Origin of the sequence: Brucella anthropi, from assembly GCF_046630315.1 — a bacterium.
In the GTDB taxonomy this organism is placed as follows: Bacteria; Pseudomonadota; Alphaproteobacteria; order Rhizobiales; family Rhizobiaceae; genus Brucella; species Brucella anthropi_A.
Map to the genome: position 1 here is coordinate 1 of NZ_LQBD01000039.1, position 55,888 is coordinate 55,888.

The following is a 55,888-nucleotide window of genomic DNA, read 5'->3' on the forward strand; positions in this document are numbered from 1 at the left end:
ATGCATGGGCCGACACCAAATATCTCATCTACGGTCAGGGAACCATCAACACATCCCTCAACCAATTCGCAAACAGCTACAGCCTAAAGGCAACCGCCGGCTTCAAGGTCAAGTGGTAATGGCTGCGGATAATCCGGCTGAAAACCGCTGGATTCGCTTTATGGACAAAGAACTCAAGATATAATCTGAAATTATAGCGGACAGATTGCATTGGAGAATTTCCAGTAAAAGTGTGAAACGGTTTTGTGTTGCAAAAATGCGATGAAACAAATAATCATGGCAGCTTCGGCGATTCTGTTAAAACTGGAACCGCTTATCTAAAGAAATACTTATAAGTAAATTATTATATTCAAGAAAGCATTTGCGATGGCGAAAAAGTCAATCACAACGATGCGCAGATTGAAACTTGTTCCTAGCACATCTTTATTGGCGCTTATGGTAAGTTCGGCGGTTGCCCACGCAGCTGTCATAAAAATTGACGACCAGACTCTCGACGTGAGTTCGGCGCCCTACAGCGGCACGGGATCATTTATCGTTGGCGATACAGGACAGGCCACGGTTAATATCACGAATGGGCAAACAGCCACGTTGACCGGGACGGGATTGATTACTCCAGGTCAGGTCATTTTCAACGGCGATTCCGGAGCATGGTTTCGGATGGGAAACCAGTCTGGCTCTGTGGGAACGATCAATATTTCGGGCGCAGGTTCAACCCTTAGTTTAGTCTGTAATTCTAATCAACGATGTTTTGATGCCAATCGTATGGAGGCCAACGCCTATATTGGCGGTTTGGGCGCAGGTTATGTTGACGTATCAAACGGCGGATTGACCCAGACAGCCGGGCCTCTTTATGTAGGCTATAATTCCGGGGCGGTAAATGCGAACCCACAGGATTGGTTTAGTCCGGTTCGCTCATCATTTTCCGTCAGGGGGGCAGGCAGCGCTGCGAATGTGGGACCCCTCTATATCGGTAATGCAAGTTTGTCGATTTCCGCAGGAGCTTCTCTCAGTGCCTCCATTCTTTTGGCCGGACCGCTAAAACACTACGAAATTCCAGATGCCGATCTTTATGACATTCATATCTCTGGAGCTGGCACACAGGTTAATTTGACCAATGCGCTGAACCTTTCGAATGGCGGCACGTTCAAATTGGATAGTGGTGCGACACTGACGTCCAATAGTGCAGCTTTCCATAATGAGAACAGTGAAATTTCGGGAGTAGATACACGGCTTGACGTCAGCGGTCGGATTGATGTCGGCGGGGATATTACCCAGTCAGGACAGGGAAGCCTGCTCCGCATTTCCAACGGGGCGATTGTAACAGGCAGTAACTTACGGTTACAAGGAGGCAGCAAGGCAGATTTACAATATGACAGCTTTCGCGCCGCGCGAACCGAAGTTGATATTGATGGCGCTGACACCAGCCTCATCATCGCACAAAAGCTGAGCCTTGGAGGTACCAATGTTATTGAAAGTTCAGATGCTGATCATCGTGGGTTGAACGTTCTCAATATTTCAGACGGCGCATCCCTCCAGGCATCGAATATATCGTTGAACGGCGCGTCCGATCATTGGACTGATGGAACGGCTGGCGCAATCATGCGGGTTGATGGCCCCTCGTCAGCGTTGAAAATCACCGCTGATGATGGTGATATTGTTCTCGGGCAGTCTCCTATTGATCTCCTGGCCGATAATGGCACCACGGTTCTCGGGACCACGGCTGGCGTGGGACAGCTTACCGTTGCGAACGGAGGGATTGTGAGCGCTCCTCAAGTTACGCTGGGCAGTGTTGCCAATACCAAGGGTATTCTCAATATTGGTGGAGCAGAAGTCGGGCAGGCAGAGGCGGGCGGGACCCTTGACGTTGACCGCATTGTCTTTGGGCAAGGCACAGGTACGCTGAACTTCAACACAACGAATGAAACAACAGTGCGTGCCGTCATAAGCGGCAGTGGGGCTATCAATCAGATAGCCGGTACGACGGTATTGACTGCAAATAGTTCTGCGTTTTCTGGAACAGTCAATATCACCGGTGGCACCTTGCAGGTGGGTAATGGCGGGACGAGTGGTATTCTGTCAGCCAACATCAATACCGGAACGGATTCTTCTCATAAAGGTGCCATTGCTTTCAATCGTTCCAATACGTTGATCATTAATCATACCATCAGCGGTACTGGCACGCTTATTCAGATGGGTGCCGGAACAACTGTGCTGACAAAGAGCAACTCCTATTCTGGCGGCACATTGATATTGGACGGCACCCTCTCTGTATCGTCTGACGCCATGATTGGCGCGCCTTCCGGTGGCCTGACGCTGGATGGGGGTACGTTGCAGGTGACAGGCACGGCTTTTATATCGCAGGCGCGCGCTCTGACGTTGGGTGAGCATGGTGGCGGGTTCGACATTGAGGATGCAGGCAATACATTCACCATAGTGCAAACCTTGTCGGGCCAGGGGCGATTGTGGAAACAGGGCGATGGAACCCTGCTTCTGTCGGGTGACAACAGTTTTGCCGGTGGCCTGACAGTTGAGAAGGGAACCGCTCAGGCGGGGGTGGCCGACCATGCCTTCGGCTCCGGTCTTTTGACGGTCAATGACGGTGCGAAGGCGGATCTGGCCAATTTCAATACGATGACAGGCGGACTGGCCGGTGCGGGCCACGTCGCCATGGGTAGCGGTAATCTCACGCTCGATCAGGATTTCGATACGCTGTTTTCCGGCGTGATCGACGGTTCGGGTGCTTTGACCAAGGCCGGTACCGGCACGCTGACATTTTCCGGGACCAACACCTATACGGGCCGGACGATGGTTTCCGGCGGCATCTTGAAACAGGGTGCACAGGGCGCTTTCAGCACATCGTCTTCCGGCTACGAGGTTGCCGCCGACGGCACGCTGGATCTTGGCGGCTTCGATACGACACTGTCCAATCTCGGCAATACGGGGAACGTCAATTTCGGCGGTAATGCCGGTGCGACACTGACCGTAACCGGCAATTATGTGGGGCAGGGCGGCACAGTTGTCCTCAACACGGTGCTGGGCGATGACAATTCCAAGACTGACAGGCTGCATGTGAATGGCGATACGAGCGGCGCGACCGCGCTCAAAGTGAACAATGTCGGCGGCGCAGGTGCTGAGACCAATAATGGCATCGAGGTGGTGGCGGTCGATGGCGCGTCGAACGGCACCTTCTCATTGACCAACGGCTCTCGTACCAAGGATGGCAAGCTGGCTGTGATCGGCGGTGCCTATGCCTATACGTTGCAGCAGGGCGGAGCCAATACGCCCAATGACGGCAACTGGTATCTCGTCAATCACATAAACCAGCCGAATAATCCCGATACGCCGGTTCCACCAAGGCAGCCGCGCTATAGTTCGAGCATTCCGGTTTATCAGGGCTATGTTGAGAACATGCAGGCCCTGAACAGGCTGCCGACCTTGCAGGAACGTGTCGGCAATCGCTACTGGACCGGGGAGAACGGTGACGGCCAGACCAATGGCGCGGTGATTGATAATCGCGGTGTCTGGGCGCGCATCCAGGGGGGGAACAGCCGTCTGGAACCGCAGAGCGTTACCGGCATGAAGCATGAGGTGAACAGCTTTATCATGCAGGCCGGTGTGGATGGTCAGTTTTATGAAGGCGCCACCGGCAAGCTGGTGGCAGGCATCACCGGACAATATGGCCGCGCCTATGGCAATAGCAGTTCGTTCTTCGGGGATGGTTCGATCAATACCAACGCCTGGAGCCTTGGCGCTACCGCCACCTGGTATGGCAATGGCGGTTTTTATGTCGACGGCCAAAGCCAGGTGACATGGTTCGACAATGACCTCTATTCGAAGGATCTCGGCACGGATCTGAAGGACAATGCAAAGGCGACCGGCTATGCTTTGAGTGTGGAAGCGGGCCAGCGCGTGGCGATCGACGACCATTGGGCGCTCACCCCGCAGGCACAGCTCATGTGGTCATCACTCGATGCCAGGACGTTTCAAGACATCAAGAACAATCCCTTCGATCTGGAGGACGGCAACAGCCTTGTTGGCCGCCTCGGCCTTGCCGCCAATTACCGCAATGACTGGAAGGGTGCTGACGGGCTGATGGTCAACACCTCCGTCTATGGCATTGCCAATCTCTACCAGGAATTCCTCGGCGGCACGCGCATCAACGTGGCGGGGGTTGATTTCGACACCGATAATGACCGCACATGGGCCGGTGTCGGTGCTGGCGGAACCTATGCCTGGGCCGACAACAAATATGCGGTCTATGGCGAAGGCTCCATCAACACCTCCCTCAACCATTTCGCTAACAGCTACAGCCTCAAGGCAACCGCCGGCTTCAAGGTCAAGTGGTAGGGGTGGCGTTCCAGCTCAATGGAAGCGCCCGATCCCCTTCTGCGGGGCTATTGTCGAAGGTGCTTCCCATTCAAAGCAATAAAGGGCATGACATGACTGATATCGAACATCTCCACCAGCTGATCCTCAATCTCGCCGCCCGCTTGCAGGCGACGGAGGCAATCGCCAATGCAGCCATCGCCATGGTCTGTGCGACGGACGGCAAGAAGGGTGAGGCGCGCGAAAAATTCCTGAAGGAGACCTTTCCGCTTCTTCTGGTCAATGCCGCCAATGCACCGGCACAGGCGACCCGACCGGAGCTCGATCAATGGATGCGCCAGCGCGAGCAGGATTTTCTCAAGGCCGATCTCGCCAAGATCACGGCGCAGATCGAACAGTTGCGGGGGCAGAATAAGGCCGCCGTCAATTAAGATCGTTAAAGGCGCCATGCCCATTCAAGAACCAAAAGATAACAGAACAGGATATTTCCATGAATTATCGTCATCTGGTTTCGATGACCGCTTTCCTGGCCGCCTCGACCCTTGGTGCTGCGGCGGCTTCCTTGCCCGGTGGTGCCAGCACGCTGACCGAGACCTATCAGGACTGGACCATTGCCTGCCAGGCGCAGAAGGAAACGACCAATTGCACCATGAGCCAGGCGCAGAATTCGTCCCAGACCGGCCAACGTGTCCTGACGGTGGAATTGCGCAATATGGCCGGCGGCAAGACCGAAGGCGTGCTGTTGATGCCGTTCGGGCTGGATCTGGCCAAGGGAGCCAGCCTCAAGATCGACCAGTCAGAAGCGCCGGCGCTCCGCTATTCGACCTGCCTGCCGCAAGGCTGTCTGGCGCCGCTGTCCTTTGATGCCAAGGAAGTGGCAAAGCTGAAAACAGCAGGCAATCTCAACATCACCGCGACGGCGTTGAGCCCCAGTCAGCCAGTGGCCTTCAAGGTCTCGCTCAAGGGCTTCGGCAGCGCGCTCGATCGCATTGCGGCTCTCACGAAATAAGCAGCCCACGGAATTTTCATTCATCGGCCCAATTCGCCGGGCCGGTGAAGGGTGGGGTGAGGCCCGTACTTCACCCCATCCACCCAATCTGCCGACGCCCTCTCATATGGCTTCTGGTTCATGGGTCTGCGAAACCGATCATGGAAGAGATTTCGGGATCAGCGCGCTCCCTGTGTCGGTAGATCGTATTTGCGGGATGGGAAGCGGTTTTAAGCTTCCAGCAGAGACAATTCGGCGAATCTTCCAGCTGGCCCATTGACCGCTGCTGTTTTTACCTTGCAGACAGCTTTTCCATGGAATTGAAGTTCGGGCAATGGGGCGGCAGCCCCCCAGTCTCGCGCTCACCGTTTCAATTGTCTCACATGTTACCCGCCGTTTGATCTGGAAAGATTGTCGAGGATGCCGATACCCTCTGATTTCAATTCCAGAGCGAGAATTCGATCGACATATATTTCGAACCATTTTCCAACGATCGGTCGTAATATGAATGACGCGGGGTACAACCATCCCTACGTTTCATAATCTGGCAACAACCATCCTTGTCTTGCGACGGCTGTGTGGGATGCTCATTCGATCCCGACGGTAGACGGTTTGAATCAGAAACGAACTGATTTGCAAAACCCCTCCGCTGAATTCCGATGAGAAAAACTATAATAGCATCGACCGATGCTGTCCAAGATGCCGAACACATATTGGGAGAGCGCAGCGGGAAGTGGAATTCTATCCAACCTACTGATTTTGAATGATCATTTCAGGCTAAAAGTAAATGGCGGAGAGAGAGGGATTCGAACCCTCGATACGGTTTCCCGTATACACGCGTTCCAGGCGTGCGCCTTCAACCACTCGGCCACCTCTCCGTCTGCCTTGCTGTCGGGAAACCGCATCGCACGGTAAAAACTGACTGCAAACGTGACACCGCTTTTCGAAAAAGGCGTGGTTAATCGCCAACAAGCGTGTGCGGCGCGAATATAGCCAGAAAATGCATATGTTCAACAGCTATTTGCAAGTTTTTGCGTCTAAATCGTCCAGCCTGTGCAAAGAATGCTTTCTAATGACTAACCAATTGAAATTTATAAGTTTATTTTAATCATGCAAATGTCATCCAGCTGGACTTTGAGCCTGACCGGTTCTGTGTGCTATGCTTTAGTGATATCAAAAACACAAATCTTCGGAAGACCGGCCAGCAGACCGGCGCCAAGATGAGGGTAGGAATCCGGGGCGGAGAATCGTGATCCGATTTGTATTGCGTAGTTTTGCGGTTGTCTTTCTGGCTTTGGCTGTGATCTTCGCGATCCTTGACGGCGCGCGCTCCGTGGGCGCGTCGCAGATCATGGCAAAGCCGCTCTTGTCCATGTGGTCACGCAATGCACCCGAGACATTGGCCGATGCGGAAGCGCTCGTGGCGCACTATATAGGGACAGGAGCCTGGAATGCAGTCTGCATTCCGCTGCTTGAGCAGCCGGGCTGGCTGGTTTTCGGCGTCCTCGCCCTTTTATTCTATGCCATGGGGCATCGTCGGGAGCGGCCTCTGGGGCGCTTTACCGCGCGATGAACAGGAGGTGGAAACCATGAGTTTCTTCGACAGCTATCGCAAGAAGATAGAGATGCCTTCGACGGATGAGGCCTTGCCGGGGCGATCAGCGCCGATCCGCACATCCGCCACTCACTTCGTCAATGGTCGTCCGCTGAAGGGGCCATGGCCGGAAGGTCATAAGCAGGTTTTGTTCGGAATGGGCTGTTTCTGGGGCGCGGAGCGTCTGTTCTGGCAGGTGCCGGGCGTTCATGTGACCGCCGTTGGTTATGCAGGCGGTGTGACGCCCAATCCGACTTATGAGGAAACCTGCACGGGCCTCACCGGCCATGCGGAAGTTGTGCTGGTGGTCTATGATCCCAAGGCGGTGAGCCTGGACGCATTGCTGACCCTGTTCTGGGAAGAGCACGACCCAACCCAGGGCATGCGGCAGGGCAACGATATCGGCACGACCTATCGCTCCGTCATCTATACCTTCGATGCGGCTGATCGTGATGTGGCGGAAAAGAGCCGCGAAGCCTATTCGCAGGCGCTTGCCGCCCGTGGCCTCGGCCCGATCACGACCGAAATCGCGGATGCGCCGGTATTTTATTATGCCGAGGATTATCATCAGCAATATCTGGCCAAGAACCCGGACGGCTATTGCGGCCTGCGCGGCACCGGCGTGAGCTGTCCGATCCCGCTTTCGCAATAGCGGACCGTCAGCAACACATCGCGCGGTTTTTGCCGTGCGATGATCTGCCTTTCAGGATCGGCAAGCCGGACGATCTTGCGGGTCGCCTCACCAGTGCGGCGGCTTGGTGACCGGCACGTCCGGCGCGGCCTGTTCTTCCAGTTCCAGAAAGCGGTCGGTCAATGCGCCGAGCTTCCTGGAAAGCTGGTCTATGGTTTTCCACTGTTCGGCCAGGACGGACGACAATTCATCAATCGTCTTTTCCTGTTCAGCGACGCGGATTTCCAGCTCGGTCAGGCGTTTTTCCGTAGACATGGCCGTCGCTCCCTGTGTGCGGCTACGGGCTATTTCGTGCCGTACATGCGGTCGCCGGCGTCGCCGAGGCCGGGCACGATATAGCCCTTTTCATCGAGGCGCTCATCGATGGAGGCCGTGAACACGTCGACATCCGGATGGGCCTCGGTAAAGCGCTTGATGCCTTCGGGCGCGGCCAGCAGGCACAGGAAGCGGATATTGGTCGCGCCGCGCTCCTTCAGCTTGTCGATGGCCGCGATTGCCGAATGTCCGGTGGCCAGCATCGGGTCGACCACGATGATGAGGCGGTTGACGATGTCTTCCGGCGCCTTGAAGTAATATTCGACCGGCTGCAATGTGTCATGATCGCGGTAGAGGCCGATATGGGCCACGCGCGCGGCGGGCACCAGATCGAGCATGCCTTCCAGAAGGCCATTGCCCGCGCGCAGGATCGAGGCGAAGACGAGCTTCTTGCCTTCCAGAACCGGCGCTTCCATCGGCATCAAGGGCGTTTCGATCGGCATGGTGGTCAGTTCGAGATCGCGCGTCACTTCATAGCAGAGCAGCAGCGAGATTTCCTTCAGCAACCGCCGGAAGCTGGCCGTGGACGTTTCCTTCTTGCGCATAATGGTGAGCTTGTGCTGGACAAGCGGATGGCTGACAACTGTAACGCCCATGATCTTTCCACTTTTCTTGTTTTCTTTATTGAATTTAACGGCAGTTTGCGCCGGAGAAAACGCGTGGCGATCGCGCACGCACAGTTTTATGTCTCTTTGGCCATTTTTCGGCGTCAACGCAAGCCGGTTCGATGGCCATGATCACAAAAGGGCTAGTGACAGGAGGTCTGTGCTTGTATCGTTCGACACAAGCTTTATATGCATAACCGAAATTGTTTTCGTCTTAATATTCAAAAGCAGGATGAGCTATGAGCCAGCAGAACGGCAATGCGGACCGCGTGGGCGCACAAGGTGGCATGGAGCATTCATTCGGCTTCAAGGCGGTGGACGAAAACGAAAAGCAGGGCCTGGTCAACGACGTTTTTCATAAGGTCGCCAGCAAGTACGACGTGATGAACGATCTCATGTCGGCGGGCATGCACCGTGTCTGGAAAGATGCGATGATCGCATGGCTGGCGCCATCGAAGCGCCCCGGCTGGACCTCGCTCGACGTTGCCGGCGGCACCGGCGATATTGCGTTTCGCATTGTCGAGGCCTCCAACCGTCAGGCTCATGTCACCATTCTCGATATCAACGGCTCGATGCTGGGTGTGGGGCGCGATCGCGCCATCAAGAAGGGGCTTATCGACAATCTCGAATTCGTCGAGGCCAATGCCGAGGAACTGCCTTTCGAGGATAACAGCTTCGATGCCTATACGATTGCCTTCGGCATTCGCAATGTGCCGCATATCGACAAGGCGCTGTCGGAAGCCTATCGCGTGCTGAAGCCGGGCGGGCGTTTCCTGTGCCTCGAATTTTCGGAAGTTGAACTGCCGGTTCTCGACAAGGTCTATGACCAGTGGTCGTTCCACGCCATTCCGCGCATCGGCAAGATGATTACCGGCGATGCCGATTCCTACAGCTATCTGGTCGAATCGATCCGCAAATTCCCCAAGCAGCAGGATTTTGCCGCGATGATCGAAAAGGCCGGTTTCGAGCGCGTGAGCTATCGCAATTTTACCGGCGGCATTGCCGCGCTTCATTCCGGCTGGAAGCTTTGATTGTGCCTGTGATGAATTGGGCTCAGAAACGGGACATCGAGGCATGAGCAATCTTTCCGCCGCTCTCCGGCTGATGCGGGCCGGATGGATTTTGACGCGCGAAGGTGTCATCAGCGCGCTTCCCGTGGAGGGGCTTTCCGGCCTTCCGGCGTTCGGGCACAGGATTGCCGGTTTTCTGGCGCGTCCGCGCGCGCGTCAGATGCAGCGTTCCGAGCGCATGTCGCGGGCCATGAACAAGCTTGGCCCGTCCTATGTGAAGCTCGGCCAGTTCCTGGCCACGCGGCCCGATATTGTCGGGCGCGATGTCGCCGCCGATCTCGAACTTTTGCAGGACAGGCTCGATTTCTTCCCGCAGGCCGATGCGGTTGCCGCCATTGAAGCTTCGCTTGGCCGCAAGATCGATGATCTTTACCTGCAATTCGACGCGCCGATTGCCGCCGCTTCGATGGCGCAGGTGCATCCTGCCGAAATCATGAAGGACGGATCGCGCAAGAAGGTCGCGGTCAAGGTCATTCGGCCGGGCGTTCGCCAGCGTTTTGCCCGTGACCTTGAGGGTTTCTACATGGTCGCGCGCATGCAGGAGCGCCATGTGCCCTTCGCGCGCCGTCTGCGCCCGGTTCAGGTTGTCGAGACATTGCAGCAGACGACGCGCATCGAGATGGATCTGCGGCTTGAAGCGGCAGCGCTTTCCGAGATCGCCGAAAACATCAAGGGCGATGCCGGTTTTCGCGTTCCGCAGGTGGACTGGGAGCGCACGGGCCGCGACGTGCTGACGCTTGAATGGATCGACGGCATCAAGATGTCGGATATTTCCGCGCTGGAGGCTGCCGGTTTCGACCTCAAGAAGCTTGCCGAAACGCTGATCCAGTCCTTCCTGCGCCATACGCTGCGCGATGGTTTTTTCCATGCCGACATGCATCCGGGCAATCTGTTCGTGGATCATCAGGGGGTGATCGTTGCGGTCGATTTCGGCATTACCGGGCGGCTCAACAAGCAGCAGCGGCGCTTTCTTGCTGAAATTCTCTATGGCTTCATCACCCGCGATTATATGCGCGTGGCGGAAGTGCATTTCGAGGCGGGCTATGTGCCGCACACGCATGATGTGGCGAGCTTTGCGCAGGCCATCCGCGCCATTGGCGAGCCGATCCATGGCCAGCCGGCGGAAACCATTTCCATGGCGAAGCTTTTGACGCTTCTGTTCGAAGTGACCGAGCTTTTCGATATGGAAACCCGGCCTGAGCTTTTGATGTTGCAGAAGACCATGGTGGTGGTGGAGGGGGTGTCGCGCACGCTCGATCCGCATTTCAACATGTGGAAGGCAGCCGAACCGGTCGTCGGCGACTGGATCGCCAAAAATCTCGGGCCGCAGGGCATGTTGCTTGACGCGAAGGACAGCGCTTACGCGCTGCTGCATTTCACGCGCAAGACGCCGGAACTCGTGGCGCGTGTGGAGCGTGTTTCGGTTGCGCTGGACGATATGGCTGCCAACGGCTTGCGCTTCGACGCGGCGACGGCGGAAGCCATCGGTCAGGCCGAAGCGCGCCATTCACGTTGGGGGCGCATTGCGCAGGGCGTGATTGCGATTGCGCTCGCGGCGATAGCGATCAAGCTCTATATCTGGCTGTGAAACTATTCTCTTTTGAGAGGTCGGCGACACATGGCATTGCTGGACGGTAAGCGCATCCTTCTCATCATCGGCGGCGGCATTGCCGCCTACAAGACACCGGATCTCATTCGCCGTCTGCGTGAGCGCGGCGCGCATGTGCGCCCGCTGATGACGGCTGCGGCGCAGCAATTCGTGACGCCGCTGACCATCGGCGCGGTCTCCGCCGATCATGTCTTTACCGATCTGTTTTCGCGCGAGGATGAGCAGGATGTCGGCCATATCCGGCTTGCCCGCGATGCGGAGCTGATTGTTGTCGCCCCCGCAACGGCCGACCTGATGGCCAAGATGGCGAATGGGCTTGCGGATGATCTTGCAAGCGCTGTGCTATTGGCCCGCAAGGTTCCGCTGCTGATTGCGCCCGCCATGAACCCGGCCATGTGGGACAATCCCGCGACAAAACGCAACCGCCTGACGCTCGAAAAGGATGGCGTTCGCTTCATCGGGCCGGAAAAGGGCGAGATGGCGGAAAGCGGCGAAGCGGGAACAGGCCGCATGAGCGAGCCGCTGGCGATTGTCGCGGCGATCGAAAACCTGCTGGCGCCGCAGGCAAGGCCGCTTGCGGGCAAAACCATCGTCATGACCTCAGGCCCCACGCATGAGCCGATCGATCCGGTGCGCTATATCGCCAACCGTTCGTCGGGCAAGCAGGGCCATGCCATTGCGGCAGCGCTGGCGCGGCTTGGCGCGACGGTGCATCTGGTGTCCGGTCCTGTCACTCTTCCCGATCCTGAAGGCGTCGACGTCATCCATGTCGAGACGGCGCGCGAGATGCAGGCGGCGGTCGAGCGGCATCTGCCCGCCGATGCGGCGGTGATGGTTGCAGCGGTTGCCGACTGGCGCACGGCCAATGAAGCCGGGCAGAAGATCAAGAAAAAGCCCGGCGAAGGCGCGCCGACGCTTGCCATGGTCGAGAACCCCGACATTCTGGCCGGTGTCGGCCATAGCGACAGGCGCCCGGCGCTGGTTGTCGGCTTTGCTGCCGAAACGCAGGACGTGGCCGAAAATGCGAGAGCCAAACTTGAAAAGAAGGGCGCGGACTGGATCGTCGCCAATGATGTTTCGCATGTTCCGGGCGCGGGCAGCGTGATGGGCGGCGACCGCAACCGGGTTCGCATCCTCAGCCATTCCGGCATCGAGGAATGGCCGGAAATGAGCAAGGAAGAGGTGGCTGAAAAGCTGGCGGAGAAGATTGCCGCCAGCCTCTGCGCGCCGGATCAAACCTTGTCGCGGACCTGATAGTCCTTGACGGTGGCGAAGCGGATATCCTTCCAGCGTTCGGCCTCGTAATTGAGCGAGAAGCCGTTCTGGGCAAGAAAGACCGGATCGTGGTCGAGATCATGCGCGATATCGGCACGATGGGCGGCGATGAAGCGGTCCAGTTCGGCCGGATTGTCGGCGGAAATCCACCGGCAGACCGAGAAGCGCGACATTTCAAAGCCGACCGGCAGTGAATATTCGACCTTCAGGCGTTCGGTCAGCACGTCGATCTGAAGTGCGCCGACAACGCCGACAATGGCCGGCGAACCGTCGTCCGGCACGAAAAGCTGCACCACGCCTTCCTCGGCCATCTGCTGCAATGCTTCACGCAGCTTCTTGGCTTTCATCGCGTCGTCGAGGCGCACGCGGCGCAGGATTTCCGGCGCGAAATTCGGCACGCCACGGAACAGGATATCCTCGCCCTCGGTCAGCGTGTCGCCGATGCGCAGCGTGCCATGGTTCGGAATGCCGACCACGTCGCCCGCAAAGGCCTCGTCGGCGATCTGGCGCGAGCGCGCAAAGAAGAATTGCGGCGCCGACAGGCTCATTGGTTTCCCGGTGCGCACCAGCTTTGCCTTCATGCCGCGCGAAAGCTTGCCCGAGCAGACGCGCAGGAATGCGATGCGGTCGCGGTGGTTCGGGTCCATATTGGCCTGAATCTTGAACACGAAGCCGGTCATCTTGTCTTCGGTCGCCGCCACCATGCGGGTATCGGCCTGCTGGTCGCGCGGGCTTGGGCCGAAATCGCAAAAAGCTTCGATCAGGTCGCGCACGCCGTAATTCTTCAGCGCCGAGCCGAAATAAACCGGGGTCATATGGCCTTCGCGGAAGGAGGCGAGATCGAACGGACGACAGACGCCGCGCGCCAGTTCCACCCCTTCCAGCCAGGCTTCGCGTTCGTTTTCCGGCAGGAGCTTCGCGGCTTCTTCCGGGCCGTTTACTTTGGTCGGCTGCTCTTCATTGTCCTGACGGCGCATCGTGTCGCTGTGGAGGTCGAATGTGCCTGCAAAGCTCTTGCCGGAGCCGATGGGCCAGGTGATCGGGGCCGTGTCGAGCGCCAGCTTTTCCTCGATCTCGTCGAGGGTTTCCAGCGGGTCGCGCGCTTCGCGGTCCATCTTGTTGACGAAGGTGACGATGGGAATGTCGCGCATACGGCAGACTTCGAACAGTTTCAGCGTGCGCGGCTCGATGCCCTTGGCGGCGTCGATGACCATGACGGCGCTGTCCACCGCCGTCAGCGTGCGATAGGTGTCGTCGGCAAAATCTTCGTGGCCCGGCGTGTCGAGCAGGTTGAAGATGCAGTCCTTGTATTCGAAGGTCATCACCGAGGTGACGACGGAAATGCCGCGATCGCGCTCGATGTTCATCCAGTCCGAACGGGTCTGGATGCGGTCCTTCTTGGCCTTCACCTCACCGGCGAGCTGGATGGCGCCGCCGAACAGCAGCAGCTTTTCGGTCAGCGTGGTCTTACCGGCGTCCGGATGCGCGATGATCGCGAATGTGCGGCGCTTGGAAACGGGATGGTCAGCGGGCATGAATTAACTCGTGATGGCGAAATGTTGGGCTGCGCGTGAAAGCGCGCCGCGAAGATGCTGGGCAGCATCTAGCAGGACTTGGCCGAAAGGTCGAGTTCAAATGAAAAAGCGGCGCAGTACGCGCCGCCCAGTATGCGCCGCCCAGTACGCGCCGCCTTGTCGGTACAGTGCGATGCTTACCGGCTCTTGATGCCAAGGCCGAAGGCAATGAAGGACCAGCCCTGGAAGATCAGGTCGATCGCCAGGAAAAGGCCGAGAATGAAGAGGCTGTTGACCGGCCATTGCATGGCGATGATGATGCCGAGCAGCAGCGTGATGACACCAGCCGCCACGATCCAGCCCCAGCCCGCGGACGGTTTCGACTTGAAGCCCATCCAGATGCGGAAGGCGCCGGAACCGATCAGCGCCGCCGCCAGAAGGAAGGTCAGCACACCCGCCGCCAGTCCCGGATTGACGAAGGCGACGATGCCGGCTGCGGTATAGAGCAGGCCGCTCAGGAGCCAGAAGAAGAAGCTGCCCCAGCTCTTGACGCCGAAAGCGTGAATGATCTCGATGACGCCGCCGATCAGCATCATCAGACCGACATAGTAGACCGAGACCACGGTGGCCAGGACGAGATTGCCGAAGGCGATGCCTCCGAGGATCAGCAGCGCCACCCCAAGGGCGACGAACCATCCCCATTTGCTGGAAAGTTCCTTTGGAAAGGTCGGCCGGTCGAAATCATTATGAGCAGTTGCCATAGGTCGTTCCTCAAATGTTCATGTCTTGGGAGCTATATAAGGCATGTCCGAAATTTGACTAGTCTATCACAATAGTTGCATTCTTCATAATACTGGTTGCAAATGGCGGTTTATCCCCGTTCAGGTGCCGGATAACCTTGTATTTCACTGCGGTCCGGGGAAATCCGCGCCTGCCGAGTTTGTGCCCACCATGGGCGGGGCGGTGTCGCGGCTACTGTTCGTTCGGTCTCAGGCGCATTATATCTCTTTGCTATTGCAGTCGTTTTCCGCTTAAAGTTCGTGTGATGCTCGATCTCGTTTCCCACTACTGGCCGCATATCCTGTTCGTCCTTTCGGGCGTTCTGGGCGCAATTGCCGCCATTCACGCGACCATGACGAAGGAAGAGGTGCGCACCGCCATCGGCTGGGTCGGCGTGATCGTGCTGTCGCCCATCGTGGGGGCGGTGGTCTATGCCATTGCGGGGGTAAACCGCATCCGGCGCTCGACGCTCACCCAGCAGCGCGCCAGCATGGGCAGGATCGCGCTCTATCACCTGTCGCATTTCGACACGACGAACGATCTGGTGCGCGCCGCCTTCGGGCGCCAGTTCGGCGCGATGAAGATATTGGGCGATGCGGTCAGCCTCTATGATTTCACCAGCAGCAACAGCATCGAGATGCTGGAAACGGGCGACGAGGCCTATGCCGCGATGCTCGACGCCATTGGCCGGGCCGAGCGCAGCATCATGCTGGAAACCTATATTTTCGACCGCGACGGCATCGGCGAAAAATTTGCCGATGCGCTTGGCGATGCGGTCCGGCGCGGCGTGGAAGTGCGCGTGCTGGTCGATGCGGTCGGCGCGCGCTATTCCTTTCCGAGCATCGTCAAGCTTTTGAAGGACAAGGGCGTCGCCGTCGATGTGTTCAACGGCAATATCATCATCGGGCTGCGCCTGCCTTATGCGAATTTGCGCACCCACCGCAAGATTCTCATCGTCGACGGCAGGCTCGCCTTTACCGGCGGCATGAACATTCGCGCCGGGTTCGTGCGCGCGATAGCGGGCGATGCGGTTGCCCTCGATACGCATTTCAGGCTGCAAGGCCCGGCAATTGCCGATCTCTTTCATATCGCCTCCGAGGACTGGCGCTTTGCGACCGGCGAACTTTTGACCGGCGAGGCCTGGAAGATCGCGCCGCCGGAGCACCCGCCGGGAACGGGAACGCTGGTGCGTGTCGTCGGTTCAGGCCCCGACCGGAATGTGGAAACCAACCATCGCATGATGATGGGCGCCTTCTCGATTGCCGAGCAGCATATCCTCATCATGACGCCCTATCTTCTGCCGGACCGCGAGTTGATCAGCGCGCTGGTGACGGCGGCGCGGCGCGGCGTGTCGGTGGATATCGTCGTGCCGGGCGTCAACAATCTGAAGCTGGTGGACCGCGCCATGCGCGCCCAGTTCGACCAACTCCTGAAGGATGGCTGCCGCATCTGGCGGGCGGGCGGCGCTTTCAATCATTCAAAGCTGATGACCATCGACGGCGCATGGTCCTATGTCGGATCGTCCAATATCGATCCGCGCTCGCTGCGGCTCAATTTCGAGGTCGATCTTGAAATCCTCGACCGCGATGTGGCGCGCCGGGTGGAGGAGCGTATCGGCAAGGTGATCGAGGGAAGCCGCGAGGTCAATCTCGCGCGCCTGAACAGCCGGCCATTCCTTGAGCGCCTGCTGGACCGGATTATATGGCTGGGTTCGCCCTATCTCTGATAGGGGCGCTATATTTCAGCGCTTTTCGACGCCATTTCGGGATTGTGGCTTTCCAGAAGCTCCATGGCTGTTCTCAGGTCCAGATGCGCCTTGATGGGCAGGTGATCGGATGCCAGGCGCGCCAGCGGCGTGTTGTGCACCTCAACCGATGTAACCAGATTGTGCGGTGCGCCCAGCACGCGATCCAGCGCAAAAACCGGAAAGCGCGAGGGAAAGCTCGGGACGGCGGTTGCCACATGGTTGAATGTCGGCATGAGGGCTGCCAGTGAGGAGCGCTTGCCGACGCGCCATTCGTTGAGGTCGCCGATCAAGAGCGTCGGCAGCGTATCCGCCTCCTGCAGGGCACCGAGAATGCTCTCGGCCTGCTGCTCGCGGGAGCGCTTCAGAAGACCCAGATGCGCGGCGATGATGCGCAAGGGGCCAGCCGGAAACTGCAAGTCTGCGACCAGCGCGCCGCGCGGCTCCACGCCGGGCAGGGTGAGCTGCTGCACATTGCGCACCACGCCTTCGCGGAACAAAAGCACATTGCCGTGCCAGCCGTGGCCCTTGGGCATCGTGGCGGTGATGGGAACGGGAACAAGCCCATGGCGGCGTTCGAGCAGACCCAGATCGAGCAGGCCGGACCGCTCGCCGAAACGCCTGTCGGCCTCCTGCAAGGCGATCACATCCGCGTCGATCTCGCTGATGACTTCAGCCGTGCGCTGCGGATTGAACTGCTTGTCGATCCCGATGCATTTGTGGACATTGTAGGATGCAATGACGATATCACCGCCGGTAATATTGGCGTTGAGCGGCCTGTAACCCGGCCTGTTGCGGATGGCCGTCAAAATGGATTTCGATATCCGGTTTGGTTCTTTCTTCTTCAGCACCCGTTATTCACCCGTCAAATTAATAGGTCCTGAGCCTGGAATATGGGCCGGTGCGATAAACCGGCAACCGGTCTCTATATAGGCAGATTGTATATCTGTTTGAATAGCAATTCCCTACACAATCCGGCGATCTGTGGTGCTGAACACGATACCTGTTGATGGTTGCCTGGCTTTACCGCGCAATGAAGCGGACCAGCCTGTCCGTGAAACCGGTATAGGGCGGCCTGATGAGATCGCTCGGCGCCGGGGCATATTTGGTCAGGACCGGCATGGCCTTGGAAAAGGTGAGAAAACCGTCATGGCCGTGATACTGGCCCATGCCGCTTGCGCCCACCCCGCCGAAAGGCAGGTCGCCGCAGGCGAAATGATAGAGCGTATCGTTGACGCAGACGCCGCCGGCAACGATGCTGCCGAGCATCATTTCAGTTTCCGCCGTGTTGTCGCTGAAGCAGTATAGCGCCAGCGGACGGTCAAGCAGCAGGACATGGGCGATAGCCTCGTCCAGCAGGCGATAGCTGACGACCGGCAGAAGCGGCCCGAAAATCTCCTCCCGCATGATCGCGCTGTCTTTGGCCGGTTCCAGCACGAGTGCTGGCGCCATTGATCGCGGCTGGGCGGTCCGTGGCAGAAGTTCGATGATGGCCTCGCTCCTCTCTGCCGCATCGGCCAGCAGTTTCGACAGCCGTGCTTCCTGCGCGTCGTTGATGATCGTCGTGCGGTCCTTTTCCGCCGATGCGCCGCCGTAGCGCGCCTCCATCTCGGCACGCAGAAGGCTCACGAATTCGTCGCGCCGGCTGTGATGGATCAGCACATAATCCGGCGCGATGCAGGTCTGTCCGGCATTGAAGAATTTTCCGGTCGCGATTGCGCGGGCGGCGCGCTTGAGGTTGGCGTTCTCGCTGACGATGGCGGGCGATTTGCCGCCGAGTTCAAGCGTCACAGGCGTCAGGTTCTGTGCCGCCGCCGCCATGATCTTGCGCCCGACGGCGGTGGAGCCGGTGAAGAAGAGATGGTCGAAGGGCAGCGCCGAAAATTGCGCGGAAAGCGACGCATCCCCCAGCGCCACGGCAACACGATCCTCCGGGAACACTTCGGCGAGCAGGCCTTGCAGGAATGCGGCGGTGCGCGGCGTGTGTTCGGACGGTTTCAGGAAAACATGGTTTCCGGCTGCGATTGCCGCGACAAGCGGGGCCAGCGCCAGATTGACCGGATAGTTCCACGGCGCGATGACCCCCACCACGCCCAGCGGCACATAGCGGATTTCGGCCTTGGCGGGCCACATTTTCCAGCCGGCCTTGCGGCGTTTCAGTTTCATCCAGCGCTTGAGATTGTGCAGGGCATCGTCGATTTCGGCAAAGACGATACTGGCCTCGGCGAGCAGGGTTTCATGCCGCGACCGGTTGCCGAAATCCGCGCCGATGGCTTTCGCCATTTCATCCAGCCGCGCTTCAAGCCTTTCACGCAGGCGTTTCAGGTCGTCCAGACGCTGTTCATAGGCGGGGCGGTCGGCCAGCCATGCCTGACGCAGGCGCTGGAATGCGGTTTGCAGGGCCTGTTCTTCAGTCGCCATAGGCAAAATTCTCCGTCGACCGGGCAAAAAGGAACTGCGCCGCATAATAGGTTGCAAGCACCCACAGGCCATTGAGGGGAATGTCGAGGCTGAACCGCCCGAAGGCCAGCAGCGTGTCGCTTGCCATGAAAAAGAGGCCGCCTGCCGCGGCAAGCCAGGCGGCATAGCGCTGCGGGGTTTCCGGCGTGGTGCCGAGCGCGCGGCTCATGGCCTGTGCGGCCATGATGCCGAGGGCGGCGGCATAGATGATGACCGGGATTTTCATGGGCGTCGGCAGCGACGGCCAGAGACCGGCTATGATGGCGCAGGCGACGATGGCGAAAAGGACGAAGACGCCCTTATGCGCGGCAAAGCGCGCATGGCGGCAAAGCGCGTAGATATAGGCGCAATGGGTGATGAGAAAGCAGATCAGGCCCGCCAGAAAATAATCGCCGGGCAGCATCAGGAAAAAATCACCGAGGGCGGCAAAGGCCAGGCCGAAGGCGACCGCAAGGCCATAGGATTTCGATTGGGGGCGCGGGGCACAAAGAACGGCTGCCAGCAGCAGCAGCGTCGCAGTCGGCTTGGTCAGATAATGCAGCCAGCGCCAGATGGAATCCTCGCCGCCATAGCGCATGAGACTGCCCGCAATGGCGCAGGCCGCGCAGACCAGAAACAGGCCGTAAAGCGTTCTGTTTCTGCCGAATTCCAGCAAGCCTTTCCGGCGCATGGTCGCTCCCTGTCATGATATTTGCAGGCAATGAAATTAAGTAAAAGGCAGGGGATTGTGCCGTCAATCGCAAGTCTTGCGCAATAGGCACAATGCATAGGGCTGTTGACAAGCATCGCGGGCGCTCAGGCGCGCCGCCAGACCGTCGGCTTGTTTTTCTGCCAGCCATTTTTGTGCAGCAGGGGGGTGTCGTCATCCGCCAGCGGCCAGCCGATGCACAGGTAAAGGCTGAAGCGCCAGCTCGGTTCGACCCGGAAAAGCGTTTCCATCGCGCGTGGGTCGAGAATGGAAACCATGCCGACGCCGAGCCCGAACGAGCGTGCCGCCAGATTGAGATTGTGGATCGCCATCGCCGTGCTGTGCTCCAGGGTGACGGCCATGGATTGCCTGCCGAGACCGTGCCCCTCGACGGGTGCGGTTTCGGTGAAAACGGCAAGCTGGACGGGAGCAATGCGGATGCCCTCCAGCTTCAAATCCCGATAATGCTCCGCACGCGGCCCCTCATAAATCTCGGCGGCTGACCGGTTGGCTTCCAGAAAGATATCGTGGACGGCTGTGCGTGTTGCGGCACTTTCGGCGGAAATGACCCGCCAGGGGCGCGCATTGCCGACGGAAGGGGCGTAATCCATCGCCTCCCGCAGGGCTTCGATGATTTGATGATCCACCGCTTTGTCGCTGAAATGACGGACATCGCGCCGCCATTTCAGCAATTGGAAAAAAGCGTCGCGTTCGGAAGGAGAAAACTGCATCGATTGCTAATATATTGGGTGGGACAGAGGACGTAAAGCGCGAGACGCCAAACAATGATCGGGCAACAAAAAAGCCCGCTTGCGCGGGCTTTTTGGGCTGCTTCTGGACCTTGGTAGTGGTCCGAAGACTTGGAAATGGTGCCCAGAAGAGGACTCGAACCTCCACGCCCTTGCGAGCGCCAGCACCTGAAGCTGGTGCGTCTACCAATTCCGCCATCTGGGCGACGAGGACCCATCTAAGGGGTCGACCTGCCTCTGTCAATCGCGTTTTCGACATTCAGCCAGCTTTTTTTCAGCCGATGCTTTTTTCGCGTTGAAAAGAGGGACGGGCGCGCTGGTGCGCCCGACAAATTCGCTGCCAGACAGCTATCAGGCTTCGAGGATTTCCTTCGAAGCGACGGTCGAATCAGCATTGAGCCGGTAGATGACCGGAACGCCGGTATTGAGCTCCTGCTTGAGAATCTGTTCCGGCGTCAGGCCGTCGAGCGCCATGATGAGCGCGCGCAGTGAATTGCCGTGGGCCGCAACCAGAACCGTCTCGCCGCGCAGCACATGCGGCTGCACCGTATGCAAATAATAGGGCCAGACGCGCGCGCCGGTGTCCTTCAGGCTTTCGCCGCCGGGAGGCGGAACGTCGTAGGAACGGCGCCAGATATGCACCTGTTCCTCACCCCACTTGGCGCGGGCATCGTCCTTGTTGAGGCCGGACAGATCGCCATAGTCGCGTTCGTTGAGGGCCTGATCGCGGATCGTCTTGAGATCGGACTGGCCGAGTTCGTCCAGAATGTGCTGGCAAGTCACCTGCGCGCGCGACAGCGCGGAGGTATAGGCGATGTCGAACTTGAGGCCCGCAGCCTTCAGGCGCTGGCCGGCGGCCTTTGCTTCGGCATGGCCCTGTTCGGTCAGGCCCGGATCGCGCCATCCGGTGAAAAGGTTCTTGAGGTTCCATTCGCTTTGACCGTGACGGACCAGGACGAGAGTACGAGACATATGCAACGCTCCGTTAACAAAGATAATCAGTCATTCAGCCCGAGAACGTCGAGCATGGAATAGAGGCCGGGCTTCCTGCCATGGGCCCAAAGCGCGGCCTTGATCGCGCCGCGCGCGAAGATCGAACGGTCTTCGGCATGATGCGAGAGAACGACGCGTTCGCCGGAACCGGCGAGAATCACCGAATGGTCGCCGATGACCGAGCCGCCGCGCAGCGTGGCAAAGCCGATCGTCCCGGTTTCGCGCGGGCCGGTATAGCCGTCACGCACACGCACGCTGTTTTCCGTCAAGGCAATGTCGCGTCCCTTGGCTGCCGCTTCGCCGAGAAGCAGCGCGGTGCCGGATGGCGCGTCGACCTTGTGCTTGTGATGCATTTCGAGAATTTCAATGTCGAAATCCTGCGGGTCGAGCGCTTGCGCGGCCTTCTGCACCAGAACGGACAGAAGATTGACGCCGAGGCTCATATTGCCGGACTTGACGATGGTTGCGTGGCGGGCGGCGGCGCGGATTTTCTCCTCGTCTTCCGCCGAGCAGCCCGTGGTCCCGATGACGTGGACGATGCGTGCCTGCGCGGCAAGGCCTGCAAATTCCACGCTTGCCGCGGGGCTTGTGAAATCGAGAACGCCCTGCGCCCTGGCGAAAACCGGCAGCGGATCGTCGGTGATGGTCACGCCGAGCGGGCCTATGCCGGTGACTTCACCTGCATCGCGGCCCAGAAGGGGAGAGCTGGACCGTTCGATGGCGCCAACCAGTTTCGCGCCTTCGATGGTCTGGATGGTGCGAATCAGGGTCTGGCCCATGCGTCCGCCAGCCCCGACCACGACGAGGCCCATTTCGCTGTTCCCGGTTTCTTCGCTCATCGGGGTTCTCCTGTCCGCAATTCTTCCGCCGTCCTTTCGGTGATGATATCGCCGCTGCCGCTCTGCAATTGATAGAAGCGGGCATAGACGCCGTTCTGGATGGCGATCAGATCGTCGTGACGACCTTCCTCCACCACGCGACCGGCTTCCATCACCACGATGCGATCCGCATTGACCACCGTGGAAAGGCGGTGCGCAATCACGATTGTGGTGCGGTTTTGCATGATGCCTTCCAGCGCCTGCTGGACCCGCTTTTCCGATTCATTGTCGAGGGCGGATGTCGCCTCGTCGAGCAGGAGAACCGGCGCATTGCGCACGATGGCGCGGGCAATCGAAACGCGCTGGCGCTGGCCGCCGGAAAGCGTCACGCCGTTTTCGCCGACCGGAGTGTCATAGCCCTGCGGCTGTTGCAGGATGAACTCATGCGCATGGGCAAGCTTCGACGCCTCGATGATTTCCTCATCCGTCGCGTCCGGGCGGCCATAGCGGATATTGTCGGCAATGGTGCCTTCAAACAGATAGGGCTGCTGCGAGACATAGGCGATGGCATGGCGCAAGGACTGTTTCTTGACCTGCGCAATATTCTGCCCGTCGAACAGGATCCTGCCGCTATCAAGATCGTAGAAGCGCTGGACCAGATTGATGAGCGTCGACTTGCCCGCGCCCGAAGCGCCGACCACGGCAGTGGTTTCGCCCGCCTTGGCGACGAAGCTCACGCCATGCAGCACCGGGGCGGTCTCGTTATAGGAGAAATGGATATCCTCGAAGCGGATTTCGCCGGGACCGGCTTTCAGTTCCACGGCGTTTGCAAGATCGCGCTGGCGCGGCTCGATATCGAGCACTTCATAGATCATGCGCGCATTGACGAGCGCCTTTTCCAGCCCGACCTGAAGGCGGGCGAGGCGGCGCGCCGGATCATAGGCAAGCAGCATTGCGGTGATGAAGGCAAAGGTGGCGCCGGGCGGCTGCTGTTCGAGAATGGCGCGATAGCCGCTATAGGCCAGCACACCGGCGACGGCAAAACCGGCCAGCATTTCGGAAATGGGCGTCGTGCGCTCGGAAACCTTGGCGATCTTGTTGCTGCGGCCTTCGGACTGGTCGATGAGGCTGCCGATCTTGGCGCGCAGCTGATCCTCCATCGTGAAAGCCTTGACGATGGCGATGCCCTGGATCGATTCCTGCATCGCACCCAGCAGGTGGGAGTTGAGATGCACGAGATCGCGGGTGACGGAGCGGATGCGGCGCGAAATATAGGCAACGGCCAGGATGAGCGGCGGTCCGATCAGGAAGATCGCGACGGACAGGACCGGGTCCATGTAGAACATCGTGCCGACGAGGCCGACAAGCGAGATGAGATCGCGCGCGATCGACGAGATCGTCATGTTGAGAAGATCGCGAATGCCGGAAACATTCTGGTTGATCTGCGCCGCCAGATGGCCGGAACGGGTGTCGTTGTAGAAATCGAGACCGAGCTTCATCAGATGGTCGAAAATGCGCTTTTGATAGCGCGCGACCAGATTGTTGCCGATCTTGGCGAGTTCCACGGCCTGTATGTAGCCGGAAAAGCCGCGCAGGATGAAGATGACCAGCAATGTACCGCAAATGACCCAGACGAGGCCGAGATTCTGCTCGTAGAAGATCTTGTCGATCATCGGCTTCATCAGATAGGCCAGCGCGCCATTCGATGCGCCGACGATGAGCGATGCGAGGATGGCGATAATGTAGTTCTTTTTATATTCGCGGATGTTTTCCGACATCATGCGCCGGATTACGCGGGTGGCTTCGCCCGTATCGATCTTCTTGTTTTTCTTCTTGAATAGACTCACGTGCCAAAGCGCTTTTTGTCTCTTAGCCCCCGCAGACCGGCGGCTAGCGTTGAAAAATACAATGTCCCATATGGAAACGCTGCACTGAAAAAGCCAGCGGCAATTCCAGTGCAGCGTTTCTATAACGTTATCCGTGCGGCTTGACCATCCTCAAGCTTTACTGCTCACGCGATGCGCCAGCGGCGTCCTTCGGTCGCGACTTCGAAACGGGCAGGGGCCTGCGCAAAGGCGGAAAGCCCGGCAAGGGCTGCAAGCTGATGCGTGATCACGCGGACAGGAATATCGCGCATTATGGCCTTGTGCGGGGCCTTGTCCTCGAATGCTTCGCGGAAGGCACCAGCCTTCAGCGCGGAAAGAATGCGCTGCGGAATGCCGCCGGAAAGATAGACGCCGCCATGCGCCATGAAGACCAGCGCCAGATCGCCCGCAATGCGCCCGAGATAGGTGACGAACAGATGCAGGGTTTCCTCGGCTTGCGCATTGCTGCCGTCAAGCCCGGCCGAGGTGATGTCGGCGGGTGTTTCCAGTGTTGGCGTCACCCTGTCGGCGGCGCAGATGGCAAGATAGAGATTGCGCAGGCCGCGCCCGCACAGGATCTGCTCGCCCGCGACACGGCCCTCGATGCGCTCGATATGCGGGAAGATTTGATAGTCGCGTTCCGTGCGCGGGCCGATATCGATATGCCCGCCTTCGCCCGGCACCGGCACCCATGCATGGCGCGTGCGCACAAGACCGGCAACGCCAAGCCCCGTGCCCGGCCCAAGCACGACGCGGGTAGCGATCACCTCGTCCGGCCTGCCGCCGATCTGTTCCAGATGATCGCTGCCGAGCGATACGACGGCGAGCGCCTGCGCCTCGAAATCGTTCACCACGGTCACATCCTCGAAGCCGAGATCGGCGATCATCTTCTTCGGGCGCACAACCCAGTCGCAATTGGTGAGGTCGATCTCGTCGCCGTCGACGGGACCGGCCACGGCGAGAATGGCGGAACGCGGCCGGATCGAGCTGTGATCGAGAATGGCGCTCTGTATCGCCTCATCAATGGTGGCGTAATTCGCCGTCTGGAGAACCGGAAATTCCTTCGGCGCGGCATTGGAATCCACCAGAATGGCGAAGCGGGCATTGGTGCCGCCGATATCGCCGACGAGTACCGGAAACGGGAAACCCTGTTCGGCGTGGCTAGTCACTTGCATGTCCTCTCCCTGGTCATGTCTTCGCCTATTGGCTGGTCGTGCCGGATCAATCAAGCGCCTTGATGAGCTTTTCGGCGGTCGCGCGGTTGAGCGCCATCGGAATGTCATAGACGCTGCCGAGGCGCGTCAGCGCCTTCACATCGACATCGTGCGGAAGCGGCGACAGCGGGTCGATGAAGAAGATGAGCACTTCCACCGTGCCTTCCGCGATCATCGCGCCGATCTGCTGGTCGCCGCCGAGCGGCCCGCTTTTCACGCGCCGAATGCTGAGCGATGGGCAGGCATCCAGAATGAGGCCGCCGGTCGTGCCCGTCGCCACGATGTCATAGCGGGCCAGAGCCTTTTCATGCGCTTTTGCGAAGGCGACCATGTCGTCCTTCTTCTGGTCATGGGCGATCAATGCAATGCGCAGGCGTTCCGTCATGAATGAGCAACCTTATGAGCTGATAACCTTGTCATTAGAGCATTTCCAGCAAAAGTGTGAAACGGTTTTGCGTGGGAAAATGCGATGGAATAAAGAGCCGGAGCGGTTCCGACGGCTCTGTCCGAACGGAACCGCTCCGGTATTCTAAATCGTTTTAAATCTATAGCGAAGCGCCAAGGGCGTGAAAAGCGGAAAAGCTTTTTACTGCACGCCGTAGGTGACATCGGCGACCGAGTTCGGCGCAGGGCCGTTGAGGACGGCGGCGCAGGCCTTGGGCAGATCGGAAACCATCACCGGACGCGGCTTTTTGGGCGGTTCCTTCGATGGCTTTGCAGGCTTCCACGGCTCGTCGGTAAACCACCAGGCAAGCGACTTGTCGCAGCCGTCGCCGGCTGCCACTTTCGGCTGCGGCTTGCATTGGGGCGAACCGGGCTGGCAGGTCAGGCGCACATGGAAATGGTAGAAATGCCCCCAATAGGGGCGCACCTTGCCGAGCCAGCTTCTGTCGCCGGTCACGGTGTCGCAAAGCTGCTTCTTGATGCCGGGATGCACGAAGATGCGCTCGACTTCCGGATAGCTGGCGGCATGTCTGATGAGGGCCGTGCGGGCGGGCGTCCACTTTTTCGGGTCGACATAGAGCGAATCCGGTTTCAGCATCGAGACGGCGGAAACGCTCTCGCGTTCGGCATCGGTAAACCGCTTCTTCGGCATGGGCGTCAGCCAGATGTCGGCATCGAGGCCGACCTGATGCGAGGCATGGCCGGTCAGCATCGGCCCGCCGCGCGGCTGCGAAATGTCGCCGACGAGCAGGCCGGGCCAGCCGTCTTTTGCCGCATCGCGGGACAGTTTTTCCAGAAGGCCGATCATGCGCGGGTGCCCCCAGCGGCGGTTGCGCGAAAGGCGCATCACCTGCCAGTTGGGCCCGTCCGTCGGCAGCGCCACGGCGCCGGCGAGGCATCCCTTGGCATAAAAGCCGATGGATTGCGGCTGCTCGGCCAGAACAGGAAGCACTTCGCCGCCGAAGGCCTGTTTGGCCGGCATGTCTTCCGCCATGGCCATGGGCACGACGTCGGGCGCCATCATTGCGGCAAGCGAGGCTGCGAGAACGATCGACTTCAATCTGTTTGCAATCATGGGGCAATTCCAGTTTTGCCGGGGACGGCTGCGAATCACGACAACCGAATTGCGGGCATTATGCTGTGTGACTGGCAGGCCATCAAGACGCGGGGCAATCAGCGCCAGCTGTCGTCGCGCCACATGGCCGAAAAGGCCGTCCTGTAGTCGGGCCAGGCAAATTCGTAGCCGAGATCCCTGATGCGCTGGTTGGCGACGCGCTTGTTCTCGCCATAGAAGGAGCGCGCCATCGGCGTCATATCGGCTTGTGCAAACGGGATTTCCGGCGGCGGTGTCACGCCCATCAGTTCGGCTGCATAGGTGACGACATCCTGCGGCGGGCTCGGTTCATTGTCGGTGATATTGAAAATGCCGCCCGTGTTCGTTCCGGCCAGAAAGCGCAAGGCGCCGGCAATGTCATCGACATGGATGCGGTTGAAGACCTGATTGTCCTTGACGATGCGCCGTGCCGTGCCGCGTTGCAGATTGACGAAGGCATTGCGGCCCGGCCCGTAAATGCCGGAAAGGCGCAAGATCGCGAGCGGCGTTCCGTGCCGTTCGCTCAATCTTCCCCATGCCTCTTCGGCCTCGACGCGCTCCAGGCTGCGGCGGGAGGCAGGCTTGCAGGGGGCAGTCTCGTCCACCCACGCGCCCTGATGGTCGCCATAGACGCCGACCGTCGACAGATAGCCGATCCAGCGAATGGTGTTGTCGGGACGGCGAAGCGCTTCTTCAACGACGGCGACCGCCGGATCGCCGCTCTCGCCGGGCGAAATCGAAACCACCACATGGGTCGATTGGGCAAGCCGGTCCAGAAGGTCGGGCGAGGGCGTCTCGCCGTCAAACAGCATCGGCTTGATGCCTGCCTGTTCAAGGTGCGGGAATTTCTGCTCGTGCCGGGTGGTTCCATCGATGCGCTCCGCCTCGCCGGCCATCCTTTGTGCAAGGGCTTTGGCTGAATAACCGGCTCCGAACAGAAAAATGCGCATCAAACTTCCTCCATCATCCACTCTGCCCGTACCGTAGCATCCTCTTCCGAGGAGGCCAGACGTTTCTGCATTTCGGCCACACGGTCGGGATCGGCCAATTGCTTCAACGCCCATATGGCCGCGCCGCGCACGACCGGCGCCTGGTCTTCCAGCAGGTGTTCGACATCGGGCAGAAGAGCCGCGTCGCCGGAATTACCAGTAGCGATCAGCACATTGCGGATGAAACGGTCGCGCCCGATGCGCTTTACCGGAGAGCCGGAAAAGAGCGTGCGGAAAGTCGGATCGTCCAGCGCCAGCAGATCGGCCAGACGCGGCGCTTTCAGGTCGTCGCGGGCTTTCAGCTTCATTTCGCTGGTGGCCTGCGCAAATTTGTTCCACGGGCAGACGGAAAGGCAGTCGTCGCAGCCATAGATGCGGTTGCCCATGACTTTACGGAATTCGTGCGGGATCGGCCCCTTGTTCTCGATAGTGAGATAGGAAATGCAGCGCCGCGCATCGATGCGATAGGGCGAGGGGAAAGCCTTGGTCGGGCAGGCATCGAGACAGGCGCGGCAGGAGCCGCAATGGTCGCGTTCCGGCTCGTCGGGCGGGATTTCCGCCGTGGTGAAGATCGAGCCGAGGAACAGCCACGAGCCAAGCTCGCGGCTTACCAGATTGGTGTGCTTGCCCTGCCAGCCAAGACCCGCGGCCGCAGCCAGAGGCTTTTCCATGACGGGCGCCGTATCGACGAACACCTTGACATCCTGTCCGGCGCGGGCGGCAAAGCGGCTTGCCACATGCTTGAGCTTGCCCTTGATGATGTCGTGATAGTCGCGGTTCTGCGCATAGACCGATATGGCCGCGCGGTCCTTCTCGTCCAGAATGGCGAGCGGATTGACGTCCGGCCCGTAATTCATGGCCAGCATCATGATGGAACGGACTTCCGGCCACAGCACGCTCGGATCGCTACGGCGCGCCTCGGTTTCCTCCATCCATTCCATGTCGGCATGGTGGCCATCGGCAATATATTGCCGCAACCGTTCGGGCGCTTGCGGGATGGCATCCGGCGTGGTGAAGGCGACGGCATCGAAGCCGACCGCCTTCGCCTCTTCGATCAGGAAGCGCTTCAGCCTGTCTGTCTTCGAACTAGAAGTCGAGATCGCCATAATGGGCCACCGGGGCAAGCCCGCGCACACGGTCGGAGAGCAATGGGCGGAAGGCCGGGCGCGATTTCATGCGGGCATACCAGTCACGCGCCGCTTTGGTTTCACCCCACTCGATTTCGCCCAGATAATCGAGCACGGAAATGGAGGCCGCCGCCGCCATGTCGGCATAGCTTGGATGCGCGCCGCCAAGCCAGTCGCGGGTCGCGGCCAGCCAGTCGATATATTTCATGTGCTGGCGGATATTGGTGCGGGCGGCGCGGATGGCGGTCGAATCCGGCGCGCTGCCGCCCATTTCCGCCGCCATCTGGAGCTTGAACACACGTTCGCGGGCGATATGGCGCGTCACTTCGTTTTCGAATTTCAGCAGGAACCAGTCGACAAGGCGGCGCACTTCGGCGCGCTCCATCGGGCTTTCCGGCAGAAGGCGGCGGCTGCGTTTCAAGGCGCCGCGCGTTTCATCCAGATATTCGGCAATCACCGTCGCGCCGACGACCGGCAGGTCGTTTTCCGCCAGAAGGACCGGCAGGGTCGCAGCCGGGTTCAGCGCCAGGAACTCCTTGCGGCGCGACCATGGCCGTTCCTCGATCAGCTCCGCTTCAACGCCATATTCGCCGAGGATGAGCCGCACATAGCGCGAACCCGAAGACATGGGATGATGAAAAAGCGTAAGCATGATCGACGCGAGACTCTCGATTGAAGCTTGAATTGAACATCCGGAGACAGCACGGCGGCTGGCGTTTGCGCATGCAGCAGGCTATTCCTGCTTCCAAGCGATTCGACGCCGCCTCAACGGAATATAAAGTCTATAAGGGCTATGTCTGCGTGAGACAAGCAATCGCAGGGCGTGTTCGTTGTCGCCTCAACAATTGCAATCGCGGTCCGGTCCTGCCGCCATCATCGTGCCCACTATTCTAAGGTGCTGACTTCATGGATGTTTTTAATCTGCTGGAAGCCGCGTTTCTCGGTCTTGTTGAAGGTTTGACCGAATTTATCCCGGTTTCCTCCACCGGGCATTTGTTGCTGATCGGCCATTTTCTGGGTTTTGAATCCACAGGAAAGACCTTCGAGGTGCTGATCCAGCTTGGCGCCATTCTGGCCATCCTGACCGTCTATTCGGCAAAGCTCATGAAAATCCTGACCGATTTTCCCCGCGATGCCCGCACGCGGCGCTTTGTCCTTGGCATTCTGGTTGCCTTTCTGCCCGCTGCCGTCATCGGCGCGCTGGCGCATGGTTTCATCAAGAGCGTGCTGTTCGAAACGCCGATGCTGGTCTGCATCATGCTCATCATCGGCGGTTTCATCCTGCTCTGGGTGGACCAGCTCGATCTTCGCCCGCGCTATCACGATGTCATGGATTATCCGCTGCCGATCTGCCTTGCCATCGGCTTCATCCAGTGTCTGGCCATGATCCCCGGCGTGTCGCGCTCCGGTTCCACCATCGTCGGCTCGCTGCTGCTGGGGGCGGACAAGCGTTCGGCGGCGGAGTTTTCGTTCTTCCTCGCCATGCCGACCATGGCGGGCGCCTTTGCCTATGACCTCTACAAGAGCCGCAATATCCTGTCGTTCAACGACGGCGCGCTGATCGTGGTGGGCTTTGTCATGGCGTTCATTTCCGGTGTCTTCGTCGTGCGTCACCTGCTCGACTATGTGTCCCGCCACGGTTTCAAGCTGTTCGGCTGGTGGCGGCTGATCGTCGGCTCCGCGGGTCTTGCCGCCTTGCTGATCTGGAACTGACCAAGAAGAAAGGGGCCTTTCGGCCCCTTGATCATTTCCGCTTCCGGCTGCCGTTCACGCAAAGCCGGTCTTGGTGTACTGGCCAGCCACGCGATAGCGCCACAGATAGGATGGCAGCACGGCGTCAACACCTTCCGGCTTAATACCCATGCCTTGCAGCGTGCGGCCTTCCTTGATGGCCTTTTCGGAAACCACATTGTCGAATTTCAAGAGCGTCACCTGATCGTTGGTGAGCATCGGGTTCGGCAGCAGGCTGAGAACCGATGCCTGCAAACGGGCAACCCACCACGGCATGGAAACGATCATGCGCTTGCGGGCGATGACGCCGAGCATGTCCTTCATCCAGTTCCTGAACGGCTGCACATCGGGACCGCCAAGCTCGTAGACACCGCCCGGCATCAGCTTGCCGTCAACGGCACGGGCCACGGCTTCCGCCACATCGCCGACATAGACCGGCTGGAGTTTTGTCTCGCCGCCGCCGATGACCGGCAGGAACGGCGAAAAGCGCGCCATGTTGGCGAAGCGGTTGAAGAAGCGGTCTTCGGGGCCGAAAATGATCGACGGGCGCAGGATGACGCTATCCGGCAGAACGGAAAGGACGGCATTTTCGCCTTCCGCCTTGGTGCGCGCATAAGCCGATGGCGAGTTGACGTCGGCTGCAAGCGAGGACACATGCGTCATGCGGATGCCTGCGGCCTTGGCGGCTTCGGCAATGTTCTTGGCACCCAGCACCTGAACGGTGTTGAAACGCTGGCGGCCGCTTTCGGCCAGAATGCCGACGAGGTTCACGACATGGTCGCAGCCCTTGACGACATGATCGACCGAAGCGCGGTTGCGGACATTGGCCTGCACCATCTGGATCTGGCCGACATTGCCGAGCGGGGCCATGTAATAGGCAACTTCCGGCTTGCGCACGGCAACGCGCACACGGTAGCCGCGCTTGGTGAGAGCCGCCACGACCGCGCGCCCGACAAAGCCGGAGCCGCCGAAAACGGTGACGAGTTTCGGCCTGTTGTGGACTTCGTTCGGTTCGGTCTTCATCCTAAACTCCTGCATGAAAGCACGCTATTCGAGCGGTGATTTATCGCCTTTTTGCCACAAGGCAAAGGGGACTTGTTGTCACGATTGCGAAAGCTGCCGGTTTTCCCGTATTTTGGAACGAATACTCCTTTGAAATTTGGTGGCTTGCTGTTAAATCGCGCGCATGAGCACACCACTAGACCATATTCGCAATTTTTCGATCGTCGCCCATATCGACCACGGCAAATCGACGCTGGCCGACCGCCTCATTCAGTTGACCGGCGGGCTGGACACGCGCGAGATGAAGGATCAGGTCCTCGACTCGATGGATATCGAGCGCGAGCGCGGCATCACCATCAAGGCACAGACCGTCCGTCTCTCCTACAAGGCGAAGAACGGCGAAGACTATGTGCTGAACCTGATCGACACGCCCGGCCACGTCGACTTCGCCTATGAAGTCTCGCGTTCGCTGGCCGCGTGCGAAGGCTCGCTTCTGGTGGTGGATGCCTCCCAGGGCGTGGAAGCCCAGACGCTGGCCAATGTCTATCAGGCGATCGACAACAACCACGAAATTGTGGTCGTGCTGAACAAGATCGACCTGCCCGCCGCCGAGCCGGAGCGCGTCAAGCAGCAGATCGAGGAAGTGATCGGCATCGACGCTTCCGACGCTGTGGAGATTTCCGCGAAGACCGGCCTCGGTATCGAGGACGTGCTGGAAGCCATCGTCAACAAGCTGCCCGCGCCGAAGGAAGGCGACCGCAACGCGCCGCTGAAGGCCATGCTGGTCGACAGCTGGTACGACTCCTATCTCGGCGTCATCGTTCTGGTGCGCGTCATCGATGGTGTTCTGAAAAAGGGCCAGACCATCCGCATGATGGGCACGGGCGCGAAATATCCGGTGGAACGCACCGGCGTGTTCACGCCGAAGATGGTTCAGGTGGACGATCTCGGCCCCGGCGAGCTTGGCTTCATCACCGCTTCGATCAAGGAAGTGGCCGATACCCGCGTCGGCGATACGATCACCGATGATCGCCGCCCGACGGAAAAGATGCTCTCTGGCTTCAAACCCGCGCAGCCGGTGGTGTTCTGCGGCCTGTTCCCGGTCGATGCGGCGGATTTCGAAGACCTGCGCGCCGCCATGGGCAAGCTGCGCCTCAACGATGCGTCGTTCTCGTTCGAAATGGAAACCTCTGCGGCCCTTGGCTTCGGCTTCCGCTGCGGTTTCCTCGGTCTTCTGCATCTGGAAATCATTCAGGAGCGGCTTGAGCGCGAGTTCAATCTCGACCTCATCACGACCGCACCTTCGGTCGTCTATCGCCTGAAAATGACGGACGGCACCGAGAAGGAACTGCACAATCCCGCCGACATGCCGGATGTGGTCAAGATCGCGGCCATCGAGGAGCCGTGGATCAAGGCAACCATCATGACGCCGGACGATTATCTCGGCGCGATCATGAAGCTTTGCCAGGAACGCCGCGGCATCCAGATCGATCTCACCTATGTCGGCCCGCGCGCCATGATCACCTATGATCTGCCGCTCAACGAAGTGGTGTTCGATTTCTACGACCGCCTGAAGTCGATCTCGAAGGGCTATGCCTCGTTCGACTACAATCTTTCGGATTATCGCGAGGGCGATCTGGTCAAGATGTCGATCCTCGTCAATGAAGAGCCGGTGGACGCGCTTTCGATGCTGGTGCACCGAACGGCTGCGGAAAAGCGCGGCCGTGCGCTCTGCGAAAAGCTGAAGGAACTGATCCCGCAGCACATGTTCAAGATTCCGATCCAGGCGGCGATTGGCGGCCGCATCGTGGCGCGCGAAACAATCTCGGCGCTGCGCAAGGACGTGACGGCCAAGTGCTATGGCGGCGACGTGACGCGCAAGCGCAAGCTTCTGGAAAAGCAGAAGGAAGGCAAGAAGCGCATGCGCCAGTTCGGCAAGGTCGAAATCCCGCAGGAGGCCTTTATTCAGGCGCTCAAGATGGGTGATGATTGATCGCTTGGCGGTTTGTTGAATATGGTTTCAGATTGGGCGCTTCAGGCGCCCTTTCTTTTTGAACTTTGATGATGCCGATCTCGTCCTCATCCTGAGGAGCCTCATGAGCGCAGCTCAAGGAGGCGTCTCGAAGGGCGAGGGCGACAGCGCTCCCCCCTCAGCCCTTCGAGACGGTCCCCTTCGCTTCGCTCAGGGCACCTCCTCAGGATGAGGGGGGAGGAGGGGGAAGGAGCGACGTCGCGTGAAGCACGACTATCTTCGCTTCGACAGTTCGGGCAAGCCTTCGTAATTTAGCGCAATTAAAGCTTCTTTCTTTGCACGTGACCAGCCCTTGATCTGCCGTTCCCGCGCAATGGCATCGACTATCCGGTCATACGTCTCGGTGAAGGCAAGCTCGACGGGGCGTCGCTTCTTCGTATAGCTATCGTAGATACCTTCATTGTGTTCCCACAACCGCGCTTCAATGTTCTGCTTGGTGAGACCGGTATAATATGAACCATCTGCACAGTGCAGAATGTAGACAGTTATTTCCATGACTTGCCCCCGCTTGTCGTTGGAGGATAGATGTTGATGCAAGTCTGCCTGCCTAACAAGTCGCGACAATCGACTTTAAGATTGTTCGTGTTCAGAAGGTTGAAATCAATGTCCGCATATCCCCGCATCTCCATTACCTACTGCACCCAATGCAACTGGATGCTGCGGGCGGCGTGGATGGCGCAGGAACTGTTGCAGACTTTCGGGCAGGATTTGGGCGAAGTGGCGCTTCGTCCGGGCACCGGCGGGGTCTTTGAAATCCGCGTTCATATGCCGGATGGTAGCGAGGAAATCATCTGGGAGCGCAAGCGCGACGGCGGTTTCCCGGAAGCCAAGGTGTTGAAGCAGCGCGTGCGTGATCTCGTCTGGCCGGAGCGCGATCTCGGTCATTCGGACCGGCCAGTCAATACTTGATAGGGCCTGCACGCTTCCCTCATCCTGAGGAGGTGCGAAGCACCGTCTCGAAGGATCGAAGGAGGAGGGAAAACAGGATCAATCCTCATCCACCACGCGCAGGCGTAGCTGACCCGGTTCCGTCGGTCTGGCCTGTGGGCGTGAAGGTTCCTCCGTGGGCGCAGGGCCGAATTCCAGCGCCTCGATCTTTGCGCCGCGTTTCGTCACCTTGTTGGAAGAGACCAGAATATCGTCGATATCCTTGTTGGCCTGCACGAAATGCGTCTGCAGCTTGCGCACGCGCTCGTCCAGACGGCCGACATCTTCCATCAGCCGGATCACTTCGCCCTGAATGAGATGCGCCTGCTCGCGCATGCGGGCATCCTTCAGGATCGCCTGAATGACCTGAATGGAGAGCATTAGCAGGGACGGCGAGACGATCACCACCCGCGCCCGGTGCGCACGCTGGATCAACGCCTCGAAATGCTCGTGAATATCCGCGAAGATCGATTCCGACGGCACGAACAGGAAGGCGGTGTCCTGCGTTTCGCCGGGGATCAGATATTTGTCGGATACATCCTTGATATGGATTTCCATGTCGCGGCGGAACTGGGCAACCGCTGTCTTGCGCGCTTCCGGCTGTTCCGTTTCGCGCATGGCATTCCAGGCTTCAAGCGGGAATTTCGCGTCGATCACCAGAGAGGGTGCATTGTTGGGCATCCGCACCAAGCAGTCGGGGCGGGTGCTGTTGGAAAGCGTTGCCTGAAACTCATAGGCGCCCTGCGGCAGGCCGTCGGCAATGATCGCCTCCATCCGCGACTGGCCGAAAGCGCCGCGCGTCTGCTTGTTGGCGAGGATCGCCTGCAACTGCACCACCTGGCCCGCGAGCGACTGGATATTGTTCTGCGCCGTGTCGATGACGGCGAGGCGCTCCTGCAATTTGGCGAGGTTCTCATGCGTCGAGCGGGTCTGCTCGGTCATGGTCTGGCCGATGCGGTGTGTCATGCCGTCGAGCCGTTCGCGGATCGACTGGTTGAGTTCGGCCTGCCGCGAGCCGAACACTTCCGCCATGGTTTGCATCCGGCCCTGCATTTCGGCTTGTGCCTTCAGGATTTCCGCCATGCGAAATTCCGCGTCGCGGGCGCGGTCCTCGGCCTGTGCTTCGGCCACCGCGCGAAGCCGTGCGGAACGTGTCGCCGCAATGAGAAAAACGCACAGGCAGAGCACAAGCACGACAATGCCCGCCAGCAGGATGTTGCCGAGTGTGAAGGACGTGGCGCCGAGCCGCAGAAGCGGCTCATTCAAGAGGTTCTGATTTTCCATGAAGGGAGCTTAACTGATTCGTGACGCGTTGATGAGATCAAAACAAGAACATTTTGCAATGTGGAATTGACGATTCTCGCTTGACCCATTACGTGAAAGCCCATGTCTGTAAAACCGCTTATCATCCTTCCCGATCCCGTGCTGCGTCAGGTTTCCGCGCCTGTTGAACGCTTCGACGATCAATTGCGCAAATTCGCCGGCGATATGTTCGACACCATGTATGATGCGCCGGGCATCGGCCTTGCCGCCATTCAGGTGGGGGAACCGATCCGCATGCTCGTCATCGACCTTGCCAAGGAAGGCGAGCCGAAGGCGCCGCATGTCTTCGTCAACCCGACGATCGTGCAGTCCTCCGACGAGCGCAGCACCTATGAAGAGGGCTGTCTTTCAATCCCGGATTATTATGCGGAGGTCGAGCGCCCCGCGACGGTCAAGGTCGAGTATTTCGATGCCGACGGCAAGCCGCAGTCCATGGAAGCCGACGGGCTGATGGCCACCTGCCTGCAGCATGAGATCGACCATCTGAACGGTGTGCTCTTCATCGACCATATTTCCAAGCTGAAGCGCGATATGGTCATCAAGAAGTTCAAGAAGCTCGCCAGCCAGCGGCCATCGAAGAAAGTGCTTTAATGCGTGTCGTTTTCATGGGGACGCCGGAATTTTCCGTGCCGATCCTCACCGCCATCATCGGCCACGGTTATGAGGTTGTCGCGGTCTATACGCAGCCGCCGCGCCCGGCCGGACGCAGAGGCCTGGAGCTGACAAAGTCGCCGGTGCATGAAAAGGCGGAGCAGTTCGGCATTCCGGTATTCACGCCGAAGAGCCTCAGAAACGCAGAAGAGCAGGACGTTTTTGCAAGCTTCGAGGCCGATGTCGCGATTGTCGTGGCCTATGGCCTGCTGCTGCCGCAGGCCATTCTCGATGCGCCGCGCCTTGGCTGCTATAATGGCCATGCTTCGCTTTTGCCGCGCTGGCGCGGTGCGGCTCCCATCCAGCGCGCCATCATGGCAGGCGATGCGGAAACCGGCATGATGATCATGAAGATGGATGCGGGGCTTGATACCGGGCCTGTCGCCATGGCCGAAAAGGTTGCCATCACGCCCGACATGACGGCAGGCGAGTTGCATGATCGCCTGAGCATGATCGGCGCGGACCTGATGATCCGCGCGCTGGGCGCGCTGGAGCGTGAAAGCCTTGCCTTGCAGCCGCAGGCGGAAGACGGCGTCACCTATGCCGCCAAGATCGACAAGGCGGAGGCGCGCATCGACTGGTCGAAACCGGCAAGGGATGTGCACAACACCATTCGCGGCCTGTCGCCTTTTCCGGGCGCGTGGTGCGAGATGGAAATCAATGGCGCTGTCGAGCGCGTGAAGTTGCAGCGTTCCACGCTGGGCGAAGGTTCGGGCGCGCCGGGCACGGTGCTGGACGATCGCCTGACGATTGCCTGCGGGGAAGGGGCGGTGCGGCTCGTCACGCTGCAACGTTCCGGCGGCAAGCCATTGCCTGCGCAGGAGTTTCTGCGCGGCGCACAGGTTACGAAGGTTCTCTAAGCGGTGCCGCGCTACAAGCTCACGGTCGAATATGACGGCACGCCCTATGTCGGCTGGCAGCGGCAGGAAAACGGCCATGCGGTGCAGAATGCCATCGAACTGGCGTTCAAGAAGTTCTGCGGCGAGGATCTGACATTGAGCGCCGCCGGTCGCACCGATGCGGGTGTTCACGCGACCGCGCAGGTTGTCCATGTCGATCTTGCCAAGGATTGGGGCGCGGGCAAGGTGCGCGATGCGGTGAATGCCCATCTGGTGATGGCGGATGAGCGCATCAGCATTCTGAATGTCGAGAAGACGACCGACACATTCGACGCGCGTTTTTCCGCGCGTGCCCGGCATTATCTCTACCGTATCCATAATCGCCGTGCGCCTCTGGCCATCGATTATCAGCGCGCATGGTGGGTGCAGAAGCCGCTCGATGCCGGGGCAATGCATGAAGCGGCAAAGCGGCTGTTGGGGGAGCATGACTTCACCACTTTCCGCGCCACGCAATGCCAGGCCAAGAGCCCGGTCAAGACGCTCGACCGGCTTGATGTCACCCGCAATGGCGACATGATTGAAATGCGCGTTTCAGCGCGGTCCTTCCTGCATAATCAGGTGCGTTCCTTTGCGGGCAGCCTGATGGAAGTGGGCATCGGGCGCTGGACGGCGGATGATCTGCAGGCCGCGCTCGAAGCGCGTGACCGCAAGGCTTGCGGCCAGGTTGCCCCGCCTTACGGGCTTTATCTGGTCGGTGTCGACTACGCCTTTCCCTTTTAGGAAGGGTGGTCTCTCAAGAGGCCAAACTTTCTAATAAGCGTGCGGATCGAAACCGATCCCCAGCACTTGCTGCAGCAGGACGGTGAGGAACAGCGAGCCGAAGAAAACGCAGGCGAAGAATGGCGCCACATAGGCGTGCGGGCGCTGCAGCGCAACGAATGTCAACCGATAGCCCAGCACGACGGATATGCCGAACATGACGATGGCGAACAATGTCGCGACATCGAGCTGTCCGGGAAAGAACAATCGCAGCAAGGTGATCGGTGCGAATATCCACGAGATCAGGGCGCTGCCCCAGTTGGTGGCGATCACGAAGGCTGCATAGCGCTTGGCGATGCCGATCCGTCTGGCGAGAAGGCCGATGATGACGAGGGGGATGACCCACGCCGCTATGTCCACAAGGGCTGCGCGGGTGACGATGGCAAAGCGCAGGCCCGCTTCCTCGCGGCCCGCCGTCAGGTCCGCCGCATAGGACACCCAGTTCGCGAATAGCGGCGGCAGTGCAATTGCTATTGCATAAAAGGACGACCAGAAGCCCTCGGCGGAAATGTCGAGATAGGTCAGTCCTTCCTTGCGCCCGAGCATCATTTTCCAGACGCCCCAGAAATATCTGAAAATATCGTCCAGGCTTGGCATGAGGTTCCCAATGTTTCGCGGCATCCCGGCGGAAAGTCATGCGACTTTTGGGGATTATGCGTTACCCAAAGAAATCGGCCCAAAGAAATCGGCGATGAAACGTTCATAAATCTGTGTCAGCCCTTCGAGATCGGCAAGGGCCACGCGCTCGTCAACCATATGCATGGTCTGCCCGACAAGGCCGAACTCGACCACGGGGCAGTAATCCTTGATGAAACGGGCATCGGAGGTGCCGCCTGAAGTCGACAGTTCCGGGCGCTTGCCGGTAACGGCCTCAACGGAAGCGGTCAGCGTGCCGATCAGCTTTTCGTCATGGGTCAGGAACACATGGCTCGGGCCTTCGCGCCAGGTCAGTTCGTAGTCGATCGGCGTTTCGCGTCCCGGACGCAGGCGATTGTCGCGGGCGGCCTTTTCCAGCCGGGCCATGATTTCGGCCTGCAAGGTCTCTGCCGTCCATGTGTCGTTGAAGCGGATGTTGAACGAGGCGGTTGCCTTGTTGGCAATGACATTGGTGGCCTTGTTGCCGACATCGATGGTGGTGACTTCCAGATTGCTGGCCTGGAAATTCGCGGTGCCTTCGTCGAAAGCCGGATAAAGCAGGCTGTCGACCAGCGTGGTGATGCCGCGCACCGGGTTTTCGGCCAGATGCGGATAGGCCGCGTGACCCTGCACGCCGTGGACGGTGATCGTGCCAGAAAGCGAACCGCGCCGTCCGATCTTGATCATGTCGCCGAGCGTGTTGGGGTTGGTCGGCTCGCCGACGATGGATGCGTCCCAGCTTTCGCCGCGCTTCTTTGCCCAGTCGAGCAGCTTGACGGTGCCATTGACGGCCGGGCCTTCCTCGTCGCCGGTGATGAGGAAGGAAACGCTGCCCTTGATGTCGCCATGCTTTTCGATGTGGCGGGCGACCGCGGCCACGAAACAGGCGATGCCGCCTTTCATGTCCACCGCGCCGCGGCCGTACATCACGCCGTCTTCGATGGCGGCGGAGAAGGGCGGGTGTTTCCAGTCGCCTTCATTGCCGGGCGGCACCACATCGGTATGGCCTGCGAACATGAGATGCGGGCCGTTGCCGGACTTGCGTGCGTAGAGGTTCTCGATGTCGGGCGTGTCTTCATCGCTGAAAAGGGGGCGCTCGACCGAGAAGCCCATCGGCTTCAGCATGGCTTCCAGCGCGGTCAGAGCCCCACCTTCGGCGGGGGTGACGGATGGACAGCGGATGAGGGCGGCAAGATTATCGGCGGGATTGACGGCTAAACGCATGAGATCGGAACTTCTGAAAGGAATCGTCTGATGGTGAGATTATAGCGCATCCCGAAAAGTGCGAAGCGGTTTTCGGAACAAGATGCGCGCGGCAAGGACCCGCATCTCGAAAAGTGCGAAGCGGTTTTCGGAGCAAGATGCGCGCGGCAGGGGCCCGCATCCCGAAAAGTGCGAAGCGGTTTTCGGAATAAGATGCGCGCGGCAAAGACCTGCATCCCGAAAAGTGCGAAGCGGTTTTCGGGATGGGCTGCGGTTTCGCCTTTCACTTGTTTTTCTCACCCGGTTTCAATTTGGGAACGAAATTTCCTTGACCGGAGGCCCTCTGTCGTCGTTATTTAAAGAAAAGTTGATAACGAGACCCGCAAAGGGCCGGTCAACGGGGACTCTTTTAAAATGGGAAACTGCGCATGCGTTTTGTCACCTCTGCGATAGCAGGCATGATGACGCTCTTCGGGGCAACAGCGATACCGGCCAAGGCCGCGCAATGGAGTGAAGCCGGCGGGCTGACAAGCATTCCTTACGGACACAAGGATTACTGTGATCGCAACAAGCGCGATTGCGGCGCGCATCGGGTGTTGCCGCCGATGAAGCTGACCCCGCAACGCATGAAGCTGTTGCAATCGGTGAGCAGTTCCGTCAACCGCCGCATCAGGCCTGTTTCGGATCAGGATAATTACGGCAAGCGCGACTACTGGACTATCCCCGTCAACGGCAGGGGCGATTGCGAAGATTATGTCCTGATGAAGCGGGTGCAATTGATGACGCGCGGCATCAGCCCGTCGCAACTTCTCATTACCATGGTTCAGGGCAGCGAGCCGCATGTCATATTGACCGTGCGGACTGATCATGGCGATTACATCCTCGACAATCTGCGCGACGAGGTGCTGCCGGTCGAGAAGACCTCCTATCGCTATATCAAGATGCAGTCGCCTGCCAATTCCGGGCAGTGGGTTTCCATCGCCGGGCGTTCGGTCGCTGTCGCGAACAACTGAGCCTCCGCATTCGATCCAGCGCCGGTGCCAGCCGTCAAGCCGCATTTCGATGCGGCTTTTTCGTTGTTTTGGGGCTGGTCGGCACTCTTCCAACGACGCGCGCACCCGTTTGCACGATACCGGTTTTGTGAAAAACACGGCTATTGTTCACTTTCAATGGACAGTATACTCAAACAGACTGTTCGCTTTCTTTGAACAAAAAGACCATTATAACAGTCGTGTGAATAGTAGTATATCAGGCAACTAATTGTTTTTGTTTTATTATTTTTGAATTCTTTGGCGGTTTTCGAAAAATAGGCTGCACGAATGTGTGATTGAGGAAACAATTTCGTGACTGGAACTTTTGCCCATTGTCACCCATTTGAGGCGCATCGGAACGACGAACAAACCGCCGCTCCACTTTCCAAGGAGATAGGAAAATGAAGAAGATTGTTCTTGCTGCCGCTGCCCTTGCTCTGAGTGCCGGTGCCGCTTTTGCAGAAAACCCGTATGTCGGTGAACCTGCCGATCTTTATGCAAATGACCGCGCGCCGGTTGCAACGCAGGGCCAGAAGCTTGACTACACGGCCCCTGCTTCGATCAACAAGGCAACTGTTTATCAGGATGGCTCGGCTCATCGCTTCGGCGATGCTTCGCCTTCGTCCTACCAGAACTAAAGGTCCGTTAGGACTTTTGGCCCCTCCGGTCCCGCGGGGCAGTCCCGTGGGCCGGGCACAAATGCAGTATCCATATTGCATGTATTCCCGAAGGTGCCGGTGCAGTCCTCCCAGATGTGCCGGACACCGCAGGGCGGGCCGCCAAGGCCCGGTTAATCGAATGTTCCCCGTCATCCCGAGACATGGTCTCAAGGGTCAGCCTGGAAAATGCTGTTGTCGGGGCGCTATAAAGAAAAGGATTAGAAAATGAAGAAATTTACTCTCGCCGCCCTCGCTGTCGCTCTGAGCGCCGGTGCCGCCTATGCCGAAAATCCCTATGTTGGTGAGCCGCCTGCACTGGCTGCCCAGGACAAGGCTTTCATGCTTCCCGGCGATGCCACGGGTGCTTCCATGCACAGCAACATCGATTACACGGCTCCGGCTGCCATCCACCGCTCCGCGCCGGCCTATCAGGATGGCTCGGCTCATCGCTTCGGTGATAACTCCCCGTCGAGCTATCAGAACTAATTCACTTGTCCTGCCTTATGCCGTGTGTTCCTCCCCTCACGCATGGACAGGCAGGATAGGCGAAAGGTTTTTAAGGAATCTCCCCGGAGGATGGCGTCAATGCCTCCCCGGACTGCCCGGATCAGAGGCATTGCGCCATCCAAAGGGGCGAACATGAAATGCAAAAGGCGAAGCTTGCGGGCTTCGCCTTTTTCTTTTCGGGTGATGTGCTGGCGGTCAGTCGCGCAGCAATTCGTTGATCGAGGTCTTGGAACGGGTTTTTTCGTCCACGCGCTTGACGATGACGGCGCAATAAAGGCTGGGGCCCCAGTTTTCACCGGGAACATTCTTGCCCGGCATGGTGCCTGCAACCACGACCGAATAGGGCGGCACTTCGCCATAGAAGACTTCGCCGGTCGCGCGGTCCACGATCTTGGTGGACTTGCCGATGAAGACGCCCATGCCGAGCACGGAGCCTTCGCGCACGATGCAGCCTTCGACCACTTCCGAACGCGCGCCGATGAAGCAGTTGTCCTCGATGATGGTCGGTCCCGCCTGCATCGGTTCCAGAACGCCGCCGATGCCGACGCCGCCGGAAAGATGCACGTTCTTGCCGATCTGCGCGCAGGAGCCGACGGTCGCCCAGGTGTCGACCATGGTGCCTTCATCGACATAGGCGCCGAGATTGACGAAGGATGGCATCAGGATCGCGTTGGGCGCGATATAGGCCGAGTGGCGCACGACGCAGTTCGGCACGGCGCGGAAGCCCGCCTTTTCGAACTCGTTCGCCGTCCAGCCGTCGAACTTGGAGGGGACCTTGTCCCACCACGATGACTGGCCGGGGCCGCCCTTGATGACTTCCATCGGGTTGAGGCGGAAGGAGAGCAGAACCGCTTTCTTCAGCCATTGGTTGACATGCCAGTTGCCGTCCGCCTGTTTTTCTGCGACACGGGCTTCACCGCGGTCGAGCAGAATGAGCGACTGTTCGACGGCTTCGCGCACTTCGCCGCGCGTGGCCGTGTTGATCCCGTCGCGCTCGTCGAAAGCCTTGTCGATTGTCTTCTCAAGGGAGGCGTGGTCTGGCTTGGTCATGAATAGCGGTCTCCGTGAAAGGGCAGCGGATGGCGGGCGCAGCGTGCGTGCGGCTCCGTCTGTCGGGAAATTGATTAAGCGAAGGCGTCATATGGGTCAATGTGGTTCATGATCCAATTGCCCGCTGTTGGACAATGGCCGTCACGTTTGAGACAGATTAAGCATTTAGCTGCAAAATAAACTTGATGATGGAATGTAAGGAGCAGGTGAAAGCATGAACCCGATGGAGAAGTCCGGCTGGACGCCATTCCCCAATTCAGAGGATGCGGTCAAGCAGGCGCGCACCGTACCGCAGACACCCCAGACCGAGGCTTCTGCCTATCGCCTTGCTTTCACGGATGATGATTTCATGACCCGGCGCGACCTGCGCCCGGTCCGCTTGCAGCTTGAGCTTCTGAAACCGGAAATGATTCTGGCCGATCGCGGCATCAAATCCACCGTCGTCCTGTTCGGCGGCGCGCGCATTCCGGCACCCGGCGGCGAGGCCTGGGCGGCCAAGAACGAGGTCCAGAAGAAAAACCTCGAAGCCAATTCCCGGTATTACGAGGAAGCGCGCAAATTCGCGCGGCTCTGTTCGGAATATTCCGCCACCACCTATTACCGCGAATTCATCGTGGTGACGGGCGGCGGCCCCGGCGTGATGGAAGCGGGCAATCGCGGTGCAGCCGATGTCGGTGCGCCGACCATCGGCCTCAATATCGTGCTGCCGCATGAACAGGCGCCCAATGCCTATGTCACGCCGGACCTCTGCTTCAATTTCCATTATTTCGCGATCCGCAAGATGCATTTCCTCATGCGGGCAAAGGCCGTCTGCGTGTTTCCCGGCGGGTTCGGCACGATGGACGAATTGTTCGAGGCGATGACGCTGATCCAGACCAACCGCATGGAGCGGATGCCGCTCATCCTGTTCGGCAAGGAATTCTGGAACAAGGCGATCAATATCGAGTTTCTGGCCGAGCAGGGCACGATTTCGCCGGCCGATATCGAGCTTCTCACCTTTGTCGAAACCGCCGACGAAGCCTGGGATCACATCAAGGATTTCTACAAGCTCTGATCGCCCTTGACAGTGTGCTGGATGCGCCCGGCCAAAAGGTCGGGCGTTTCTTTTTGCGCGTCTTCTTCGGCACGATAGGGGCGGGGGCGGTGAACGAGCGTCACCAGCACGACCGAGATAATCATCAGCAGATACCACGAGCCGAGCTTGCCCATTGAAACCAGTTCCCAGCCATTGCGCTGGTTGGGGTAGAGCCAGGCCTTCGACCATGTGCCGATGTTTTCCGCGATCCAGATAAACAGCGCGGTCAGCAGAAAGCCGATCAGCAGCGGCATTTTGTGCCGGAAGCGGAAGACGCGATAATGCATGGTCGTGCGCCAGTAGAGCGCGAAGGTGGCGGCAAAGAGCAGCCAGCGCGCATCCCATATGAAGTGGTGCGCGAAAAAGTTGATATAGATCGCCGCGGCCAGAACGAAGGTCAGGGAGAGCGGCGGATAGTGGTTCAGCCTTATATCGAAAATGCGGTTGATGCGCGCCATGTAGGAGCCGACGGCCGCATACATGAAGCCGGAAAACAGCGGCACGCCGCCGATCCGGAAGAAATTTTCCTCCGGGTAGACCCATGATCCGGCATGGGTTTTGAAGACCTCCATCGCCGTTCCGACAATGTGGAAAATGACGATGACCTTGGCCTCTTCCCACGCTTCCAGCTTGAAAAGCAGCATGGCAAGCTGGATTGCCAGCGCGGACAGGAACAGGAAATCATAGCGCGTGATGAAGCCCGCGCCGCCATCCGGCCAGAACCAGCGGGTCAGCATGATGAGCGCCAGCATCGCACCGCCGAAAAGGCAGGCCCATGCCTGTTTCAGCCCGAAAACCAGAAACTCGACCAGCGCATCGGCGATCCGGTGACGGGGCAGGCTGTCGAGAAGGCGGTGGGCTGCATTCTCGATTTGTTTTTCAAGTCCGGTGAAATGCCTATCTTCGTGCAATGATCGCTTCCAGAAACAGGGTCAGGTTGTCGGTCACATAGTCCACCTGATCGGTGAACTCGGGATCGCTTTCCCATATTTCTGAAAATGTAGGCTCAAAATTGTTCGGCACGACCAGCACGGTTTTCATGCCGAGAGATTTCGGCACCACCAGATTGCGCGCCAGATCCTCGAACATCACCGCCTTGCCTGCATCAACGCCAAATGCGCCGAGGAAGCGGTCATAGGTGACGGGTTCCGGCTTCGGGGTCAGGCCAGCGGCGACAATGTCGAAAATATCGTCGAAATCATCGAGGATACCAAGCTGGCGGGCGGCGCGTTCGGCATGGCCGCGATCGCCATTGGTGAAGATGAACCGGCGGCCCGGCAGCGCCTTGATGGCCTCTCCCAGCGCCGGATCGGGTTTCAGCCACGTATAGTCGATATCGTGGACCTTTTGCAGAAAGTCGTCCGGGTCGATCTGATGGCATTCCATCAGGCCTTTGAGCGTCGTGCCATATTCCAGATAGAACTGCTTCTGGATCTTGCGCGCCTCGTCGCGCGGCAGTTGCAGAAGCGCCTCGACATAGCTCGTCATCTTCACGTCGATCTGCGAGAACAGATTGGCGGCGTGCGGATAGAGCGTGTTGTCGAGGTCGAACACCCAGTCGGTGACGTGCGCGAAAGCGGCTCTATCCGGAATATCGGTCATGGTCTGTCCTTACGCGCTTTACGGCACGATCAACGTGCTTCTTTTATCACGGCACGATCAGCGTGCTTTTTTTATCACGGCACGATCAACGTGCCGGCACCATGCTCGGTGAAAAGTTCCAGCAGCACGGAATGCGGGGTCTTGCCGTTCAAAATGACGACGCCTTCGACGCCGCGGCGGATCGCGTCGATGCAGGTTTCCACCTTGGGGATCATGCCGCCGGAAATCGTGCCGTCCTTGATGAGCGCCTGCGCATCGGCAACGGAAAGCTCCTTGATGAGGTTCTTGTCCTTGTCGAGCACGCCCGGAACGTCGGTCAAGAACAGGAGGCGCGTTGCGGCCAGCGCACCGGCAATCGCGCCCGCAAACGTGTCGGCATTGATGTTGTAGGTGTGGCCGTCGCGGCCCGGCGCCACCGGCGCAATGACCGGGATCATCTCGGAACGCGCCAGAAGATCGAGGAGCGTGCGGTCCACTTCCGCCGGTTCGCCGACGAAGCCAAGGTCCAGCACTTTCTCGATACTGGAATCGGGGTCGATGACGGTCTTGTGCGCCTTCTGCGCGAAGACCATGTTGCCATCCTTGCCGCAAAGCCCGATGGCCCATTCGCCCTCGGCATTGATGAGGGCGACGATTTCCTTGTTGATGGAACCGGCCAGAACCATTTCCACCACTTCGACGGTCTTTTCGTCGGTGACGCGCAGGCCCCCTTCAAAACGCGATTCGATGCCGAGCTTGGTCAGCATGGCCTGGATCTGCGGTCCGCCGCCATGCACGACGATGGGGTTGATGCCCGACTGTTTCAAAAGCGCGATATCGCGTGCGAAAGCCTTGCCCAGCTCCGGATTGCCCATGGCGTGGCCGCCATATTTCACGACGACATGCTTGTTCTCGTAGCGCTGCATATAGGGCAGGGCCGCAGACAGGAGTTGCGCTTGCATTTCGGGATTTTCAAGTGTCGTCATCGCGGGCTCCATGGCTGGCGACAGGGCAGGGAGAAACAGGTTTTTCTAGACTGGTTTTGCGGCAATTGGAATCCGCCGATGTTCATTTTTCGCCTGTTCGTTCGCGATTATTTGAATTGGCGGCCCGAAACATGCCCAACAAAAAGCCGATGCGGGATTTAAGCGGATTGGGAGTTCAAACAATTTTCAAAGAAGCTGTTTTCATGCGCAAGATTTTCCTCGCCGCCCTTGTTTCCCTGCTTGGCGCATCCGCCTCCCATGCCGCGCCGGCACAGACGACCGAAACGATCATTCTTGTCCGCCATGGCGAAAAGCCCGCGGGCGGTCTGGGGCAACTCGACTGCCGGGGGCTCAACCGCGCCCTGAAGCTGCCCGCCGTCATTGCGCGGGATTTCGGCAAGCCCGACGCCATTTTCGCGCCCGATCCGGCCAGGGAGAAGATGGATAACGGCATTTCCTACGCCTATAATCGTGCGCTGGCGACGGTGGAGCCGACTGCAATCCGTTTTGGAATGCCGGTCGATACGCGCTTCGGCTATGACGAGATCGGGAAGTTGCAGGCAGCCCTCGAAGCGCCGCAATACAGCAATGCGGCGATACTGGTCGGCTGGGAACACAAGCAGCTCTACAAGCTGGCCAGAAATCTGCTCAAGGACAATGGCGGAGATAAAGCCGCGGTGCCGAAATGGCGCGGCAATGATTTCGACAGCATCTATGTGCTGCATATCCGGCGCGGCGACGGGCATGTGAGCGCTGGTTTCCAGCGGCTGAACGAGGGGCTGGACGGGCAGCCGGAAAGCTGCCCGGACTGACGGTCAATATTCCTTCAGGAGCAGGGCGATTGCCGCGCGCAGGTCATCGAGGCCCAGCCCCTTTTCCGAGGATGTGGCAATGATGCCGGGAAAACAGGCCGCGCGCTTGTAGGTGAGCCTGTGCGTCTCTTCCAGAAGGCGGGGCACGCCTGCGGGCTTGATCTTGTCGATCTTGGTCAGCACGATCTGATAGGACACCGCCGCCTTGTCGAGAAGGTCGAGCACTTCGGCATCGTTCTTCTTGATGCCGTGGCGGGCGTCGATCAGCACATAGACGCGCTTCAGCGTGGTGCGCCCGCGCAGGTAATCGAACACAAGCCGCGTCCAGGCATCGACCTGCGCCTTCGGGGCCTCGGCAAAGCCATAGCCCGGCATGTCCACCAGCGCCAGCGGCGGCAGGTCGCCATTCTCGCCGGAATAGCCGTCCGGCACGAAATAGTTCAGTTCCTGCGTGCGGCCCGGCGTGTTGGAGGTGCGGGCAAGGCCCTTCTTGTTGACGAGCGCGTTGATCAGCGACGACTTGCCGACATTGGAGCGGCCGGCAAAGGCGATTTCCACCGGTCCTTCGGGCGGCAGGAATTTCATCGACGGCACGCCGCGAATGAAAATCCACGATTTCTTGAAGAGAAGGCGTCCTTCCTCGACGAGTACCGCCTGGGCCTCCCGGACCGCATCCGCCGCTGCCTGAGCGGCCCTGATCGCCGCCTGCTTCTTATCCTGCTCGCTCAATGTCCGTGTCCCGATGGTGTATTCTCTTGCGTACACGCATCAATGTTATGCGCCGCATTGTCAACCTGATGGCACAAAAAACCCCGCCGAAGCGGGGTTTTGTAGATTTACTTATTCGCCTCTTTCGGCTTTCGCCTGAAAACTCCCTTGAGATTGTCGAAGAGCTCGATCTTCACGCCCTGGCGCTTCATGATGACACCCTGCTGGATGATCGACAGCGTGTTGTTCCACGCCCAGTAGATCACCAGACCGGCCGGGAACGAGGCCAGCATGAAGGTGAAGATGACAGGCATCCAGGTAAAGATCGCGGCCTGCGTCGGATCGGGCGGCGTCGGGTTCATGCGCATTTGCAGGAACATGGTGATGCCCATGATGATTGGCCAGACGCCGATCATCAGGAAGTGCGGCACCGTGTAGGGCAGAAGGCCGAACAGGTTGAACAGCGATGTCGGATCGGGCGCCGCCAGATCGTGAATCCAGCCGAAGAATGGCGCGTGACGCATTTCGATGGTGACATAGAGCACCTTGTACAGGGCGAAGAACACCGGAATCTGCACCACCACCGGCCAGCAGCCGGCCAGCGGATTGATCTTCTCTTCCTTGTAGAGCTTCATCATCTCCTGCTGCTGGCGCATCTTGTCATCCGCATATTTCTCGCGGATTTCGGTGAGCTTCGGCTGCACGAGCTTCATGCGCGCCATCGACTTGTACGACTTGTTGGCAAGCGGGAAGAACAGGCCCTTCAGCAGAACGGTGACGACGAGGATGGCGACGCCGAAATTGCCGGTGAACTTGTAGATCCAGTCGATGAGATAGAACATCGGCTTGGTGATGAAATAGAACCAGCCCCAGTCGATCAGGAGATCGAACTGCTTGATGTGGTATTTCGTTTCGTAGTTCTGGATCGTGTTGACGACCTTCGCGCCGGCGAAGACGCGGTTCTGGATCGTCTGCGACTGGCCGGGCGCAACCGTCACCGGCGCGCTCAACAGGTCCGACTGGTAGCGCGGACGGTCGTTTGTGAAATGCGAGAAACGGCCGGTAAACTTTTCGTCCTGCGGCGGGATGAGCGTTGCCGCCCAATATTTGTCGGTGATGCCGACCCAGCCGCCGATGACATCCTTGAACGAAATGTCCTTGTCGTCCTCGACCTTGGAATATTTGATTTCCTGAAGGCCATCCTGGCCCATGACGCCGATCAGGCCTTCATGCAGCACATAGGTGGCGCTTGCATGTTCGGGCTGGTTGAAGCGGGTCACGCGGCCATAGGAGGCGAGAGAAACCGGCGCACCGCTTTCATTGGTGATCGTGTCGTCAACGGTGAACATATAGGCGTCGTCAACCGAGATGACGCGCTTGAACGTGATGTTCTTGTCGTTGGTGTAGGTCAGCGTGACCGGCGTGGACGGGGTCAGCCTGTCGTTGCCCTCCACGGTCCAGACCGTGTCGGGACCCGGAACCGGACCAGTCGCTTCATTGCCGGTGAAGCCCAGTTCAACGAAATAGCCCTGCTTCAGCGACGAGGGCGCGAGCAGTTCGATATCCGGAGAATTCTTGTCGACGGTCTCGTGGTATTTCTTGAGGTAAAGATCGTCGAGGCGCGCGCCGGTCAGGTTGATCGATCCGCGCAGCGAAGGCGTGTCGATCTGGACGCGCTTGGTCTGTGCGACGGCTGCCTCGCGGGTCAGCGTGCCGCCTGCGGCTGCAACATCGCCCTGGCCGGGAATATTTCCCGATGTGGCGGGCAATTGCGGCGTGTCGCCGCTCTGGCCGCCTTGCGCCTGCTGCGTTGCCTGTTGTTTTTGCTGCTGCTGCTCCTCAATGCGTGCCTGCTCCCGCTGGGCTTCCGTCTTCGGACCCAGATAAAACACTTGCCACAGCGTCAGCACGAGGATGGACAGGGCAATGGTGATGAAGAAATTGCGGTTATTTTCCATTGACGGGTCCTGATTCCGGTCTTTCCGTTCGGCGTTTCCCATCGCCCCGCCGTTCACCCTTCGCCTTGATGCGGCGGGAGAGTTCTTCGGTCAGTCGCGAAAAGGGCGCAGTGAGGGCTTGCTCGCGCGCTACGATCACATAGTCGGTCGAAGGCGCCATGTCACGCCCCACGTGACAACGAACCGCTTCCCTGAGCCTGCGGCGGATGCGGTTTCGTATCACGGCGTTGCCGTTTTTCTTGGTTACGGTGAAACCTGCACGGGGTTTTTCGCCGATTTTGGCGGTTTGCGATTCCTCTTCGGTCCGCTCGCGGACTTCGAGAAGAAACAGTGGACCACGTCGCTTTTCACCATTCCTCAAAGCCAAAAACTCCGCTCTCTTGCGAAGGCGGAGTATTTGTTTCGGCTTTTTCATGTCTTTGTTCACCGCGCTTGGCCCGAGGTCCATATCGCGCGGGAAAAGATCAAGCGGAAAGCCGCTTGCGGCCGCGCGAACGGCGAGCGGCGAGAACCTTGCGTCCGCCGGTGGTTGCCATGCGTGCACGGAAACCGTGACGACGCTTGCGGACGATCTTGGATGGCTGGTAAGTGCGCTTCATTTATTTAATACCGCGGTGTGCGGCCCTTCTTGATTCTGTTTTTCCGTTGAACACGATCGGGTCCGAAAACTGTTTTCCACTTTCCGGGATCATGCTCTATTGAACAGGAGCTGGTTCTGTCCTGGCGGCGGACAGCACAAAACCATCCGTAAACCGTGCAGGCGAACGTGACGCGGCTTATAGGGGGAGGGCGATCAAGAGTCAATGCTCCGCGAAGGGGCCGCAAAAGGGACATGCTCTGCTTTTTGCTGAAATTGCGCCATTCGCACCGGCATTGGCCCTGCATTGGCCCTAGATTGGCATTGCCAAAATAGGTCAGCTCTTTAATAAGGATGCGCAACATTTTCACATGCGGGCGCGTTCCCGCAAAATCGCATTCTTGAGAGGAGTTCCCCATGAGCATCCGTCGCATCGAAGTCGGCCCGCGCATGAGCCAGGCCGTCGTGCATGGCAACACCGTTTATCTCGCCGGTCAGGTGGGCAATCCGGGCGCCAGCGTCACCGAACAGACCAAGGCCGTTCTGGCCGAGGTGGACCGTCTGCTCAAGGAAGCGGGCTCCGACAAGACCAAAATCCTTCAGGCCATCATCTGGCTTGCCGACATGAAGGATTTTGCCGAAATGAACGCCGTCTGGGATGCGTGGGTCGATCCGGCGCACACGCCTGCCCGCGCCACCGGCGAAGCCGCGCTGGCAACGCCCGACTACAAGGTCGAGATCATCATCACCGCTGTGGTGTAATCTCTTTATAGGGATGCAAACCCCGTCGAAGCTTCGGTTTCGGCGGGGTTTTTATTGGCGGATACGCTGCGAAAAGCCGTCGCGCCCGCCAGCAAGCGCTTTTGCATCGATCGATGCGCGTTCGCGCGCCTCCTCAAGCGTGCCGCCATTCTCGATCCAGCCGTGATCGTATAGATAGCCGGGCAGATAGCCCGACAGGAGAATGCGGTAGTCGAACGGGAAGGTCGGGTCCAGCACCCGCGCCATGTGGAAGATGATCGTCGTGCAGTTCGCGCTCAGCGTATTGTAGAATTTCGGCTCTTCCGCCAGCTCATTGCCAAGCTTCACATAGGACAGGAAGAGTTCGCGCGCGCCTGCCGGCGGCAGATTCACGCGGTAGCGATAGACATCTTCCTGGCGGTTGTTGGTGCGCAGATAGATGATGTCGCGCTCTTCCGCGGCAATCATCGCCAGCTCATATTGGCGGAAAAAGCCCGCAATCGGCGAATAGACCTCGTGATGCTCCCGGCGAATCTCGCCCGAAAAGACCACATGGCGGCCATCCTCGAAGCCGAAGGACAACAGCGTGTGGGCGATTGCAGGGCTCGACCAGTAGGACAGGAACACGTCCACCGACGTGATCTTGCCGAGGTCGTAGGTTTCCTCTTTCCAGTTGGGCGTGAAATCCTCCGTCGTCCGCCAGATGAAGTCGCGGACATTGGAAAGCGTGACCATATCGCCGTTGATGTCGCCCGTCACCGTGCGGGCGACATCGGGCGCCCAGATGCGATTGAGCGATGGGCGGACCGTGGACCATGCGGCGAGCACCGCCAGAGCCAGGAGGCAGAAGAACAGACGCCTGCGCCAGCAATTGTAATGTCTTTCGCCTGCGATCACCAGCGCCGCGATCACCAGCCAGGCGGCGATGATCGATCCGCGCACGGCATCGCCAAAGGGCAATTGAAACCACATGGCGAAGCTGGCCCAGATCGCAAAGACAAGGACGAATAAAATGAAGATGAATTTGCCTGCGATGCGGACGGGAGCCGATTTCAGGAGAGATGACATATGCATTCCGTATTCGTCGGTTGCCGCGGCCGGAAATGGTTCAGCATGCGGAAATCGCGGCGATACTGACATGATTTGCATCATCATGTCATGGGGGTATCGTTTAGAATAGGGAATTTAAATTTCTACATTAGAAATTGCGATAATTTCAGCTGCAACGGCGTTATTTCTTTACGGTTACAGCTTCGCCGCGCGGGCGGGGGACGGGCCTGCGGTTGCGGGCGTGCGGGCGCACCAGACGCCACAGCAGAAGCGCGCCGACGATGGCCGCATAGATGACCGGCTCGGCGGGCCAGCTTTTCACCGACATGATGAAATGGATCGCGCCGCCTGCGATTGCGACATAGACCAGCTTGTGGAGGCTGCTCCAGCGTCGGCCGAGCTTGCGGATCGACCAGTTGTTGGAGGTGAGCGCCAGCGGCACCAGCAGCAGGAGGCTCACCATGCCGATGGTGATGAAGGGACGCCGCACGATATCGGTGATGATGGCGGGCATGTCCAGGCCCTGATCCAGCACCATATAGGTGGCGAAATGCATCAGCGCATAATAGAAGGCAAGCAGGCCGAGCGCGCGCCGGTAGCGCAGAAAGGCCATGCCGGTCAGGTCGCGGATCGGTGTGACCAGAAGGGTCAGGATCAGAAAGCGCAGCGCCCACAGGCCAAGCGTGTGTTCGAAGGTCTTGACCGGATCGGCGCCAAGACTGCCGCTTGCGCCCAGATAGAAGGTCCAGACCGCCGGAACGAAACCGGCCGCATAGAGCAGCCAGACCTTCCATTCGCCGGGCCGGGCTGTCTTCTTTCTGCCTGCCTTGATCGCCGCCGCCATGTCAGTAATTCGCCTTCAGGTCCATGCCCGCATAAAGCGATGCGACTTCCTCGCCATAGCCGTTGAAGGGCAGTGTCGGGCGGCGGCCCGAGCCGAAGAAGCTGCCTTCGCCGATGCGCCGCTCGGTCGCCTGGCTCCAGCGCGGATGATCGACGGCCGGGTTTACATTGGCATAGAAGCCATATTCGTTGGCGGCCTGCTGCTGCCATGAGGTTGGCGGCTGCTTTTCGACAAAGCTGATCTTCGTGATCGCCTTGATGCCCTTGAAGCCGTATTTCCACGGCACGACGAGCCGGATGGGCGCGCCGTTGGCGTTCGGCAATGTCTCGCCGTAAAGGCCGACCGAAAGGATGGTGAGCGGATGCATGGCCTCATCGAGGCGCAGGCCCTCGATATAGGGCCAGTTCAGAACCTGAAAGAGACCCGTCTGGCCCGGCATTTCCTCCGGACGCACGAGGCCGGTAAAGGCGATATATTTGGCCGAGCCGAGCGGCTCCACCTGCGCCAGAAGGCTTGAAAGCGGAAACCCGATCCACGGAATCACCATCGACCATGCCTCGACGCAGCGCATGCGATAGATGCGCTCTTCAAGCGGCATTTTCGCGATCAGCTCCTGAATGTCGAATTCCTTCGGCTGTTTGACGAGCCCATCCACCGTCAGCTTCCACGGCAGCGGCTTGTAGTTGCCGGAATTGGCGGAAGGATCGCTCTTGTCGGTGCCGAATTCATAGAAATTATTGTAGGTGGTGACTGCGTCCTGCGGGGTCAGCTTTTCGTCCACCTTATAGGCGGAAGCCCTGGCTTTCAGCGGTTCGGCGAAGGCCGACGAGGCGATGCCGGCGGCTGCCAGCACGCCGGCGCCGACCATGAACGAGCGGCGGTTCAGATAGAGGCTCCTTGGCGTCACCGCATCATAGGTGAGCCTGGCGGATGAAAAACGCCCCGGTTTGAAGCTGCTCATGTCACTCCCACTCCCAAATCGGTTGAACCTCAATTGCTGACAAGATTCCATGGAAAGGCGTCAAAAGCATGGATAATCCGGGACCGAACTGTTGCTCACGCTTTGTTGAAGCCTGCCGCGACCGTAACAGAATTGTAACACGATGTAACTTTTCGTGCATTCTGCCATATTCTTGCTAAAACTCTGCTGTTAACCGCATTACATTAACGCATCCAGAAAGACGCATCCCGCAAAATCGTTTCAAGTTTTTGCCGGAAATGCTCTGTCGCCGGCAGGGGTGGGGACGCACCCGGGAAGAGCTGCCTTCAAACCTTCGTTAACGTCTCATTGGCTATGTTGAGATCATGGTAAAGAAGATGTTTATTGCCGCTTTGGCGGCGGCTGCGCTTAACGTGGCGGCCGGTTCGGCTCTGGCCGAAGGACAGCCCGTTTCGACGAGCGGCCAGGGCAAGGTCCTGAACGCCATTGCCGCGTCGATGAAGGAAGAGCAGGGCGCTCCCAAGCTTGGTGAAGGCGTGACAATGCGCGACAGGAAGATGGATAAGGAAACGACGCCGGAACAGAATTTTTCGCGCAGCAAGCAGTTCATCTACCGCTTCTACAAGCCGGACAATGCGTCGAACGAACTGGTGATCCTGCTGCATGGTTCGGGCGGGAACGAGACGAGCCTTGTGCCGCTGGCGTCGAAAGTCTGGCCGCGCGCCACGCTGCTTGGCATTCGCGGCCGCGTGATGCAGGATGGCGGCACGCGCTGGTACAAGCGCATCACGCCGGTAAAGTTCGACCAGAAGGACATCAAGCTCGAAGCCAATGCCTTCGTGACCTTTCTGACGCGACTGGCCGACGACAAGGACCTTGACCTTCACCACGCAACCTTCGTGGGTTATTCCAACGGCGCCAATCTTCTGGCGGCGACGATGCTGCTGCACCCTGACCTTGTGAAACGCGCTGTGCTGATGCGCTCGATGCCGGTTCTGGACGATGCGCCGGTGGCCAATCTCAGCAAGGCGCGCGTGCTCGCCATCGCCGGTGAGCACGACAAGCTCTATTCACCATTCGCGCCGGCGCTTTCAGCACTTCTGCGCTCCAATGGCGCGCGGGTCGATGCCCGCACCGTCGATGCCGATCACATGCTCGGCGAAAAGGATATCGCCACCATTCGCGAATGGGTCGGCTCGCTCGGGCCGGATGGCGCACCGGCGGTTTCGATGAAGGGGCGGTGAGTTAAGGCAGT

General features: G+C 59.1%; 55 protein-coding genes and 2 tRNA genes. 22 read left to right on the forward strand and 35 right to left on the reverse strand.

The features are described from left to right. Positions 1-366: 366 nt before the first annotated feature. The 3 genes from AVM02_RS18525 (at position 367) to AVM02_RS18535 (ending at position 5,335) form a co-directional block, all read left to right on the forward strand. Positions 367-4,347, forward strand: a complete 3,981-nt coding sequence (locus tag AVM02_RS18525) for an autotransporter outer membrane beta-barrel domain-containing protein (protein ID WP_411508377.1) — start codon at positions 367-369, stop codon at positions 4,345-4,347. Between the two features lie 92 nt (positions 4,348-4,439). Beyond that, positions 4,440-4,757, forward strand: coding sequence for a hypothetical protein (locus tag AVM02_RS18530; RefSeq protein WP_411508527.1), 318 nt, complete (start codon positions 4,440-4,442; stop codon positions 4,755-4,757). Between the two features lie 59 nt (positions 4,758-4,816). Further along, positions 4,817-5,335, forward strand: a complete 519-nt coding sequence (locus tag AVM02_RS18535; protein ID WP_411508378.1) for an invasion associated locus B family protein — start codon at positions 4,817-4,819, stop codon at positions 5,333-5,335. 767 nt (positions 5,336-6,102) lie between these two features. Here AVM02_RS18535 and AVM02_RS18540 read toward each other — a convergent pair. Then, a tRNA-Ser gene (locus tag AVM02_RS18540) sits at positions 6,103-6,192 on the reverse strand. 371 nt (positions 6,193-6,563) lie between these two features. Here AVM02_RS18540 and AVM02_RS18545 point away from each other — a divergent pair. Both AVM02_RS18545 and msrA read left to right on the forward strand, forming a co-directional pair. Next, positions 6,564-6,887, forward strand: a complete 324-nt coding sequence (locus tag AVM02_RS18545; RefSeq protein ID WP_411508379.1) for a hypothetical protein — start codon at positions 6,564-6,566, stop codon at positions 6,885-6,887. 16 nt (positions 6,888-6,903) lie between these two features. Next, complete coding sequence (gene msrA, locus AVM02_RS18550; RefSeq protein WP_411508380.1) at positions 6,904-7,560, forward strand: peptide-methionine (S)-S-oxide reductase MsrA; 657 nt, start codon at positions 6,904-6,906, stop codon at positions 7,558-7,560. An 87-nt stretch (positions 7,561-7,647) separates the two neighbouring features. On the opposite strand, the gene AVM02_RS18555 is transcribed toward msrA, so the two are convergent. Together AVM02_RS18555 and upp are read right to left on the reverse strand one after the other, a co-directional pair. After that, positions 7,648-7,854 carry a SlyX family protein gene (locus tag AVM02_RS18555; RefSeq protein ID WP_411508381.1) on the reverse strand — a complete coding sequence of 69 codons (207 nt, stop codon included), beginning with the start codon at positions 7,852-7,854 and terminating at the stop codon, positions 7,648-7,650. A 29-nt stretch (positions 7,855-7,883) separates the two neighbouring features. Continuing rightward, the gene (upp, locus tag AVM02_RS18560; RefSeq protein ID WP_162929751.1) at positions 7,884-8,510 is read right to left on the reverse strand and encodes a uracil phosphoribosyltransferase; all 627 of its coding nucleotides are present in this window, start codon (positions 8,508-8,510) and stop codon (positions 7,884-7,886) included. A 248-nt stretch (positions 8,511-8,758) separates the two neighbouring features. On the opposite strand from upp, the gene ubiE reads away from it, so the two are divergent. From ubiE to coaBC, 3 genes are read left to right on the forward strand one after another with little or no spacing between them, the layout of a single operon-like run. Next, positions 8,759-9,550: a bifunctional demethylmenaquinone methyltransferase/2-methoxy-6-polyprenyl-1,4-benzoquinol methylase UbiE gene (gene ubiE, locus AVM02_RS18565; protein WP_411508382.1), complete on the forward strand. Its 792-nt coding sequence runs from the start codon at positions 8,759-8,761 to the stop codon at positions 9,548-9,550. Positions 9,551-9,593: 43 nt separating this feature from the next. After that, positions 9,594-11,177, forward strand: coding sequence for a 2-polyprenylphenol 6-hydroxylase (gene ubiB / locus AVM02_RS18570; protein WP_411508383.1), 1,584 nt, complete (start codon positions 9,594-9,596; stop codon positions 11,175-11,177). A gap of 30 nt (positions 11,178-11,207) precedes the next feature. Then, positions 11,208-12,452, forward strand: a complete 1,245-nt coding sequence (gene coaBC, locus AVM02_RS18575) for a bifunctional phosphopantothenoylcysteine decarboxylase/phosphopantothenate--cysteine ligase CoaBC (protein ID WP_411508384.1) — start codon at positions 11,208-11,210, stop codon at positions 12,450-12,452. On the opposite strand, the gene AVM02_RS18580 is transcribed toward coaBC, so the two are convergent. Together AVM02_RS18580 and AVM02_RS18585 are read right to left on the reverse strand one after the other, a co-directional pair. Continuing rightward, a complete protein-coding gene (locus AVM02_RS18580) occupies positions 12,431-14,008 on the reverse strand; it encodes a peptide chain release factor 3 (RefSeq protein WP_411508385.1) in 1,578 nt (525 codons plus the stop codon). The genes coaBC and AVM02_RS18580 overlap by 22 nt on opposite strands. 176 nt (positions 14,009-14,184) lie before the next feature. After that, complete coding sequence (locus AVM02_RS18585; protein WP_411508386.1) at positions 14,185-14,748, reverse strand: HdeD family acid-resistance protein; 564 nt, start codon at positions 14,746-14,748, stop codon at positions 14,185-14,187. 284 nt (positions 14,749-15,032) lie between these two features. On the opposite strand from AVM02_RS18585, the gene AVM02_RS18590 reads away from it, so the two are divergent. Beyond that, positions 15,033-16,493, forward strand: a complete 1,461-nt coding sequence (locus AVM02_RS18590) for a phospholipase D-like domain-containing protein (protein WP_411508387.1) — start codon at positions 15,033-15,035, stop codon at positions 16,491-16,493. A gap of 8 nt (positions 16,494-16,501) precedes the next feature. Here AVM02_RS18590 and AVM02_RS18595 read toward each other — a convergent pair whose 3' ends face one another. From AVM02_RS18595 to AVM02_RS18660, 14 genes are all read right to left on the reverse strand, one after another. Beyond that, a complete protein-coding gene (locus tag AVM02_RS18595; protein WP_411508388.1) occupies positions 16,502-17,362 on the reverse strand; it encodes an endonuclease/exonuclease/phosphatase family protein in 861 nt (286 codons plus the stop codon). A gap of 172 nt (positions 17,363-17,534) precedes the next feature. Continuing rightward, the gene (locus AVM02_RS18600; RefSeq protein WP_411508389.1) at positions 17,535-18,932 is read right to left on the reverse strand and encodes a coniferyl aldehyde dehydrogenase; all 1,398 of its coding nucleotides are present in this window, start codon (positions 18,930-18,932) and stop codon (positions 17,535-17,537) included. Further along, positions 18,922-19,641 (reverse strand): lysoplasmalogenase, encoded by a 720-nt coding sequence (locus AVM02_RS18605; RefSeq protein WP_411508390.1) that lies wholly within the window; start codon positions 19,639-19,641, stop codon positions 18,922-18,924. The genes AVM02_RS18600 and AVM02_RS18605 overlap by 11 nt, the downstream gene beginning before the upstream one ends. Before the next feature lie 125 nt (positions 19,642-19,766). Beyond that, positions 19,767-20,390 carry a 5,6-dimethylbenzimidazole synthase gene (gene bluB / locus AVM02_RS18610; RefSeq protein WP_411508391.1) on the reverse strand — a complete coding sequence of 208 codons (624 nt, stop codon included), beginning with the start codon at positions 20,388-20,390 and terminating at the stop codon, positions 19,767-19,769. A gap of 136 nt (positions 20,391-20,526) precedes the next feature. After that, positions 20,527-20,613: transfer RNA gene (locus AVM02_RS18615), tRNA-Leu, on the reverse strand. Between the two features lie 146 nt (positions 20,614-20,759). Beyond that, on the reverse strand, positions 20,760-21,380 hold the full coding sequence (locus AVM02_RS18620) for a 2,3-bisphosphoglycerate-dependent phosphoglycerate mutase (RefSeq protein ID WP_121981677.1): 621 nt from the start codon (positions 21,378-21,380) through the stop codon (positions 20,760-20,762). A gap of 26 nt (positions 21,381-21,406) precedes the next feature. Further along, the gene (dapB, locus tag AVM02_RS18625; RefSeq protein ID WP_411508392.1) at positions 21,407-22,240 is read right to left on the reverse strand and encodes a 4-hydroxy-tetrahydrodipicolinate reductase; all 834 of its coding nucleotides are present in this window, start codon (positions 22,238-22,240) and stop codon (positions 21,407-21,409) included. Then, positions 22,237-24,066, reverse strand: coding sequence for an ABC transporter ATP-binding protein (locus tag AVM02_RS18630; protein WP_411508393.1), 1,830 nt, complete (start codon positions 24,064-24,066; stop codon positions 22,237-22,239). The genes dapB and AVM02_RS18630 overlap by 4 nt, the downstream gene beginning before the upstream one ends. A gap of 164 nt (positions 24,067-24,230) precedes the next feature. Continuing rightward, complete coding sequence (locus tag AVM02_RS18635; protein WP_411508394.1) at positions 24,231-25,259, reverse strand: glucokinase; 1,029 nt, start codon at positions 25,257-25,259, stop codon at positions 24,231-24,233. Between the two features lie 46 nt (positions 25,260-25,305). Continuing rightward, positions 25,306-25,683 carry a methylglyoxal synthase gene (locus AVM02_RS18640; RefSeq protein ID WP_411508395.1) on the reverse strand — a complete coding sequence of 126 codons (378 nt, stop codon included), beginning with the start codon at positions 25,681-25,683 and terminating at the stop codon, positions 25,306-25,308. A 201-nt stretch (positions 25,684-25,884) separates the two neighbouring features. Further along, positions 25,885-26,817: a penicillin-insensitive murein endopeptidase gene (gene mepA, locus AVM02_RS18645; protein ID WP_411508396.1), complete on the reverse strand. Its 933-nt coding sequence runs from the start codon at positions 26,815-26,817 to the stop codon at positions 25,885-25,887. A gap of 98 nt (positions 26,818-26,915) precedes the next feature. Then, on the reverse strand, positions 26,916-27,785 hold the full coding sequence (locus tag AVM02_RS18650; RefSeq protein WP_411508397.1) for an SDR family oxidoreductase: 870 nt from the start codon (positions 27,783-27,785) through the stop codon (positions 26,916-26,918). After that, positions 27,785-28,930, reverse strand: a complete 1,146-nt coding sequence (gene queG / locus AVM02_RS18655) for a tRNA epoxyqueuosine(34) reductase QueG (RefSeq protein WP_411508398.1) — start codon at positions 28,928-28,930, stop codon at positions 27,785-27,787. The genes AVM02_RS18650 and queG overlap by 1 nt, the downstream gene beginning before the upstream one ends. Next, a complete protein-coding gene (locus tag AVM02_RS18660; protein WP_006467595.1) occupies positions 28,911-29,603 on the reverse strand; it encodes a glutathione S-transferase family protein in 693 nt (230 codons plus the stop codon). Before AVM02_RS18660 ends, queG begins: the two co-directional genes overlap by 20 nt. A gap of 254 nt (positions 29,604-29,857) precedes the next feature. On the opposite strand from AVM02_RS18660, the gene AVM02_RS18665 reads away from it, so the two are divergent. Next, positions 29,858-30,664: an undecaprenyl-diphosphate phosphatase gene (locus AVM02_RS18665; RefSeq protein ID WP_411508399.1), complete on the forward strand. Its 807-nt coding sequence runs from the start codon at positions 29,858-29,860 to the stop codon at positions 30,662-30,664. 54 nt (positions 30,665-30,718) lie between these two features. Here the strand turns inward: AVM02_RS18665 and AVM02_RS18670 are convergent, their stop codons facing one another. Next, positions 30,719-31,705, reverse strand: coding sequence for a complex I NDUFA9 subunit family protein (locus AVM02_RS18670; protein ID WP_411508400.1), 987 nt, complete (start codon positions 31,703-31,705; stop codon positions 30,719-30,721). A gap of 163 nt (positions 31,706-31,868) precedes the next feature. Here AVM02_RS18670 and lepA point away from each other — a divergent pair, with 163 nt between their 5' ends. Next, positions 31,869-33,677: a translation elongation factor 4 gene (lepA, locus tag AVM02_RS18675; RefSeq protein ID WP_411508401.1), complete on the forward strand. Its 1,809-nt coding sequence runs from the start codon at positions 31,869-31,871 to the stop codon at positions 33,675-33,677. A 252-nt stretch (positions 33,678-33,929) separates the two neighbouring features. On the opposite strand, the gene AVM02_RS18680 is transcribed toward lepA, so the two are convergent. Continuing rightward, entirely contained in the window at positions 33,930-34,211 is a 282-nt protein-coding gene (locus AVM02_RS18680; protein ID WP_121981688.1) for a GIY-YIG nuclease family protein, read from the reverse strand. A 108-nt stretch (positions 34,212-34,319) separates the two neighbouring features. On the opposite strand from AVM02_RS18680, the gene AVM02_RS18685 reads away from it, so the two are divergent. Further along, positions 34,320-34,625, forward strand: coding sequence for a SelT/SelW/SelH family protein (locus AVM02_RS18685; RefSeq protein ID WP_411508402.1), 306 nt, complete (start codon positions 34,320-34,322; stop codon positions 34,623-34,625). Between the two features lie 78 nt (positions 34,626-34,703). Here the strand turns inward: AVM02_RS18685 and AVM02_RS18690 are convergent, their stop codons facing one another. Beyond that, positions 34,704-35,927: a DNA recombination protein RmuC gene (locus tag AVM02_RS18690; protein ID WP_411508403.1), complete on the reverse strand. Its 1,224-nt coding sequence runs from the start codon at positions 35,925-35,927 to the stop codon at positions 34,704-34,706. Positions 35,928-36,029: 102 nt separating this feature from the next. Here AVM02_RS18690 and def point away from each other — a divergent pair, with 102 nt between their 5' ends. Genes def through truA form a run of 3 tightly spaced genes read left to right on the forward strand, consistent with a single transcriptional unit; the run spans position 36,030 to position 38,236 of the window. Then, a complete protein-coding gene (def, locus tag AVM02_RS18695; protein WP_411508404.1) occupies positions 36,030-36,557 on the forward strand; it encodes a peptide deformylase in 528 nt (175 codons plus the stop codon). Then, a complete protein-coding gene (gene fmt, locus AVM02_RS18700) occupies positions 36,557-37,477 on the forward strand; it encodes a methionyl-tRNA formyltransferase (protein ID WP_411508405.1) in 921 nt (306 codons plus the stop codon). The genes def and fmt overlap by 1 nt, the downstream gene beginning before the upstream one ends. Before the next feature lie 3 nt (positions 37,478-37,480). Then, positions 37,481-38,236, forward strand: a complete 756-nt coding sequence (gene truA, locus AVM02_RS18705; RefSeq protein ID WP_411508406.1) for a tRNA pseudouridine(38-40) synthase TruA — start codon at positions 37,481-37,483, stop codon at positions 38,234-38,236. Positions 38,237-38,266: 30 nt separating this feature from the next. Here the strand turns inward: truA and AVM02_RS18710 are convergent, their stop codons facing one another. Beyond that, entirely contained in the window at positions 38,267-38,872 is a 606-nt protein-coding gene (locus tag AVM02_RS18710; protein ID WP_411508407.1) for a hypothetical protein, read from the reverse strand. Positions 38,873-38,926: 54 nt separating this feature from the next. After that, positions 38,927-40,135, reverse strand: coding sequence for a succinyl-diaminopimelate desuccinylase (gene dapE / locus AVM02_RS18715; RefSeq protein WP_411508408.1), 1,209 nt, complete (start codon positions 40,133-40,135; stop codon positions 38,927-38,929). 440 nt (positions 40,136-40,575) lie between these two features. Between dapE and AVM02_RS18720 the strand changes: the two genes are divergently transcribed. The 3 genes from AVM02_RS18720 to AVM02_RS18730 all read left to right on the forward strand — a co-directional run bounded on the left by AVM02_RS18720 (position 40,576) and on the right by AVM02_RS18730 (position 42,290). Further along, positions 40,576-41,127 (forward strand): transglutaminase-like cysteine peptidase, encoded by a 552-nt coding sequence (locus AVM02_RS18720; RefSeq protein ID WP_411508522.1) that lies wholly within the window; start codon positions 40,576-40,578, stop codon positions 41,125-41,127. Between the two features lie 419 nt (positions 41,128-41,546). Continuing rightward, the gene (locus AVM02_RS18725) at positions 41,547-41,783 is read left to right on the forward strand and encodes a hypothetical protein (protein ID WP_411508409.1); all 237 of its coding nucleotides are present in this window, start codon (positions 41,547-41,549) and stop codon (positions 41,781-41,783) included. Positions 41,784-42,029: 246 nt separating this feature from the next. Continuing rightward, positions 42,030-42,290, forward strand: a complete 261-nt coding sequence (locus AVM02_RS18730) for a hypothetical protein (protein ID WP_411508410.1) — start codon at positions 42,030-42,032, stop codon at positions 42,288-42,290. Between the two features lie 216 nt (positions 42,291-42,506). Here AVM02_RS18730 and dapD read toward each other — a convergent pair whose 3' ends face one another. After that, on the reverse strand, positions 42,507-43,361 hold the full coding sequence (gene dapD, locus AVM02_RS18735) for a 2,3,4,5-tetrahydropyridine-2,6-dicarboxylate N-succinyltransferase (protein WP_411508411.1): 855 nt from the start codon (positions 43,359-43,361) through the stop codon (positions 42,507-42,509). A 214-nt stretch (positions 43,362-43,575) separates the two neighbouring features. Here dapD and AVM02_RS18740 point away from each other — a divergent pair, with 214 nt between their 5' ends. Then, positions 43,576-44,415 carry an LOG family protein gene (locus AVM02_RS18740; RefSeq protein WP_411508412.1) on the forward strand — a complete coding sequence of 280 codons (840 nt, stop codon included), beginning with the start codon at positions 43,576-43,578 and terminating at the stop codon, positions 44,413-44,415. On the opposite strand, the gene AVM02_RS18745 is transcribed toward AVM02_RS18740, so the two are convergent. The 3 genes from AVM02_RS18745 to argB form a co-directional block, all read right to left on the reverse strand. Continuing rightward, positions 44,403-45,347 carry a DUF817 domain-containing protein gene (locus tag AVM02_RS18745; protein ID WP_411508413.1) on the reverse strand — a complete coding sequence of 315 codons (945 nt, stop codon included), beginning with the start codon at positions 45,345-45,347 and terminating at the stop codon, positions 44,403-44,405. The genes AVM02_RS18740 and AVM02_RS18745 overlap by 13 nt on opposite strands. Beyond that, positions 45,334-46,038, reverse strand: a complete 705-nt coding sequence (locus tag AVM02_RS18750) for a pyrimidine 5'-nucleotidase (RefSeq protein WP_411508414.1) — start codon at positions 46,036-46,038, stop codon at positions 45,334-45,336. The genes AVM02_RS18745 and AVM02_RS18750 overlap by 14 nt, the downstream gene beginning before the upstream one ends. Positions 46,039-46,112: 74 nt before the next feature. Then, positions 46,113-47,003, reverse strand: a complete 891-nt coding sequence (gene argB / locus AVM02_RS18755; protein ID WP_411508415.1) for an acetylglutamate kinase — start codon at positions 47,001-47,003, stop codon at positions 46,113-46,115. Positions 47,004-47,206: 203 nt separating this feature from the next. Here argB and AVM02_RS18760 point away from each other — a divergent pair, with 203 nt between their 5' ends. After that, positions 47,207-47,815: a hypothetical protein gene (locus tag AVM02_RS18760; RefSeq protein WP_411508416.1), complete on the forward strand. Its 609-nt coding sequence runs from the start codon at positions 47,207-47,209 to the stop codon at positions 47,813-47,815. Positions 47,816-47,818: 3 nt separating this feature from the next. On the opposite strand, the gene yihA is transcribed toward AVM02_RS18760, so the two are convergent. The 4 genes from yihA to rpmH form a co-directional block, all read right to left on the reverse strand. Beyond that, positions 47,819-48,544 (reverse strand): ribosome biogenesis GTP-binding protein YihA/YsxC, encoded by a 726-nt coding sequence (yihA, locus tag AVM02_RS18765; RefSeq protein ID WP_411508417.1) that lies wholly within the window; start codon positions 48,542-48,544, stop codon positions 47,819-47,821. 107 nt (positions 48,545-48,651) lie between these two features. Further along, entirely contained in the window at positions 48,652-50,481 is a 1,830-nt protein-coding gene (gene yidC, locus AVM02_RS18770) for a membrane protein insertase YidC (RefSeq protein ID WP_411508418.1), read from the reverse strand. Continuing rightward, positions 50,471-50,896: a ribonuclease P protein component gene (gene rnpA, locus AVM02_RS18775; protein ID WP_411508419.1), complete on the reverse strand. Its 426-nt coding sequence runs from the start codon at positions 50,894-50,896 to the stop codon at positions 50,471-50,473. Before rnpA ends, yidC begins: the two co-directional genes overlap by 11 nt. Positions 50,897-50,945: 49 nt before the next feature. Then, entirely contained in the window at positions 50,946-51,080 is a 135-nt protein-coding gene (gene rpmH, locus AVM02_RS18780; RefSeq protein ID WP_006467565.1) for a 50S ribosomal protein L34, read from the reverse strand. A 395-nt stretch (positions 51,081-51,475) separates the two neighbouring features. Here rpmH and AVM02_RS18785 point away from each other — a divergent pair, with 395 nt between their 5' ends. Further along, positions 51,476-51,820: a RidA family protein gene (locus AVM02_RS18785; protein ID WP_411508420.1), complete on the forward strand. Its 345-nt coding sequence runs from the start codon at positions 51,476-51,478 to the stop codon at positions 51,818-51,820. 51 nt (positions 51,821-51,871) lie between these two features. Here AVM02_RS18785 and AVM02_RS18790 read toward each other — a convergent pair whose 3' ends face one another. The 3 genes from AVM02_RS18790 to msrP all read right to left on the reverse strand — a co-directional run bounded on the left by AVM02_RS18790 (position 51,872) and on the right by msrP (position 54,654). After that, positions 51,872-52,867, reverse strand: a complete 996-nt coding sequence (locus AVM02_RS18790) for a DUF4105 domain-containing protein (RefSeq protein ID WP_411508421.1) — start codon at positions 52,865-52,867, stop codon at positions 51,872-51,874. 163 nt (positions 52,868-53,030) lie between these two features. Further along, positions 53,031-53,693 carry a protein-methionine-sulfoxide reductase heme-binding subunit MsrQ gene (gene msrQ, locus AVM02_RS18795; protein WP_411508422.1) on the reverse strand — a complete coding sequence of 221 codons (663 nt, stop codon included), beginning with the start codon at positions 53,691-53,693 and terminating at the stop codon, positions 53,031-53,033. A 1-nt stretch (position 53,694) separates the two neighbouring features. Beyond that, the gene (gene msrP, locus AVM02_RS18800) at positions 53,695-54,654 is read right to left on the reverse strand and encodes a protein-methionine-sulfoxide reductase catalytic subunit MsrP (protein ID WP_411508423.1); all 960 of its coding nucleotides are present in this window, start codon (positions 54,652-54,654) and stop codon (positions 53,695-53,697) included. Positions 54,655-54,998: 344 nt separating this feature from the next. On the opposite strand from msrP, the gene AVM02_RS18805 reads away from it, so the two are divergent. Further along, positions 54,999-55,877, forward strand: a complete 879-nt coding sequence (locus tag AVM02_RS18805; protein ID WP_411508424.1) for an alpha/beta hydrolase — start codon at positions 54,999-55,001, stop codon at positions 55,875-55,877. Positions 55,878-55,888 lie beyond the last annotated feature (11 nt).

Bases quoted from the DNA above. Each gene is read 5' to 3' on its own strand.
- fmt (WP_411508405.1), top strand. From the start codon at position 36,557: ATGCGTGTCGTTTTCATGGGGACGCCGGAATTTTCCGTGCCGATCCTC.
- AVM02_RS18710 (WP_411508407.1), bottom strand. From the start codon at position 38,872: ATGCCAAGCCTGGACGATATTTTCAGATATTTCTGGGGCGTCTGGAAA.
- AVM02_RS18665 (WP_411508399.1), top strand. From the start codon at position 29,858: ATGGATGTTTTTAATCTGCTGGAAGCCGCGTTTCTCGGTCTTGTTGAA.
- AVM02_RS18785 (WP_411508420.1), top strand. From the start codon at position 51,476: ATGAGCATCCGTCGCATCGAAGTCGGCCCGCGCATGAGCCAGGCCGTC.
- def (WP_411508404.1), top strand. From the start codon at position 36,030: ATGTCTGTAAAACCGCTTATCATCCTTCCCGATCCCGTGCTGCGTCAG.
- AVM02_RS18555 (WP_411508381.1), bottom strand. From the start codon at position 7,854: ATGTCTACGGAAAAACGCCTGACCGAGCTGGAAATCCGCGTCGCTGAA.
- msrA (WP_411508380.1), top strand. From the start codon at position 6,904: ATGAGTTTCTTCGACAGCTATCGCAAGAAGATAGAGATGCCTTCGACG.
- AVM02_RS18635 (WP_411508394.1), bottom strand. From the start codon at position 25,259: ATGCAAGTGACTAGCCACGCCGAACAGGGTTTCCCGTTTCCGGTACTC.
- coaBC (WP_411508384.1), top strand. From the start codon at position 11,208: ATGGCATTGCTGGACGGTAAGCGCATCCTTCTCATCATCGGCGGCGGC.
- lepA (WP_411508401.1), top strand. From the start codon at position 31,869: ATGAGCACACCACTAGACCATATTCGCAATTTTTCGATCGTCGCCCAT.
- rnpA (WP_411508419.1), bottom strand. From the start codon at position 50,896: ATGAAAAAGCCGAAACAAATACTCCGCCTTCGCAAGAGAGCGGAGTTT.
- queG (WP_411508398.1), bottom strand. From the start codon at position 28,930: ATGGCGATCTCGACTTCTAGTTCGAAGACAGACAGGCTGAAGCGCTTC.
- AVM02_RS18790 (WP_411508421.1), bottom strand. From the start codon at position 52,867: ATGTCATCTCTCCTGAAATCGGCTCCCGTCCGCATCGCAGGCAAATTC.
- AVM02_RS18525 (WP_411508377.1), top strand. From the start codon at position 367: ATGGCGAAAAAGTCAATCACAACGATGCGCAGATTGAAACTTGTTCCT.
- AVM02_RS18680 (WP_121981688.1), bottom strand. From the start codon at position 34,211: ATGGAAATAACTGTCTACATTCTGCACTGTGCAGATGGTTCATATTAT.
- AVM02_RS18760 (WP_411508416.1), top strand. From the start codon at position 47,207: ATGCGCAAGATTTTCCTCGCCGCCCTTGTTTCCCTGCTTGGCGCATCC.
- AVM02_RS18660 (WP_006467595.1), bottom strand. From the start codon at position 29,603: ATGCTTACGCTTTTTCATCATCCCATGTCTTCGGGTTCGCGCTATGTG.
- AVM02_RS18530 (WP_411508527.1), top strand. From the start codon at position 4,440: ATGACTGATATCGAACATCTCCACCAGCTGATCCTCAATCTCGCCGCC.
- msrQ (WP_411508422.1), bottom strand. From the start codon at position 53,693: ATGGCGGCGGCGATCAAGGCAGGCAGAAAGAAGACAGCCCGGCCCGGC.
- AVM02_RS18650 (WP_411508397.1), bottom strand. From the start codon at position 27,785: ATGCGCATTTTTCTGTTCGGAGCCGGTTATTCAGCCAAAGCCCTTGCA.
- AVM02_RS18730 (WP_411508410.1), top strand. From the start codon at position 42,030: ATGAAGAAATTTACTCTCGCCGCCCTCGCTGTCGCTCTGAGCGCCGGT.
- bluB (WP_411508391.1), bottom strand. From the start codon at position 20,390: ATGCAGTTTTCTCCTTCCGAACGCGACGCTTTTTTCCAATTGCTGAAA.
- AVM02_RS18585 (WP_411508386.1), bottom strand. From the start codon at position 14,748: ATGGCAACTGCTCATAATGATTTCGACCGGCCGACCTTTCCAAAGGAA.
- AVM02_RS18750 (WP_411508414.1), bottom strand. From the start codon at position 46,038: ATGACCGATATTCCGGATAGAGCCGCTTTCGCGCACGTCACCGACTGG.
- AVM02_RS18580 (WP_411508385.1), bottom strand. From the start codon at position 14,008: ATGCCCGCTGACCATCCCGTTTCCAAGCGCCGCACATTCGCGATCATC.
- AVM02_RS18640 (WP_411508395.1), bottom strand. From the start codon at position 25,683: ATGACGGAACGCCTGCGCATTGCATTGATCGCCCATGACCAGAAGAAG.
- yidC (WP_411508418.1), bottom strand. From the start codon at position 50,481: ATGGAAAATAACCGCAATTTCTTCATCACCATTGCCCTGTCCATCCTC.
- AVM02_RS18620 (WP_121981677.1), bottom strand. From the start codon at position 21,380: ATGTCTCGTACTCTCGTCCTGGTCCGTCACGGTCAAAGCGAATGGAAC.
- ubiE (WP_411508382.1), top strand. From the start codon at position 8,759: ATGAGCCAGCAGAACGGCAATGCGGACCGCGTGGGCGCACAAGGTGGC.
- mepA (WP_411508396.1), bottom strand. From the start codon at position 26,817: ATGATTGCAAACAGATTGAAGTCGATCGTTCTCGCAGCCTCGCTTGCC.
- AVM02_RS18600 (WP_411508389.1), bottom strand. From the start codon at position 18,932: ATGGCGACTGAAGAACAGGCCCTGCAAACCGCATTCCAGCGCCTGCGT.
- AVM02_RS18605 (WP_411508390.1), bottom strand. From the start codon at position 19,641: ATGCGCCGGAAAGGCTTGCTGGAATTCGGCAGAAACAGAACGCTTTAC.
- AVM02_RS18535 (WP_411508378.1), top strand. From the start codon at position 4,817: ATGAATTATCGTCATCTGGTTTCGATGACCGCTTTCCTGGCCGCCTCG.
- AVM02_RS18590 (WP_411508387.1), top strand. From the start codon at position 15,033: ATGCTCGATCTCGTTTCCCACTACTGGCCGCATATCCTGTTCGTCCTT.
- AVM02_RS18720 (WP_411508522.1), top strand. From the start codon at position 40,576: ATGACGCTCTTCGGGGCAACAGCGATACCGGCCAAGGCCGCGCAATGG.
- upp (WP_162929751.1), bottom strand. From the start codon at position 8,510: ATGGGCGTTACAGTTGTCAGCCATCCGCTTGTCCAGCACAAGCTCACC.
- AVM02_RS18685 (WP_411508402.1), top strand. From the start codon at position 34,320: ATGTCCGCATATCCCCGCATCTCCATTACCTACTGCACCCAATGCAAC.
- msrP (WP_411508423.1), bottom strand. From the start codon at position 54,654: ATGAGCAGCTTCAAACCGGGGCGTTTTTCATCCGCCAGGCTCACCTAT.
- AVM02_RS18725 (WP_411508409.1), top strand. From the start codon at position 41,547: ATGAAGAAGATTGTTCTTGCTGCCGCTGCCCTTGCTCTGAGTGCCGGT.
- AVM02_RS18805 (WP_411508424.1), top strand. From the start codon at position 54,999: ATGGTAAAGAAGATGTTTATTGCCGCTTTGGCGGCGGCTGCGCTTAAC.
- AVM02_RS18670 (WP_411508400.1), bottom strand. From the start codon at position 31,705: ATGAAGACCGAACCGAACGAAGTCCACAACAGGCCGAAACTCGTCACC.
- argB (WP_411508415.1), bottom strand. From the start codon at position 47,003: ATGACGACACTTGAAAATCCCGAAATGCAAGCGCAACTCCTGTCTGCG.
- AVM02_RS18690 (WP_411508403.1), bottom strand. From the start codon at position 35,927: ATGGAAAATCAGAACCTCTTGAATGAGCCGCTTCTGCGGCTCGGCGCC.
- dapD (WP_411508411.1), bottom strand. From the start codon at position 43,361: ATGACCAAGCCAGACCACGCCTCCCTTGAGAAGACAATCGACAAGGCT.
- AVM02_RS18740 (WP_411508412.1), top strand. From the start codon at position 43,576: ATGAACCCGATGGAGAAGTCCGGCTGGACGCCATTCCCCAATTCAGAG.
- dapB (WP_411508392.1), bottom strand. From the start codon at position 22,240: ATGAGCGAAGAAACCGGGAACAGCGAAATGGGCCTCGTCGTGGTCGGG.
- ubiB (WP_411508383.1), top strand. From the start codon at position 9,594: ATGAGCAATCTTTCCGCCGCTCTCCGGCTGATGCGGGCCGGATGGATT.
- dapE (WP_411508408.1), bottom strand. From the start codon at position 40,135: ATGCGTTTAGCCGTCAATCCCGCCGATAATCTTGCCGCCCTCATCCGC.
- rpmH (WP_006467565.1), bottom strand. From the start codon at position 51,080: ATGAAGCGCACTTACCAGCCATCCAAGATCGTCCGCAAGCGTCGTCAC.